Annotated in this window: 57 protein-coding genes; 34 read left to right on the forward strand and 23 right to left on the reverse strand. The window is 60.4% G+C overall.

The features are described 5' to 3' along the window. Nucleotides 1-143 precede the first annotated feature (143 nt). The gene (locus A7K61_RS14450) at nt 144-1,301 is read right to left on the reverse strand and encodes a phospholipase (RefSeq protein WP_069557821.1); all 1,158 of its coding nucleotides are present in this window, start codon (nt 1,299-1,301) and stop codon (nt 144-146) included. A gap of 233 nt (nt 1,302-1,534) precedes the next feature. Between A7K61_RS14450 and kdgD the strand changes: the two genes are divergently transcribed. The 5 genes from kdgD (at nt 1,535) to A7K61_RS14475 (ending at nt 8,160) form a co-directional block, all read left to right on the forward strand. Then, complete coding sequence (gene kdgD / locus A7K61_RS14455; protein WP_032893575.1) at nt 1,535-2,446, forward strand: 5-dehydro-4-deoxyglucarate dehydratase; 912 nt, start codon at nt 1,535-1,537, stop codon at nt 2,444-2,446. 54 nt (nt 2,447-2,500) lie between these two features. After that, on the forward strand, nt 2,501-3,946 hold the full coding sequence (locus tag A7K61_RS14460) for an aldehyde dehydrogenase family protein (protein ID WP_069557822.1): 1,446 nt from the start codon (nt 2,501-2,503) through the stop codon (nt 3,944-3,946). Between the two features lie 170 nt (nt 3,947-4,116). Continuing rightward, a complete protein-coding gene (locus A7K61_RS14465) occupies nt 4,117-5,481 on the forward strand; it encodes an MFS transporter (RefSeq protein WP_003188541.1) in 1,365 nt (454 codons plus the stop codon). Between the two features lie 10 nt (nt 5,482-5,491). Continuing rightward, nucleotides 5,492-7,045, forward strand: a complete 1,554-nt coding sequence (gene garD, locus A7K61_RS14470) for a galactarate dehydratase (RefSeq protein ID WP_047712589.1) — start codon at nt 5,492-5,494, stop codon at nt 7,043-7,045. 173 nt (nt 7,046-7,218) lie between these two features. Continuing rightward, nucleotides 7,219-8,160: an AEC family transporter gene (locus A7K61_RS14475; protein ID WP_032893571.1), complete on the forward strand. Its 942-nt coding sequence runs from the start codon at nt 7,219-7,221 to the stop codon at nt 8,158-8,160. A 124-nt stretch (nt 8,161-8,284) separates the two neighbouring features. On the opposite strand, the gene A7K61_RS14480 is transcribed toward A7K61_RS14475, so the two are convergent. The 6 genes from A7K61_RS14480 to gatC form a co-directional block, all read right to left on the reverse strand. Next, nucleotides 8,285-8,668, reverse strand: coding sequence for a carboxymuconolactone decarboxylase family protein (locus A7K61_RS14480; RefSeq protein ID WP_044271602.1), 384 nt, complete (start codon nt 8,666-8,668; stop codon nt 8,285-8,287). Beyond that, on the reverse strand, nt 8,665-9,720 hold the full coding sequence (locus A7K61_RS14485) for a calcium/sodium antiporter (RefSeq protein ID WP_177343899.1): 1,056 nt from the start codon (nt 9,718-9,720) through the stop codon (nt 8,665-8,667). The genes A7K61_RS14480 and A7K61_RS14485 overlap by 4 nt, the downstream gene beginning before the upstream one ends. Before the next feature lie 50 nt (nt 9,721-9,770). Then, the gene (locus tag A7K61_RS14490) at nt 9,771-10,142 is read right to left on the reverse strand and encodes a septal ring lytic transglycosylase RlpA family protein (RefSeq protein WP_003188549.1); all 372 of its coding nucleotides are present in this window, start codon (nt 10,140-10,142) and stop codon (nt 9,771-9,773) included. A gap of 157 nt (nt 10,143-10,299) precedes the next feature. Then, nucleotides 10,300-11,745 carry an Asp-tRNA(Asn)/Glu-tRNA(Gln) amidotransferase subunit GatB gene (gene gatB / locus A7K61_RS14495; protein WP_005784800.1) on the reverse strand — a complete coding sequence of 482 codons (1,446 nt, stop codon included), beginning with the start codon at nt 11,743-11,745 and terminating at the stop codon, nt 10,300-10,302. Between the two features lie 10 nt (nt 11,746-11,755). Continuing rightward, entirely contained in the window at nt 11,756-13,207 is a 1,452-nt protein-coding gene (gene gatA, locus A7K61_RS14500) for an Asp-tRNA(Asn)/Glu-tRNA(Gln) amidotransferase subunit GatA (protein ID WP_047712591.1), read from the reverse strand. Between the two features lie 16 nt (nt 13,208-13,223). Continuing rightward, nucleotides 13,224-13,511: an Asp-tRNA(Asn)/Glu-tRNA(Gln) amidotransferase subunit GatC gene (gatC, locus tag A7K61_RS14505; protein WP_003188556.1), complete on the reverse strand. Its 288-nt coding sequence runs from the start codon at nt 13,509-13,511 to the stop codon at nt 13,224-13,226. 210 nt (nt 13,512-13,721) lie between these two features. Here gatC and mreB point away from each other — a divergent pair, with 210 nt between their 5' ends. From mreB to tldD, 8 genes are all read left to right on the forward strand, one after another. After that, nucleotides 13,722-14,759, forward strand: coding sequence for a rod shape-determining protein MreB (gene mreB / locus A7K61_RS14510; RefSeq protein WP_002555108.1), 1,038 nt, complete (start codon nt 13,722-13,724; stop codon nt 14,757-14,759). Nucleotides 14,760-14,898: 139 nt separating this feature from the next. Further along, the gene (gene mreC, locus A7K61_RS14515) at nt 14,899-15,987 is read left to right on the forward strand and encodes a rod shape-determining protein MreC (RefSeq protein WP_083263097.1); all 1,089 of its coding nucleotides are present in this window, start codon (nt 14,899-14,901) and stop codon (nt 15,985-15,987) included. Further along, a complete protein-coding gene (gene mreD / locus A7K61_RS14520; RefSeq protein ID WP_003188558.1) occupies nt 15,987-16,475 on the forward strand; it encodes a rod shape-determining protein MreD in 489 nt (162 codons plus the stop codon). The genes mreC and mreD overlap by 1 nt, the downstream gene beginning before the upstream one ends. Nucleotides 16,476-16,526: 51 nt before the next feature. Then, complete coding sequence (locus A7K61_RS14525; RefSeq protein WP_044271619.1) at nt 16,527-17,123, forward strand: nucleoside triphosphate pyrophosphatase; 597 nt, start codon at nt 16,527-16,529, stop codon at nt 17,121-17,123. 70 nt (nt 17,124-17,193) lie between these two features. Next, nucleotides 17,194-18,651 (forward strand): ribonuclease G, encoded by a 1,458-nt coding sequence (rng, locus tag A7K61_RS14530; protein ID WP_003188562.1) that lies wholly within the window; start codon nt 17,194-17,196, stop codon nt 18,649-18,651. A gap of 78 nt (nt 18,652-18,729) precedes the next feature. Beyond that, nucleotides 18,730-22,545 (forward strand): YhdP family protein, encoded by a 3,816-nt coding sequence (locus A7K61_RS14535; RefSeq protein ID WP_069557825.1) that lies wholly within the window; start codon nt 18,730-18,732, stop codon nt 22,543-22,545. 48 nt (nt 22,546-22,593) lie between these two features. Then, nucleotides 22,594-23,442 carry a carbon-nitrogen hydrolase family protein gene (locus tag A7K61_RS14540; RefSeq protein ID WP_044271623.1) on the forward strand — a complete coding sequence of 283 codons (849 nt, stop codon included), beginning with the start codon at nt 22,594-22,596 and terminating at the stop codon, nt 23,440-23,442. Nucleotides 23,443-23,458: 16 nt separating this feature from the next. Beyond that, a complete protein-coding gene (gene tldD / locus A7K61_RS14545) occupies nt 23,459-24,901 on the forward strand; it encodes a metalloprotease TldD (protein ID WP_003188566.1) in 1,443 nt (480 codons plus the stop codon). Between the two features lie 45 nt (nt 24,902-24,946). Here tldD and yjgA read toward each other — a convergent pair whose 3' ends face one another. Beyond that, a complete protein-coding gene (yjgA, locus tag A7K61_RS14550) occupies nt 24,947-25,468 on the reverse strand; it encodes a ribosome biogenesis factor YjgA (RefSeq protein WP_003188568.1) in 522 nt (173 codons plus the stop codon). A gap of 108 nt (nt 25,469-25,576) precedes the next feature. Here yjgA and pmbA point away from each other — a divergent pair, with 108 nt between their 5' ends. The 6 genes from pmbA to A7K61_RS14580 all read left to right on the forward strand — a co-directional run bounded on the left by pmbA (nt 25,577) and on the right by A7K61_RS14580 (nt 30,830). Beyond that, nucleotides 25,577-26,923 carry a metalloprotease PmbA gene (gene pmbA / locus A7K61_RS14555; RefSeq protein WP_044271627.1) on the forward strand — a complete coding sequence of 449 codons (1,347 nt, stop codon included), beginning with the start codon at nt 25,577-25,579 and terminating at the stop codon, nt 26,921-26,923. A 147-nt stretch (nt 26,924-27,070) separates the two neighbouring features. After that, nucleotides 27,071-27,466: a hypothetical protein gene (locus A7K61_RS14560; protein ID WP_032893559.1), complete on the forward strand. Its 396-nt coding sequence runs from the start codon at nt 27,071-27,073 to the stop codon at nt 27,464-27,466. Next, nucleotides 27,459-28,835, forward strand: a complete 1,377-nt coding sequence (locus tag A7K61_RS14565) for a lyase family protein (RefSeq protein WP_069557826.1) — start codon at nt 27,459-27,461, stop codon at nt 28,833-28,835. The genes A7K61_RS14560 and A7K61_RS14565 overlap by 8 nt, the downstream gene beginning before the upstream one ends. Nucleotides 28,836-28,862: 27 nt before the next feature. Then, nucleotides 28,863-29,291, forward strand: a complete 429-nt coding sequence (locus A7K61_RS14570; protein WP_003188573.1) for a hypothetical protein — start codon at nt 28,863-28,865, stop codon at nt 29,289-29,291. A 1-nt stretch (nt 29,292) separates the two neighbouring features. Further along, nucleotides 29,293-29,904, forward strand: coding sequence for a superoxide dismutase (locus A7K61_RS14575; RefSeq protein ID WP_044271631.1), 612 nt, complete (start codon nt 29,293-29,295; stop codon nt 29,902-29,904). Nucleotides 29,905-29,936: 32 nt separating this feature from the next. Further along, complete coding sequence (locus tag A7K61_RS14580) at nt 29,937-30,830, forward strand: ZIP family metal transporter (RefSeq protein ID WP_032893556.1); 894 nt, start codon at nt 29,937-29,939, stop codon at nt 30,828-30,830. A gap of 122 nt (nt 30,831-30,952) precedes the next feature. On the opposite strand, the gene A7K61_RS14585 is transcribed toward A7K61_RS14580, so the two are convergent. From A7K61_RS14585 to A7K61_RS14630, 10 genes are all read right to left on the reverse strand, one after another. Next, entirely contained in the window at nt 30,953-31,225 is a 273-nt protein-coding gene (locus A7K61_RS14585; protein ID WP_044271635.1) for an HPr family phosphocarrier protein, read from the reverse strand. A 16-nt stretch (nt 31,226-31,241) separates the two neighbouring features. Continuing rightward, complete coding sequence (gene rapZ, locus A7K61_RS14590) at nt 31,242-32,099, reverse strand: RNase adapter RapZ (RefSeq protein ID WP_003188578.1); 858 nt, start codon at nt 32,097-32,099, stop codon at nt 31,242-31,244. Nucleotides 32,100-32,101: 2 nt separating this feature from the next. Next, complete coding sequence (gene ptsN / locus A7K61_RS14595; RefSeq protein WP_047712596.1) at nt 32,102-32,566, reverse strand: PTS IIA-like nitrogen regulatory protein PtsN; 465 nt, start codon at nt 32,564-32,566, stop codon at nt 32,102-32,104. Between the two features lie 10 nt (nt 32,567-32,576). Next, nucleotides 32,577-32,882, reverse strand: a complete 306-nt coding sequence (gene hpf / locus A7K61_RS14600; protein ID WP_003171804.1) for a ribosome hibernation-promoting factor, HPF/YfiA family — start codon at nt 32,880-32,882, stop codon at nt 32,577-32,579. Nucleotides 32,883-32,957: 75 nt separating this feature from the next. Continuing rightward, nucleotides 32,958-34,451 carry an RNA polymerase factor sigma-54 gene (locus tag A7K61_RS14605; RefSeq protein ID WP_003188580.1) on the reverse strand — a complete coding sequence of 498 codons (1,494 nt, stop codon included), beginning with the start codon at nt 34,449-34,451 and terminating at the stop codon, nt 32,958-32,960. A 184-nt stretch (nt 34,452-34,635) separates the two neighbouring features. Further along, nucleotides 34,636-35,361 carry an LPS export ABC transporter ATP-binding protein gene (gene lptB, locus A7K61_RS14610; RefSeq protein WP_044271639.1) on the reverse strand — a complete coding sequence of 242 codons (726 nt, stop codon included), beginning with the start codon at nt 35,359-35,361 and terminating at the stop codon, nt 34,636-34,638. After that, nucleotides 35,361-35,894, reverse strand: a complete 534-nt coding sequence (gene lptA, locus A7K61_RS14615) for a lipopolysaccharide transport periplasmic protein LptA (RefSeq protein ID WP_003188584.1) — start codon at nt 35,892-35,894, stop codon at nt 35,361-35,363. Before lptA ends, lptB begins: the two co-directional genes overlap by 1 nt. Beyond that, the gene (gene lptC / locus A7K61_RS14620; protein ID WP_014716937.1) at nt 35,881-36,453 is read right to left on the reverse strand and encodes an LPS export ABC transporter periplasmic protein LptC; all 573 of its coding nucleotides are present in this window, start codon (nt 36,451-36,453) and stop codon (nt 35,881-35,883) included. Before lptC ends, lptA begins: the two co-directional genes overlap by 14 nt. An 8-nt stretch (nt 36,454-36,461) precedes the next feature. Continuing rightward, on the reverse strand, nt 36,462-36,986 hold the full coding sequence (locus A7K61_RS14625) for an HAD family hydrolase (RefSeq protein ID WP_003188588.1): 525 nt from the start codon (nt 36,984-36,986) through the stop codon (nt 36,462-36,464). Then, the gene (locus tag A7K61_RS14630; protein ID WP_032893550.1) at nt 36,987-37,961 is read right to left on the reverse strand and encodes a KpsF/GutQ family sugar-phosphate isomerase; all 975 of its coding nucleotides are present in this window, start codon (nt 37,959-37,961) and stop codon (nt 36,987-36,989) included. A 310-nt stretch (nt 37,962-38,271) separates the two neighbouring features. Here A7K61_RS14630 and A7K61_RS14635 point away from each other — a divergent pair, with 310 nt between their 5' ends. The 10 genes from A7K61_RS14635 (at nt 38,272) to hisC (ending at nt 46,306) form a co-directional block, all read left to right on the forward strand. After that, nucleotides 38,272-39,081 carry an ATP-binding cassette domain-containing protein gene (locus tag A7K61_RS14635; RefSeq protein ID WP_003188590.1) on the forward strand — a complete coding sequence of 270 codons (810 nt, stop codon included), beginning with the start codon at nt 38,272-38,274 and terminating at the stop codon, nt 39,079-39,081. Continuing rightward, complete coding sequence (gene mlaE / locus A7K61_RS14640) at nt 39,081-39,878, forward strand: lipid asymmetry maintenance ABC transporter permease subunit MlaE (protein WP_003188592.1); 798 nt, start codon at nt 39,081-39,083, stop codon at nt 39,876-39,878. The genes A7K61_RS14635 and mlaE overlap by 1 nt, the downstream gene beginning before the upstream one ends. Next, entirely contained in the window at nt 39,878-40,345 is a 468-nt protein-coding gene (mlaD, locus tag A7K61_RS14645) for an outer membrane lipid asymmetry maintenance protein MlaD (RefSeq protein WP_003188593.1), read from the forward strand. The genes mlaE and mlaD overlap by 1 nt, the downstream gene beginning before the upstream one ends. 11 nt (nt 40,346-40,356) lie before the next feature. Next, nucleotides 40,357-41,004, forward strand: a complete 648-nt coding sequence (locus A7K61_RS14650) for a phospholipid-binding protein MlaC (protein ID WP_044271644.1) — start codon at nt 40,357-40,359, stop codon at nt 41,002-41,004. Further along, nucleotides 41,001-41,306, forward strand: a complete 306-nt coding sequence (locus tag A7K61_RS14655) for a lipid asymmetry maintenance protein MlaB (RefSeq protein ID WP_003188596.1) — start codon at nt 41,001-41,003, stop codon at nt 41,304-41,306. The genes A7K61_RS14650 and A7K61_RS14655 overlap by 4 nt, the downstream gene beginning before the upstream one ends. Before the next feature lie 114 nt (nt 41,307-41,420). Beyond that, nucleotides 41,421-41,660 carry a BolA family protein gene (locus tag A7K61_RS14660; protein ID WP_003188597.1) on the forward strand — a complete coding sequence of 80 codons (240 nt, stop codon included), beginning with the start codon at nt 41,421-41,423 and terminating at the stop codon, nt 41,658-41,660. Between the two features lie 23 nt (nt 41,661-41,683). Then, the gene (gene murA / locus A7K61_RS14665) at nt 41,684-42,949 is read left to right on the forward strand and encodes a UDP-N-acetylglucosamine 1-carboxyvinyltransferase (RefSeq protein WP_003188598.1); all 1,266 of its coding nucleotides are present in this window, start codon (nt 41,684-41,686) and stop codon (nt 42,947-42,949) included. A 220-nt stretch (nt 42,950-43,169) separates the two neighbouring features. Then, nucleotides 43,170-43,805 carry an ATP phosphoribosyltransferase gene (hisG, locus tag A7K61_RS14670; protein ID WP_003188599.1) on the forward strand — a complete coding sequence of 212 codons (636 nt, stop codon included), beginning with the start codon at nt 43,170-43,172 and terminating at the stop codon, nt 43,803-43,805. A 128-nt stretch (nt 43,806-43,933) separates the two neighbouring features. Further along, entirely contained in the window at nt 43,934-45,250 is a 1,317-nt protein-coding gene (hisD, locus tag A7K61_RS14675; protein WP_003188601.1) for a histidinol dehydrogenase, read from the forward strand. Between the two features lie 3 nt (nt 45,251-45,253). Further along, a complete protein-coding gene (gene hisC / locus A7K61_RS14680) occupies nt 45,254-46,306 on the forward strand; it encodes a histidinol-phosphate transaminase (protein WP_047712600.1) in 1,053 nt (350 codons plus the stop codon). Between the two features lie 114 nt (nt 46,307-46,420). On the opposite strand, the gene A7K61_RS14685 is transcribed toward hisC, so the two are convergent. Further along, nucleotides 46,421-47,698, reverse strand: coding sequence for a uracil-xanthine permease family protein (locus A7K61_RS14685; RefSeq protein ID WP_032893544.1), 1,278 nt, complete (start codon nt 47,696-47,698; stop codon nt 46,421-46,423). 2 nt (nt 47,699-47,700) lie between these two features. Beyond that, a complete protein-coding gene (gene upp / locus A7K61_RS14690; protein ID WP_003188608.1) occupies nt 47,701-48,339 on the reverse strand; it encodes a uracil phosphoribosyltransferase in 639 nt (212 codons plus the stop codon). 164 nt (nt 48,340-48,503) lie between these two features. On the opposite strand from upp, the gene A7K61_RS14695 reads away from it, so the two are divergent. The 3 genes from A7K61_RS14695 (at nt 48,504) to A7K61_RS14705 (ending at nt 50,026) form a co-directional block, all read left to right on the forward strand. After that, nucleotides 48,504-49,061 carry a hypoxanthine-guanine phosphoribosyltransferase gene (locus A7K61_RS14695; protein WP_003188610.1) on the forward strand — a complete coding sequence of 186 codons (558 nt, stop codon included), beginning with the start codon at nt 48,504-48,506 and terminating at the stop codon, nt 49,059-49,061. A gap of 3 nt (nt 49,062-49,064) precedes the next feature. After that, nucleotides 49,065-49,532, forward strand: a complete 468-nt coding sequence (locus A7K61_RS14700) for a WbuC family cupin fold metalloprotein (RefSeq protein WP_044271656.1) — start codon at nt 49,065-49,067, stop codon at nt 49,530-49,532. A 206-nt stretch (nt 49,533-49,738) separates the two neighbouring features. After that, the gene (locus tag A7K61_RS14705; RefSeq protein WP_032893541.1) at nt 49,739-50,026 is read left to right on the forward strand and encodes a PA4642 family protein; all 288 of its coding nucleotides are present in this window, start codon (nt 49,739-49,741) and stop codon (nt 50,024-50,026) included. A gap of 102 nt (nt 50,027-50,128) precedes the next feature. Here the strand turns inward: A7K61_RS14705 and mqo are convergent, their stop codons facing one another. Together mqo and A7K61_RS14715 are read right to left on the reverse strand one after the other, a co-directional pair. Further along, nucleotides 50,129-51,667 carry a malate dehydrogenase (quinone) gene (gene mqo, locus A7K61_RS14710; RefSeq protein ID WP_034134879.1) on the reverse strand — a complete coding sequence of 513 codons (1,539 nt, stop codon included), beginning with the start codon at nt 51,665-51,667 and terminating at the stop codon, nt 50,129-50,131. A gap of 728 nt (nt 51,668-52,395) precedes the next feature. Then, entirely contained in the window at nt 52,396-52,629 is a 234-nt protein-coding gene (locus A7K61_RS14715; protein ID WP_003188617.1) for a hypothetical protein, read from the reverse strand. 182 nt (nt 52,630-52,811) lie between these two features. On the opposite strand from A7K61_RS14715, the gene A7K61_RS14720 reads away from it, so the two are divergent. Next, entirely contained in the window at nt 52,812-53,396 is a 585-nt protein-coding gene (locus A7K61_RS14720; RefSeq protein WP_014716946.1) for a YajG family lipoprotein, read from the forward strand. 59 nt (nt 53,397-53,455) lie between these two features. Here the strand turns inward: A7K61_RS14720 and A7K61_RS14725 are convergent, their stop codons facing one another. Then, a complete protein-coding gene (locus A7K61_RS14725; protein WP_003188620.1) occupies nt 53,456-53,665 on the reverse strand; it encodes a hypothetical protein in 210 nt (69 codons plus the stop codon). Between the two features lie 182 nt (nt 53,666-53,847). On the opposite strand from A7K61_RS14725, the gene A7K61_RS14730 reads away from it, so the two are divergent. Then, entirely contained in the window at nt 53,848-54,105 is a 258-nt protein-coding gene (locus A7K61_RS14730) for a hypothetical protein (protein WP_047712603.1), read from the forward strand. Nucleotides 54,106-54,241 lie beyond the last annotated feature (136 nt).

Here is a 54,241-nt window from a genome sequence, read left to right on the forward strand (position 1 = left end):
CGGGGCGCCTGAGATCAAAAGCAGATCAAGATCAAGAGCGGCTCGCTTCGCATCGTGGAGTGTGTGGCCGGGCGCGGTCAGCTGTGGGAGCAGGCAAGCCAGCTCCCACAGTTGATCTCCATTATCTGGAGTACCGCGTCTATTTAGCTGGCGGGTTGATTAGGCTTGTAGTCCTTAAGCAGCAAGTACGTGCTCCATCCCCACCAATCATTGGTCCAGTGCTTGTCGTTCAAATCGTTGACGTCCTTGCGCCGCAGTACCTTGTCCCCCTCCATCTTGAACAGCGGCGAGAAGTTATTCGCCGGGTTTTGTGCGGCGTTCAGGTCGGGTACATACAGCGGTGCCTTGAACTCAGCCGGGGAGGGCGCGATGCCGCTGATGAAGGTTTCGAAGATCTCATCGGCCGAGGCCTGTACGGCCTCTTTGACCTGCACGCGATTGTCGGCGTCGATGCTGTCGAAGTAGCGCTTGTCGCCATAGGCATGCCACTGAGCGCCCATGGCATTGCGCACCTTGAGCCCGAATTTACTGTCTTCATCGTGCATGAAGCGGCTGATCAGCGAGCCGAGTTCTCCTGGCGTCACCACTGCCGCCAGTTGTTTGCGCGGTACCCGCAGGTGGCCGGCGGAAAACAGGTCGGTCAAAAAGTGATCGGCAAAGCTGTTCATGGCGTAAGCCAATTCCAGGGCCTGGTCGGTGCCGGTCTGGTGGGCCACCACTGCCTGTTGCAGTGCTGCCGTATGGCCGGCCATGTAGGCCGACAAGGCCCACTCACCGAAGTGGTCGGCGTTGTCCGCTGCCAGTTTCAGGTAGCGGCCCAGCGGCACGAGGGCCGAAACAGCGCTGCCGCCGCCGGTGATGCGGTTCCACTCCTCGGACAACGTATCACCAAGGGCGTCATAGGCTTCGTGCGGCTGTTTGCCTTCCTTGATCGCCTGGTTGACGGCGTTGATCTCCTTTTGCATCACCGCCAGGATCTTCTGCGCTTCTTGCCGTGAAGCGGGCAGCACGGCGAGAGAGTTGAAAGCGGCGGTGAAGCGTTGCACGCGCTCGGCCGGGGAGTTGCCATCGCTGATCGGTTGGCCGGGGATGCCATAGAAGTCGCCGCCCAGGGCGATCACTTGGCCATAGGTGAGTGCGAGCCCGTTGGGCAGGTGCAGTTCGACTTGGCGGGCAGGAATGGCCGAGGCGTCCTTGCTGAAGCGAAGCAGGGTGTCATCGCCGATGGCGGTGTGTTCACCGCCTTCGAAGCGCAGGGTAGGCGGAGTTTTTTCGGGTGCTGCTAGTTCAAGACCTGACATGTTAGCTCCTTGCTATGTCGTAGGAATCTTCCGTGATAACTGTATGCATATACAGTAACCTGAATCATAGGTGAGAAATTTCCTACGTCAAGAGCCGCGTCTTAAGCCCTCGTTGGATTACGCCGGATGAATTGCAGTTGACGAATTTATTTATAGTTGTACGATGACGTACGACATCATCAAAACCAACAACAACCTTTCGTAAGAAAGTCTTCGCCCAGGGTGTTCGAATAATGAATCCACAAGAACTGAAGTCCATCCTCTCCCACGGTCTGCTGTCTTTCCCAGTGACCGATTTCAACGCCCAGGGTGATTTCCACCAGGCGGGTTACATCAAGCGCCTGGAATGGCTGGCCCCTTATGGCGCCAGCGCCTTGTTCGCCGCAGGTGGCACAGGTGAGTTTTTCTCCCTGGCGGCCAGCGAATATTCCCAGGTGGTGAAAACCGCCGTGGATACCTGCGCGTCCAGCGTGCCGATCCTGGCCGGTGTAGGCGGTGCCACCCGCCAGGCCATCGAGTACGCTCAAGAGGCCGAACGCCTCGGCGCCAAAGGGTTGTTGCTGCTGCCGCACTACCTCACCGAAGCCAGCCAGGACGGGGTTGCCGCCCACGTTGAGGCCGTGTGCAAGTCGGTCAAGATCGGCGTGGTGGTGTACAACCGCAATGTCTGCCGCCTGACCGCACCGTTGCTGGAGCAACTGGCCGAGCGCTGCCCGAACCTGATCGGCTACAAGGATGGCTTGGGTGATATCGAGTTGATGGTGTCGATCCGCCGTCGCCTGGGCGACCGTTTCAGCTACCTCGGTGGCTTGCCGACTGCTGAGGTTTACGCCGCGGCCTACAAGGCCCTGGGCGTGCCGGTGTACTCCTCGGCGGTGTTCAACTTCATCCCCAAGACGGCGATGGATTTCTACCACGCCATTGCCCGCGAAGATCACGCCACCGTTGGCAAGATCATCGACGACTTCTTCCTGCCGTACCTGGATATCCGTAACCGCAAGGCCGGTTACGCGGTGAGCATCGTCAAGGCCGGTGCGAAAATCGTCGGTTATGACGCCGGCCCCGTGCGCACGCCACTGACCGACCTGCTGCCGGAAGAGTATGAAGCCCTCGCCGCGCTGATCGACAAGCAAGGCGCGCAATAAATTATCCACAAGGCCGCTGAGCAATCAGCGGCCTTTTGCATCAGGAGAAGATTCGTGTCCCAAGCAAAGCGTTTTGAAAACTACATCAATGGTGAATGGGTAACCGGCGCCGACTACTGCACCAACATCAACCCGTCGGATGTGTCCGACGCCATTGGCGAATATGCCAAAGCAGACGTGGCCCAAGTCAACGCGGCCATCGATGCTGCCCGCGCCGCGTTCCCGGCGTGGTCCACCTCCGGTATCCAGGCGCGTCACGATGCGCTGGACAAAGTCGGCAGCGAGATTCTCGCCCGTCGTGAAGAACTCGGCACCCTGCTGGCCCGCGAAGAGGGCAAGACCCTGCCCGAAGCCATTGGCGAAGTGACTCGCGCCGGCAATATCTTCAAATTCTTCGCCGGTGAGTGCCTGCGCCTGTCGGGCGATTACGTGCCGTCGGTGCGCCCGGGCGTCAACGTTGAAGTGACCCGCGAAGCCCTCGGTGTGGTGGGCCTGATCACCCCGTGGAACTTCCCGATTGCCATCCCCGCGTGGAAAATCGCCCCGGCCCTGGCCTACGGCAACTGCGTGGTGATCAAGCCTGCCGAACTGGTGCCGGGCTGTGCCTGGGCCTTGGCGGAAATCATCTCCCGCGCCGGCTTCCCTGCCGGTGTGTTCAACCTGGTGATGGGCAGTGGCCGTGTGGTCGGCGACGTGCTGGTCAACAGCCCGAAAGTCGATGGCATCAGTTTCACCGGGTCTGTGGGCGTTGGGCGTCAGATCGCCGTCAGCTGTGTATCGCGCCAGGCCAAGGTGCAGTTGGAAATGGGCGGCAAGAACCCGCAGATCATTCTCGACGATGCCGACCTCAAGCAGGCTGTCGAGCTGTCGGTACAGAGTGCGTTTTACTCCACCGGGCAGCGTTGCACCGCGTCGAGCCGCCTGATTGTTACTGCTGGGATTCACGATCAGTTTGTCGCGGCGATGGTCGAGCGCATGAAGTCGATCAAGGTCGGCCACGCGTTGAATAGCGGCACCGACATTGGCCCGGTGGTGTCCCAGGCTCAGTTGGATCAGGACCTGAAATACATCGATATCGGCCAGAGCGAAGGTGCCCGGCTGGTGAGTGGTGGCGGCCTGGTGACCTGCGACACCGAAGGCTATTACCTAGCGCCGACACTGTTTGCCGACAGTGAAGCGGCGATGCGCATCAGCCGTGAAGAGATCTTCGGCCCGGTGGCCAACGTGGTGCGCGTGGCCGACTACGAGGCGGCGCTGGCCATGGCCAACGACACTGAGTTCGGCTTGTCGGCGGGCATCGCCACCACCTCGCTCAAATATGCCAACCACTTCAAGCGCCACTCCCAGGCTGGGATGGTGATGGTCAACCTGCCGACGGCGGGGGTGGACTACCACGTTCCATTTGGTGGCCGTAAGGGGTCATCCTACGGTTCGCGTGAGCAGGGTCGCTATGCGCAAGAGTTCTACACCGTGGTGAAGACCAGCTACATCGGTTCGTAACACGCAGCACCCTGTGGCACCGGCTTTATGTGGGAGCTGGCTTGCCTGCGATAGCATCACCTCGGTCTCGCTGACACACCGAGGTGCCTGCATCGCGGGCAAGCCCGGCTCCCACAGGAAAACAAAAAATCATTACCCGCAAAAAAAATAATTAGTGGGAGTACTTCTACATGCAAGCGACCAAGCCGACCCACGTCCGCTATTTGATCCTGCTCATGCTGTTCCTGGTGACCACGATCAACTACGCCGACCGGGCCACCATCGCTATCGCCGGCTCCAGCCTGCAAAAAGACCTCGGTATCGACGCGGTCACCCTCGGTTATATCTTCTCTGCGTTCGGTTGGGCCTACGTGGCCGGGCAAATTCCCGGTGGCTGGCTGCTCGATCGTTTCGGCTCGAAAAAAGTCTATGCCTTGAGCATCTTCACCTGGTCGCTGTTCACCGTGCTGCAAGGCTATGTCGGTGAGTTTGGCGTCTCCACTGCAGTAGTCGCGCTGTTTATGCTGCGCTTCATGGTGGGCTTGGCCGAGGCGCCGTCGTTTCCGGGAAATGCCCGTATTGTTGCGGCGTGGTTTCCTACGGCTGAACGCGGCACTGCGTCGGCCATCTTCAACTCGGCCCAGTACTTCGCCACGGTGTTGTTCGCGCCGTTGATGGGCTGGATCGTCTATCGCTTCGGCTGGCAGCACGTGTTTATCGTGATGGGCGTGATCGGCATTGTGTTCTCGCTGATCTGGCTGAAAGTTATCCACAGCCCGCGCCAGCATCCGATGATCAACGAGGCCGAGTTCAATCACATCGCCGCCAATGGCGCGATGGTCGATATGGATCAGGACAAGGGCAAGGGTAAGAAAACCGACGGGCCGAAGTGGGATTACATCCGTCAGCTCCTGACCAACCGCATGATGCTCGGCGTCTACCTGGGCCAGTACTGCATCAACGGCATCACCTACTTCTTCCTGACCTGGTTTCCGGTGTACCTGGTGCAGGAGCGTGGCATGACCATCCTCAAGGCCGGCTTCATTGCCTCGTTACCGGCGATCTGCGGCTTTATCGGCGGGGTGCTCGGTGGGGTGATTTCCGACTACCTGCTGCGCAAAGGCCACTCGCTGACCTTCGCGCGCAAGGCGCCGATCATCGGTGGCCTGCTGATTTCCAGCAGCATCGTGGCCTGCAATTACGTAGACATCGAATGGATGGTGGTGGGCTTCATGGCCTTGGCCTTCTTCGGCAAAGGCGTTGGCGCACTGGGTTGGGCGGTGGTGTCCGACACCTCACCGAAACAAATCGCCGGGCTCAGTGGCGGCTTGTTCAACACCTTCGGTAACCTGGCGTCGATCACCACGCCGATTGTGATTGGCTACATCATCAGCACCACCGGCTCGTTCAAATGGGCGCTGGTGTTCGTTGGCGCCAACGCGCTGGTGGCGGTGTTCAGTTACCTGGTGATTGTTGGCCCGATCAAGCGCGTGGTGCTCAAGGAGCCGCCTACCCAGGGCCCTGAGTTGACCAACCTTTCTCAAGCGCATTCCTGAGGTTCGTGTGATGCAGTTGATTGAACATGCCGACTCGCCGCGCTCGATCCGTTTGCACGAGCGCGACAATGTGGTGATCGTGGTGAACGATCAAGGGGTACCCGCCGGTACCGAGTTTCCCGACGGCCTGGTCACCGTGGATTTCATCCCGCAGAGCCACAAGGTGACGCTGGAAGACATCCCCGAGGGCGGCCAGATTATTCGCTACGGCCAGACCATCGGTTATGCCCTGGCACCGATTCCGCGCGGCAGTTGGGTGCAGGAGGACCAGTTGCGCATGCCCACCGCACCACCGCTGGACAGCTTGCCGCTGTCCACCGAGGTGCCTGAAACCCAGGCACCCCTGGAGGGGTTTACCTTCGAGGGCTATCGCAATGCGGACGGCACCGTGGGCACGCGCAATATCCTCGGCATTACCACCACCGTGCAATGCGTCACGGGCGTGCTGGACCATGCGGTCAAGCGCATCAAGGACGAGTTGCTGCCCAACTACCCGCATGTCGATGACGTGGTGGCGCTGACCCACAGCTACGGCTGCGGTGTGGCAATTACGGCGACGGATGCCTACATCCCCATCCGCACCGTGCGCAACCTGGCGCGTAACCCCAACCTGGGCGGCGAAGCCTTGGTGATCAGCCTGGGCTGCGAAAAGCTCCAGGCCGGCCAGGTGATGCACGATAACGACAGTTCTGTAGACCTGAGCGAGCCGTGGCTGTATCGCCTGCAGGATTCCAGCCACGGCTTTACCGAAATGATCGAGCAGATCATGGCGCTGGCCGACGTGCGCTTGAAGAAACTCGACCAGCGCCGCCGCGAAACCGTGCCGGCCTCCGAGTTGATCCTGGGCATGCAGTGCGGCGGCAGCGATGCGTTTTCCGGCATCACCGCCAACCCGGCGCTGGGCTACGCCTCGGACCTGTTGCTGCGCGCCGGCGCGACGGTGATGTTTTCCGAAGTGACGGAAGTGCGCGATGCGATTTACCTGCTGACTTCACGCGCGCAAAACGAAGACGTTGCTCGCGAGCTGGTCAGGGAGATGGACTGGTACGACCGTTACCTGGCCAAGGGCGAGGCGGACCGAAGCGCCAATACCACGCCGGGTAACAAGAAGGGCGGGCTGTCGAATATTGTCGAGAAGTCGTTGGGCTCCATCGTCAAATCCGGCAGCAGTGCGATCACCGGTGTACTTGGCCCTGGCGAGCGCTTCAAGCAAAAGGGCCTGATCTTCTGCGCCACACCGGCCAGTGATTTTGTCTGCGGCACCTTGCAACTGGCGGCGGGGATGAACCTGCACGTGTTCACCACCGGGCGCGGCACGCCGTACGGGCTGGCGATGGCGCCGGTGGTGAAGGTTTCGACCCGCACCGAGCTGGCCCAGCGTTGGCCGGACCTGATCGATATCGACGCCGGGCGCATTGCCACGGGGCGCGCGAGTATCGAGGAGTTGGGCTGGGAGCTTTTCCACTTCTATCTGGATGTGGCCAGCGGCAAGAAGCAGACCTGGGCAGAGCGGCATAAGCTGCATAACGACATCACGCTGTTCAACCCGGCGCCGATTACCTGAGACCGAGTCGCTGCCTTCGCGAGCAAGCCCGCTCCCACATTTGACCGAGTTCTACCTTTGGAATGCGACTAAATGTGGGAGCGGGCTTGCTCGCGAAGGCGCCCTACCAGACGCCACAGGCTCTATGGCTTATCATTAGCCAACTAACGACGCCCACCAAGGTTCTCCCCGGCATGCTGGCAATCTTCCTCACCACCCTCACCATCACCGCGCCGGTGTTTGCCATGCTGTTCCTGGGCGTGTTTCTAAAGCGCATCAATTGGATCAACGACAACTTTATCCACACCGCATCGTCCCTGGTGTTCAACGTTGCCATGCCGGCGCTGCTGTTCCTGGGCATTCTGCATGCCGACCTGCACTCGGCGCTCAAACCGGGGCTGCTGATCTACTTTTGCGTCGCCACCTTGGTGAGCTTTGCCATGGCCTGGGGCTGGGCGATCTTTCGTTGCAAGCGCGAAGACCGAGGCATTTACGCCCAGGGCGCGTTTCGTGGCAACAACGGGGTCATCGGCCTGGCGCTGGCAGCCAGTATGTACGGCGACTACGGCATCTCCCTGGGCGCGATCCTCGCCGCGTTGGTGATCCTCTTTTACAACACGCTGTCGACCATTGTGCTGGCGGTGTATAGCCCGGTGATCAAGTCCGACCCGTGGAGTATCTTCAAAAGCGTAATGGCCAACCCGCTGATTATCAGCGTGATCGTCGCCACGCCGTTCGCGTACTTCCAGATCGGCGTGCCCGGTTGGCTTGAGAAATCCTTGCAGTACCTGTCCGATACCACGCTGCCGCTGGCGTTGATTTGCATCGGTGGCACCTTGTCCATGGCCGCGCTACGCAAGAGCGGCAACATGGCCTTGAGCGCGAGCCTGATGAAGATGATCTGGCTACCGGTGATCGCGACCCTGGGCGCGTGGTTGTTGGGGTTCCGTGGGCCGGAGTTGGGGATTCTGTTCCTGTATTTCGGCGCGCCGACCGCCGCCGCAAGCTTTGTGATGGCCAGGGCGGCGGAGGGTAATCATGAGTTGGCGGCCGCGATTATCGTGATCACCACGTTGATGGCGGCGGTGACCACGAATATCGGGATTTTTGTGTTGCAGGCGGGTGGTTGGATCTGAAATAGGCGGGCAGCTTGAGGCCCCATCGCAGCGATGCGGCGACCCGACAAGCCAGCTCCCACATGTGGGCGTGTGAATACCCTCAAGTGTGGGAGCTGGCTTGCCTGCGATAGCTATCTGGCAGTCACTGCTGATCGGCCTGATACGCCTCAATCACTTCCTGCGCCGCGCGAAACGCATCAATCGCCGCCGGCACCCCGGCATACACCGCGCAATGCAGCAGCGCTTCGCGAATCTCCTCGACCGTACAGCCATTATTCAGTGCACCGCGCACATGGCCCTTGAGTTCCTGCGGGCACTTGAGAGCGGTGAGGGCGGCGAGGGTGATCAGGCTGCGGGTCTTGAGCGGCAAACCTTCGCGGTTCCAGACGCTGCCCCACGCGTGCTCATTGACGAAGTCCTGCAGCGGCTGGGTGAACGCCGTGGCATTGCCCAAGGCGCGGTCGACGAACACATCGCCCATGACCTGGCGACGCACTTCAACCCCGGGCTTTTTTTGATCGGTCATTGCGATTCCCTCTTGTGTTGGCGGTGCCAGGCGCGCAGTGAGGTGAATAACAGCAGAACCCCTAACGCCGGCAGGACGTAATACAGCATCAATTGTTCAAGTTTGTTAGCCAGCGGCATGCCAGTGGTGAAGGCCATCACATGCAGGCCGTAAGCCAGGTACAGCCCTAGCAGCACCAGCCCTTCGATGCGCGTTACCCGGTAGCCGGTATAAAACACCGGCAGGCACAGGATGATGGCGCCGAGCATCACCGGTAAATCGAAGTCCAGGGCGTTGGGCGAGACCGACAGCGGTGTCGGCGCCACCAGTGCGGTAAAACCCAGTACGCCAAGCAGGTTGAACAGGTTGCTGCCGATCACGTTGCCCACGACAATCTCCCGTTCGCCACGCAAGGCGGCGATCAGCGACGTGGCCAGGCACGGCAGCGAGGTGCCGACGCCGATCAGCGTGAGGCCGATGACGCGCTCCGACAGGCCCAGGTCGCCCGCCACGTCCACCGCTGCGCCGAGCAACAAATGCCCGGCCAGCACCAGCACCAGCAAGCCGCCGAGCATCAGCAGCACACTGCTCAGCCATGGCGCTTTGGCCACGGTGTCGAGGGTGCGCGGGCGGCGGGAGTGGCGTGTCTGGTAATGCAATACGCCCAGGTAGGCCACCAGTGCCACCAGCAGCACGGCGCCATCGAAGGGCGTCAGCATTTCATTGGCGGCCAGGATAAACACCAGCAGGCCGGCGACGATCATCACCGGGATATCCACGCGCACCAGCTGCCGCGAGACTCGCAGTGGAATGATCAGTGCGGACAAGCCCAGGGTCACGAGGATATTGAAGATACTGCTGCCGATGACGCTGCCTACGGCAATGTCCGTGTTGCCAGCCAGCGTGGCCTGCAGGCTCACGGTCATCTGCGGTGCACTGCTGCCGAAAGCGACGATGCTCAAGCCGATGATCAGTGGCCGCACCTTGAGGCTGGCCGCCAGGCGCACCGCAGCGCGCACCAGGACTTCAGCGCCGACGATCAGCAAGATCAGGCCGCCCACCAGTTCGAGCAGGCTCCAGGGCGATAGGGCGTTCAATCCGAAAATGCTCAAGGCTGCCTCGATCAGTTGTTCAGGGCTTGCACGCGAACCCGCGCGGTGCCGCTGCTCAGCATGCGCAGTTGCTCGGCAGCCTTGCGTGAAAGGTCGATCAGGCGGCCACGGGTATGCGGGCCGCGATCATTGATACGCACCACGACAGAACGGTTGTTGTCGAGGTTGGTCACCTTGACCTGGGTGCCGAAGGGCAGGCGCCGATGGGCGGCGGTCAAGGCGTTCTGGTTGAAAGGTTCACCGCTGGCAGTTCTCTTGCCATGGTGCTTGGCGCCGTAATAGGACGCGGTGCCGGTTTCGTCGTAGCCGTTGGGGTCGATGAGGCCGCTGGCGCAACCGGCCAGCAGGGAGGACAAGGCCAGGAGGCCGAGTAGACGCTTCATTGTCAGGAAGTCCCAGATGTAAATGTGGGAGCTGGCTTGCCTGCGATAGCATCGGCTCGGTGTAACTGAAACACCGAGGTGCCTGAATCGCAGGCAAGCCAGCTCCCACAAAAGGTCGGGGTGTATGTGAAACTCCACTCCAACCATTTCACTGCAATCAGCCTTCGAGCTTGCTTTTGAGCAGTTCGTTCACCTGTTGCGGGTTGGCTTTGCCCTTGGAGGCTTTCATCGCCTGGCCGACAAAGAAGCCGAACATCTTGCCGCGCTTGGCTTCGTCTGCCGCGCGGTATTGCTCGACCTGCTCGGCATTGGCCGCGAGCATTTCATCGAGTACGGCCGAGATGGCGCCGCTGTCGGTGACTTGCTTGAGGCCACGCTTCTCGATGATCTCGTCGGCATTGCCTTCACCGGCGGCCATCGCTTCGAACACGGTCTTGGCAATTTTGCCGGAGATGGTGTTGTCTTTGATGCGCAGCAGCATGCCACCCAGTTGCTCGGCGGTGACCGGTGCTTCGTCGATTTCCAGGCCTTGTTTGTTCAACAGGCTGCCCAGCTCGACCATCACCCAGTTGGCCGCCAGCTTGGCGTCGCCGGCAATGCTCACGACTTTTTCGAAGTAGTTGGCTTGTTCGCGGCTGGAGGCCAGCACGCTGGCATCGTAGACGGACAGGCCGAACTGCTCCTGGAAGCGCTCGCGTTTTTGCTGCGGCAATTCCGGCAGGGTGGCGCGGATGTCATTGAGGAACGAGTCCTCCAGTACCACCGGCAAGAGGTCCGGGTCGGGGAAGTAACGGTAGTCGTTGGCTTCCTCTTTGCTGCGCATGGCGCGGGTTTCGTCTTTGTTCGGGTCGTACAGGCGCGTTTGCTGGATCACCTTGCCGCCGTCTTCGATCAGCTCGATCTGGCGACGCACTTCGCTGTTGATCGCCTTCTCGATGAAGCGGAACGAGTTGACGTTCTTGATCTCGCAGCGGGTGCCGAACTCGACCTGGCCCTTGGGGCGGATCGACACGTTGCAGTCGCAACGCAGCGAGCCTTCGGCCATGTTGCCGTCGCAGATGCCCAGGTAGCGCACCAGCGCGTGGATGGTCTTGACGTAGGCCACGGCTTCCTTGGCACTGCGCATGTCCGGCTCGGACACGATCTCCAGCAGCGGCGTGCCGGCACGGTTCAGGTCGATGCCGGTGGCGCCCGGGAATTCTTCGTGCAGGCTTTTGCCGGCGTCTTCTTCAAGGTGCGCACGGGTGACGCCGACACGCTTGATTGTGCCGTCTTCCAGGGGAATGTCCAGGTGGCCCTTGCCGACAATCGGCAGTTCCATCTGGCTGATCTGGTAGCCCTTGGGCAGGTCCGGGTAGAAGTAGTTCTTGCGCGCAAACACGTTGTGCTGGCCGATCTCGGCGTCAATCGCCAGGCCGAACATCACCGCCATGCGCACCGCTTCCTGGTTCAGCACCGGCAGCACGCCGGGCATGCCCAGGTCTACCAGGCTGGCCTGGGTATTGGGCTCAGAGCCGAACGTGGTGGCGCTACCGGAGAAAATCTTCGATTGGGTGGCGAGCTGGGTATGAATCTCCAGCCCGATCACAACTTCCCATTGCATAGTGTTCTCCTCAGAAGCCGGTAGGGGTGCGGGTGTGCCAGTCGGTGTTCAACTGGTACTGGTGCGCCACATTGAGCAGGCGGCCTTCCTGGAAGTACGGGGCGAGCAATTGCACGCCCACCGGCAGGCCATCGACGAAACCTGCGGGCATGGACAAGCCCGGCAAGCCCGCGAGGTTGGCGGTGATGGTGTAGAGGTCTTCCAGGTACTCGGCGATCGGGTCGCCGGTCTTGGCGCCGATCTTCCACGCCAGGTTCGGCGCGGTCGGGCCGAGGATCACATCGACTTCTTCAAAGGCGGCCATGAAGTCGTTCTTGATCAGGCGACGGATTTTTTGCGCCTTGAGGTAGTACGCGTCGTAGTAGCCGGCCGACAGGGCGTAGGCGCCGACCATGATCCGGCGCTGCACTTCACTGCCGAAGCCTTCGCCACGGGAGCGTTTGTACAGGTCGGTGAGGTCTTTCGGGTTTTCGCAGCGATAGCCGAAGCGCACGCCGTCGAAACGCGACAGGTTGGAAGACGCCTCTGCTGGCGCGATCACGTAGTAGGCGGGAATCGCATGCTGGTTGTTCGGCAGGCTGATTTCCTTGATCACGGCGCCAAGTTTTTCCAGCTCTTTGATGCTGTTTTGCACCAGATCGGCGATACGCGGGTCGAGGCCGGCGCTGAAGTATTCCTTCGGCACGCCGATGCGCAGGCCCTTGATCGAGGTGTTCAGGCTGGCGCTGTAGTCCGGCACGGGCTCGTCGATGCTGGTGGAGTCCTGTTTATCGAAGCCTGCCATGCCTTGTAACAATATTGCGCAGTCTTCAGCGGTGCGTGCCAATGGGCCGCCCTGATCGAGGCTGGACGCATAGGCAATCATGCCCCAGCGAGACACACGACCGTAGGTCGGCTTCAGGCCGGTGAGGTTGGTGAAGGCCGCTGGCTGGCGGATCGAACCGCCGGTGTCGGTGGCGGTAGCGGCGGGCAGGAAGCGCGCGGCCACGGCCGCAGCCGAACCACCGGAGGAACCACCCGGTACGTGCTCCAGGTTCCACGGGTTTTTCACCGCGCCGTAGTAGCTCGACTCGTTGGCCGAGCCCATGGCGAATTCGTCCATGTTGGTCTTGCCCAGGGTCACGGCCCCGGCAGCGGCCAGCTTGGCGACCACAGTGGCGTCGTAGGGCGCCTTGAAGTTGTCGAGCATCTTCGAGCCGCAGCTGGTGCGAATGCCCTGGGTGCAGAACAGGTCCTTGTGGGCGATCGGTGCGCCAAGCAGCGCGCCGTTCTCACCGTTGGCGCGACGGGCGTCGGCGGCCTTGGCCTGGCTCAGGGCCAGCTCCTCGGTGAGGCTGATGAAGCTGTTGACCTTCGGATCGAGCGCGGCGATACGCGCCAGCAAGGTCTGGGTCAGCTCTTCGCTGGAAAACGATTTGTCGGCGAGACCGCGGGCGATCTCGGCCAGAGTCATGTGATGCATGAAAGGCTCTTTCCCTTTAGTCGATGACTTTCGGAACCAGGTACAGGCCGTTTTCGACCGCTGGCGCGATGGACTGGTAGGCCTCGCGATTATTGCGTTCGGTCACGACGTCTGCGCGCAGGCGCTGGCTGGCTTCCAGTGGGTGAGCCAGGGGCTCGATGCCGTCGGTATTCACGGCTTGCATTTGGTCGACCAGCCCGAGAATGCTGTTCAGGGCTGCGGTGGTCTGTGGAAGATCGGCATCATTAAGGCCAAGCGAGGCCAAATGTGCGATTTTTTCCACGTCGGAGCGTTCAAGCGCCATGGGATTCTCCAGTGGAAAACAGAACGGAGGGCGTCCGTGTGTTAGATTGTCGGAACACTACCGCATTTCTACGGTCATAAGGCCGCGATTGTGGGGGTTGGTGCACAGAAAGTCGGCCAATTTAGCACATTGGCGCCTTGCCCAAAATCCCTGTCGTTGTTAGAGTTTGCCGCACTTTTTTACCCACGCGTTGCCTAGGGTCCTTTCCCCATGTTCAAGAAACTGCGTGGCATGTTTTCCAGCGATCTCTCCATTGACCTGGGCACTGCCAACACCCTTATTTACGTGCGCGAGCGCGGTATCGTTCTGAATGAGCCATCGGTTGTGGCCATTCGGACCCATGGTAATCAGAAAAGTGTCGTTGCCGTTGGCACCGAGGCCAAGCGCATGCTCGGCCGTACACCAGGCAATATTGCTGCCATTCGTCCGATGAAGGATGGCGTGATCGCCGATTTCAGCGTCTGCGAAAAGATGCTGCAGTACTTCATCAACAAAGTTCACGAAAACAGTTTTCTGCAGCCCAGCCCTCGCGTGCTGATCTGCGTTCCGTGCAAGTCCACCCAGGTTGAGCGTCGCGCCATCCGTGAATCGGCCCTTGGCGCCGGTGCCCGTGAAGTCTTCCTGATCGAAGAGCCGATGGCCGCTGCGATCGGTGCCGGCCTGCCGGTTGAAGAAGCACGCGGTTCGATGGTGGTGGATATCGGTGGTGGTACGACCGAAATCGCCCTGATTTCCCTGAACGGTGTGGTGTATGCCGAATCCGTACGCGTGGGCGGCGACCGTTTCGACGAAGCGATCATCACGTATGTGCGTCGTAACTACGGCAGCCTGATCGGCGAGTCCACCGCCGAGCGCATCAAGCAGGAAATCGGCACCGCTTACCCAGGCGGCGAAGTGCGCGAAGTCGATGTGCGCGGTCGCAACCTGGCCGAAGGCGTTCCACGTGCCTTCACCCTGAACTCCAATGAAGTGCTGGAGGCTCTGCAAGAGTCCCTGGCCACCATCGTTCAGGCGGTGAAAAGCGCCCTGGAGCAATCGCCGCCGGAGCTGGCTTCCGATATCGCCGAGCGTGGCCTGGTACTGACCGGTGGTGGCGCCTTGCTGCGCGACCTCGACAAGTTGCTGGCCCAGGAAACCGGCCTGCCGGTGATCGTCGCCGAAGACCCGCTGACCTGTGTTGCCCGTGGCGGTGGTCGTGCGCTGGAAATGATGGATAAACACACCATGGACCTGCTCTCCAGCGAATAAGATTGCCTGGATGGTTCATGCTTCGTCGGCAGGCAGCACTTTGCAGTGCTGCCTGTTGGCGTTTATCTTCTTCAATCTGCATCCAGGCCGGTTTGATGCCGTATGAATAAAGAGAACATTTGCCTGGGAGGAGCGGCTTATTAAACCGCTTTTCGCCAAAGGCCCCTCATTGGGTGTGCGCTTATTGGTGCTGACCGTGCTTTCGGTCGCGCTGATGGTGGTCGATGCCCGCTTTGCACTGCTCAAGCCGGTGCGTAGCCAGATGTCGCTGGTGTTGATGCAGACCTACTGGATCACCGACCTGCCGCAACGTCTATTCCAGGGTGTGTCCAGCCAATTTGGCAGCCGCACCGAACTGGTCGCCGAGAACGAAAAACTCAAGACTGAAAACCTGCTGTTGCAGGGGCGCATGCAAAAGCTGGCGGCCCTCACCGAGCAGAACGTTCGGCTGCGCGAGTTGCTCAATTCTTCCGCGCTGGTCAACGAAAAGGTCGAAGTGGCCGAGCTGATCGGCATGGACCCCAACCCCTTTACCCACCGCATCATCATCAACAAGGGTGAGCGCGACGGTGTGGTGCTTGGCCAGCCGGTGCTCGATGCCCGTGGCCTGATGGGCCAGGTGGTCGAGTTGATGCCCTACACCTCGCGGGTGCTGTTGCTGACGGATACGACCCACAGCATTCCGGTACAGGTCAACCGTAACGGCCTGCGCGCCATTGCCAGCGGCACCGGCAACCCGGAACGCCTGGAGCTGCGCCATGTGGCGGACACCGCTGACATCAAGGAAGGTGACCTGCTGGTCAGCTCTGGCCTGGGCCAGCGCTTCCCGGCGGGTTATCCGGTGGCGACGGTCAAAGAGGTGATCCATGATTCCGGCCAGCCGTTCGCTATCGTTCGGGCGGTACCGACTGCCGCTTTGAACCGCAGCCGCTACCTGCTGCTGGTGTTCAGCGACAACCGCACCCCGGAAGAGCGCGCCAACGACGCTGCCCAGGCCCAGGAAGCGGAAGACCAGCAGAATGGTACCGCGCCTATCGTGCCGGCCACGGTGCCGAAACCGGCTTTCGTCGGTCCGCCTGCACCTGCGGCAACAACTGCCCCGGCACCGGCGGCAACGCCCGCTCAACCGGCAGCGCACAACGCGCGCCCGGCTAAGCCAGCGGCGGCCAAACCCCCGGCCACTACGCCGAGCACCGCTCCGGCCACCACACGGCAGAGGGAGCAATAATGGCCGGTACTCATTCACGCAATGGCTGGATCGTCTGGCTGACCTTCGCCATCGGCCTGCTGCTCAGTGTTTCGCCGCTGCCGCAGTTCATGGAAATTCTGCGTCCGCTCTGGCTGGCCTTGCTGCTGGCGTTCTGGTCATTGAACCTGCCGCACAAGGTGGGCATGGTCACGGCGATGTGCCTGGGGTTGGCCGAAGATGTGCTGTATGGCACCTTGCTGGGCCAGAACGCGTTGATCCTGACCCTGATTACCTTTCTGGTGCTGTCGTTGCAACAGCGCTTGCGCATGTTCCCGATGTGGCAGCAGTGTTTGGTGATCCTGGTGATCTTCGGCCTGGCGCAGTTGGTGCAACTGTGGCTCAGCGCGTTGACTGGCAACCGCCAGCCGACCCTGGCGCTGGTCTTGCCGGCGCTGGTCAGTGCCTTGTTGTGGCCCTGGATCAGTTTTGGCCTGCGTGGGCTGCGTCGCCGCTATAAAATCAATTGAATGGATTGCGAGGCTCTGCCTGGTTATCGAACCCCACAGGGAGAGGCTGCAATGAATTCGCTTTATCTGGCCTCGGGCTCCCCGCGGCGACGTGAACTGCTGGCCCAGATCGGTGTGCCCTTCACCTTGGTCAGCGCCGCTATTGATGAAACGCCCCTCAACAACGAACCTGCCGTTGCCTATGTCGAGCGCCTTGCGCGGGGCAAGGCGACGGCGGGTTTTGTTGCGCTTGGCCACACCTCAAACACCTGCGTGCTAGGGGCCGACACGGCGGTGATCGTTGACGGGCAGATCCTGGGCAAACCGGTGGATCAGGCCGATGCACTGGCCATGCTGATGGCCCTTTCCGGCCGCGAGCATGAAGTGCTTACCGCCATTGCCCTGACCGACGGCCAGCAATGTGAAACCCGATGTGTCAGCAGCCGTGTACGTTTCCGCGAGGTTTCTGTGCAGGAGGCTACCACCTACTGGCACAGTGGCGAACCGCAGGACAAGGCTGGCGGCTATGCTATCCAAGGGCTGGGTTCGGTGTTTGTGGCCGGGCTTAATGGCAGTTATTCCGCCGTGGTGGGCCTGCCAGTCTGCGAAACCGCGCAACTGCTCGCCCAATTCGGCATACCCTGTTGGCAAAACCTTACCGTGTGCTGAACGCCGTATTCCAGCGCCAAGCCTTAAGCGAACGGTCACTATTGTGAAAACGCCTGAACGAGACCCAGCCATGAGTGAAGAGATTCTGATCAATATCACGCCGATGGAATCGCGCGTGGCGGTGGTAGAGAACGGTGTTCTGCAAGAAGTGCATGTCGAACGCACCCAGAAACGCGGGATCGTCGGCAATATCTACAAAGGCAAGGTGGTGCGCGTATTGCCGGGCATGCAGGCGGCCTTCGTCGACATCGGCCTGGACCGTGCAGCGTTTATCCATGCCTCGGAAATTTCCCTGCGCGAAGGCCCTGCGGTGGAAAGCATCAGCGCGCTGGTGCACGAGGGCCAGAGCCTGGTGGTGCAAGTCACCAAGGACCCTATCGGTTCCAAGGGCGCCCGCTTGACCACCCAGCTGTCGATTCCCTCGCGCTACCTGGTGTACATGCCACGCACTGCCCATGTGGGCATTTCCCTGAAGATCGAAGATGAAGCCGAGCGCGAGCGCCTGAAGAAGGTGGTCAGCGACTGTGTCGCCGCCGAGGGCATCAAGGAAGCGGGTGGGTTTATCCTGCGCACCGCCGCAGAAGGCGCTGGCGCGGATGAAATTCTCATGGATATTCGCTACCTGCGGCGCCTGTGGGACCAGATCGACGCCCAGATCAAAACCATCGGCGCGCCCAGCGTCATCTATGAAGACCTCGGCCTGGCGCTGCGCACGCTGCGCGACCTGGTAAGCCCGAAGATCGAGAAAATTCGCATCGACTCGCGGGAAACCTTCCAGCGTACTACGCAATTTGTTGCCGAGTTGATGCCAGAAATCGCCGATCGCCTGGAACACTACCCCGGCGAGCGGCCGATCTTCGACCTGTATGGCGTCGAAGACGAAATCCAGAAAGCCCTGGAACGCAAGGTGCCACTCAAGTCCGGCGGCTATCTGGTGGTAGACCCGGCAGAAGCCATGACCACCATCGACGTCAACACCGGTGCATTCGTGGGCCATCGCAACCTTGAAGAGACCATCTTCAAGACCAATCTCGAAGCGGCCACGGCCATCGCCCGTCAACTGCGCCTGCGCAACCTGGGCGGCATCATCATCATCGACTTCATCGACATGGAAGATGAAGAGCACCAGCGCCAGGTGCTGCGCACGCTTGAGAAGCAACTGGAGCGCGATCACGCCAAGACCAACATCATCGGCATCACCGAGTTGGGCCTGGTGCAGATGACCCGCAAGCGCACGCGCGAAAGCCTCGAGCAGGTGCTGTGCGAGCCGTGCAGCAGCTGCCAGGGCCGCGGCAAACTGAAGACCCCGGAAACGGTTTGCTACGAGATTTTCCGCGAGATCCTGCGCGAGGCGCGCGCCTACCAGGCCGAAGGTTATAGAGTACTTGCCAATCAGAAGGTGGTGGATCGCCTGCTGGACGAAGAGTCCGGTAACGTCGCCGAACTGGAAAGTTTTATCGGTCGCACGATTCGCTTCCAGGTCGAAACCATGTATTCACAGGAACAATACGACGTGGTGTTGCTCTGATCCCCAGCTGTGCACTTTCTTCGAGACCGGCAGACCTTGATCTGCCGTCCGCTAACTGTTTTTTGAGGGTCGCCTGACATGGAGCGTCTGATACGCTTTTTTGCCGCTTTGACCCGTTGGGGCCTGGGCCTGTGCGCGTTGTTGCTGGTATTGGCAGCGGTGTACGTGAGCCTGGGGCGCGAACTCACCCCGCTGGTGGCCGAATACCGCGCCGAAGTCGAAGCCAAGGCCCAGGCTGCGCTGGAGACGCCGCTGCATATCGGTAGCCTTGAGGGCCGCTGGAGCGGGTTTGCCCCGGTATTGCTGGCCCACGACGTCATGGTCGGCGAGGGTAGCAGTGCCTTGCGCCTGGACCAGGTGGAAGTGGTGCCGGACATGTGGGCCAGCCTGTTGGCCCGCGAAGTGCGCATCGCTCATCTGCAAGTCAGTGGCCTGCAACTGAGTGTCAAGGAAGACCAGGACGGCCGCTGGACGCTGCAAGGCTTGCCGGTTCAGGACAATCAGCCGTTGGACCCGCAACAGCTGCTGACGCGCATGCAGATGGTCAAGCGCGTGTCGGTGCTGGACAGCCAGGTGACCCTGCAACCCTTCGACCAGGCGCCGGTGACCGTAACCTATGTGGGCCTGAGCCTGCATACCGGCATTAGCCAGCAGCGCCTGGACGCTCGCCTGACATTGCCCGACGGCCAACCGTTGGCGGTCAGCCTGCGTAGCCGCATTCGTGCCAGCCAGTGGCAAGACGCTGAGGTCGATGCCTACCTGAGCCTGCCGCAAAGCGACTGGGCCAAGTGGATTCCCGCGAGGTTGACCCAGCAATGGAAGCTGACGCAATTGAAGGCCGGCGGCGAGTTTTGGCTCAGTTGGGCCAAAGGCACAGTGCAAAGCGCGGCGGTACGCCTCAATTCGCCCCAAGTGAAGGGCAGCTACGCCGACCGTAAGCCGGTACACCTCGAAAACCTGGCCCTGACCGCCTACCTGCAGCGCAGTGACACTGGCCTCAAGGTGCTGTTTGATTCCTTGGCGATGAACATTGGCGAAACCCGTTGGGAGTCGCGCCTGCAATTGCAGCAAAGCCTGGCGACCGACAAGGAACAGGAAGTGTGGAAGTTGCAGGCCGATCGTCTCGACCTCACTCCCATCACACCGCTGCTCAACGCCTTGGCACCGCTGCCGGACGGTTTCGCCAAGGCCGTCGAACACCTCAAAGCCACCGGCCTGTTACGCAATGTGCTGGTGGACTTCCGGCCGCAAGACACCACCGACCGCAAACTCAGTTTTGCCGCCAACCTGGAGCGTGTCGGCTTCGATGCCTACTTTGGCGCGCCGGCCGCACGCAATGTGTCCGGCAGCATCAGTGGCGACCTGGGCCAGGGCGAGTTGCGCATGGACAGCAAGGACTTCTCCTTGCATCTGTATCCGATCTTCGCCAAGCCGTGGCAATACATCCAGGCCAATGCGCGCCTGACCTGGAAGCTGGACAAGCAAGGCTTCACCCTGATCGCCCCGTATATCAAGGTACTGGGCGAGGAAGGCAAGGTGGCGGCGGACTTCCTGATTCGCCTGCATTTCGACCACAGCCAGGAAGACTACATGGACCTGCGGGTCGGCATGGTCGATGGCGATGGCCGTTTCACTCCCAAATACCTACCGGCCGTGTTGAGCCCGGCGCTGGATGAATGGCTGCGCACGGCGATCCTCAAGGGTGCGGTGGACGAAGGCTTTTTCCAGTACCAGGGTTCGCTCAGCCACAATGCGCTGCCGGCGTCGCGCAATATCAGCCTGTTCTTCAAGGTGCATGATGCCGAACTGGCCTTCCAGCCCGGCTGGCCTCATGTGAACAAGGTCAATGGTGAAGTGTTCGTCGAGGAAAGCGGCGTACGCATCCTGGCGAGCAAGGGCCAGTTGCTCGACACCCAGGTCAAGGATGTCTACGTCAATATCCCCCACGCCCCAGCGGGCGGGGACAGTCATCTGCTGCTCACGGGCGGGTTCTCCGGCGGTTTGGGCGACGGCCTGAAGATCCTTCAAGAAGCCCCTATCGGCACGGCGTCCACGTTCGCTGGCTGGAAAGGCGAGGGCGACCTGCAAGGTAGCCTGGACTTGGACGTACCGCTGGCCAAAGGCACTGAGCCCAAGATCGTGGTGGACTTCAAGACCGACAAGGCGCGCCTGCAATTGGCGGAACCGCCGCTGGACCTGACCCAGCTCAAAGGTGATTTTCGCTTCGACAGCGCCAAGGGCCTGAGCGGGCAGAAGATCTCGGCCCAGGCGTTCGACCGCCCCATCACGGCGCAGATCTTTGCCGAAGGCAAGCCGGGCAATATCAGCACTCGCGTGACCGCCAATGGCCAGGTCACCGTCAAGCGCCTCACGGACTGGTTGAACATCAGCCAGCCGTTGCCGGTCTCCGGCGATATTCCCTACCAGTTGCAAGTGATCCTCGACGGCGCAGACAGCCAGTTGATGGTCAATTCCAACCTCAAAGGCGTCGCGGTGGACCTGCCGGCACCGTTTGGCATGCCGGCCAGCCAGGGGCGTGACAGCACTTTTCGTATGACCTTGCAGGGCGCTGAACGCCGTTACTGGTTTGATTACGGCGAGCTGGCGAATTTCACTTTTGCCGCGCCGCCGGACACGTTCAATGATGGCCGCGGCGAACTGTTCCTCGGCGATGGTGATGCCGTGCTGCCCGGTGCCAAAGGCCTGCGCATTCGTGGCGTGCTGTCGGAACTGGATATCGATCCCTGGAAGAAACTTGTGGATCGCTACGCGGGCAATGATCCAGGTGGCAATGCCAAGCAACTGCTCAGCGGTGCGGACTTCAAGGTGGGCAAGCTGACCGGGTTTGGTACCCAGTTTGACCAGGTCAGCTTGCAGCTTGATCGCAAACCAGCGGCCTGGGGCCTGCAACTCGATAGCCAGCAAGCCAAGGGCACGGTGAACCTGCCGGACGCCAAGGGCGCGCCGATTGCAGTCAACCTCAAATATGTGAAATTGCCTGCGGCAGACCCAACCGCGCAGGCGGACGAAAACGCGCCGGACCCGCTGGCCGATATCGACCCCAAGAGCATTCCGGCCCTGGATATTGCCGTCGACCAATTGTTCCAGGGCTCGGACCTGATCGGCGCCTGGTCGCTGAGAATCCGCCCGACCGCCAAGGGCCTGGCTTTCAATAACCTCGACCTTGGCCTCAAGGGCATGTTGCTCAAGGGCGCCGGGGGCTGGGAAGGTGCGCCAGGCGCCAGCAGCAGTTGGTACAAGGGCCGCCTCGACGGCCGTAACATTGCCGACGTGCTCAAAGGGTGGGGTTTTGCGCCTACGGTGACCAGCGAAGACTTCCACCTGGACGTGGATGGCCGCTGGCCGGGTTCGCCGGCCTGGGTCGGGCCCAAGCGCTTTTCCGGCAGCCTGGATGCTGCGTTCCGTAAAGGTCAGTTCGTCGAAGTGGAGGGCGGGGCCCAGGCATTGCGCGTGTTTGGCCTGCTTAACTTCAACTCCATTGGCCGGCGTTTGCGTTTGGACTTTTCCGACTTGTTCGGCAAGGGCTTGAGTTACGACCGGGTCAAAGGCTTGTTGGCCGCCAGTAATGGCGTGTTCGTGACCCGCGAACCCATCACCATGACCGGGCCTTCCACCAATCTTGAGCTAAACGGCACCCTGGATCTGGTTGCCGATCGCGTCGACGCCAAGTTGCTGGTCACGTTGCCTGTGACCAACAACCTGCCGATTGCGGCGCTGATTGTCGGTGCGCCGGCCATTGGTGGTGCGCTGTTTTTGATCGACAAGCTGATCGGTGACCGGGTTTCGCGCTTTGCCAGTGTGCAATACAAGGTGCAGGGCCCTTGGAAGGATCCGAAAATCACCTTCGACAAGCCATTTGAAAAGCCAAACTGAGAGGCTGTGGAGTAGCATGGCCCCATGCCCTGTATGGAGTGTCGGCCCATGTCCTTTGCGGTAATTCAAATGGTCAGCCAGAGTGACGTGCTGGCCAACCTCGCCCAGGCGCGTCGCCTGTTGGAACAGGCGGCGGCCGGTGGCGCGAAACTCGCGGTGCTGCCGGAGAATTTCGCCGCCATGGGGCGCCGTGACGTGGCCGACATTGGCCGCGCCGAGGCGTTGGGCCAAGGGCCTGTGTTGCCCTGGTTGAAACAGGCCGCCCGCGACCTCACCTTATGGATAGTGGCCGGCACATTACCGTTGCCGCCCAAGGACCAGCCCCACGCCAAGCCCAACGCTTGCTCGCTGCTGATCAACGATCAGGGTGAAATCGTCGCTCGCTACGACAAACTCCATTTGTTTGATGTGGACGTAGCGGACGCTCGCGGTCGTTATCGCGAATCTGACGACTATGCTTTCGGTAACCAAGTGGTTGTGGCGGATACGCCGGTGGGCCGTGTGGGGTTGACGGTGTGTTATGACCTGCGTTTCCCCGAGCTGTACAGCGAGTTGCGTGCGGCGGGGGCTGAACTGATTACGGCGCCCTCGGCCTTCACGGCGGTGACCGGGGCTGCGCACTGGGATGTGCTTATTCGTGCGCGGGCCATCGAAACCCAGTGCTACCTGCTGGCGGCCGCCCAGGGTGGTGTGCACCCAGGCCCACGGGAAACCTTTGGCCACGCAGCGATTGTCGACCCTTGGGGCCGAGTGCTAGCGCAACAGGATCAAGGCGAAGCGGTGTTACTGGCCGAACGCGATAGCAGTGAACAGGCGTCGATACGGGCGCGCATGCCGGTGACCAATCACCGGCGCTTTTTCTCGCAGGGCGCGCAGCGGCCTGCTTCAGAACGATGAATTTAAGGCCAAACCTATGAGCGAGTTGTTGTCCTCAGTCAGTGATCACCTCCTGGCACCCGGTGGCGTGACCATCGAAAGCCTGCAAACCGTGCTCGGCGATCTGGCCGGGCCGGGTATCGATGCGGCTGACCTGTATTTCCAGGGGCAGATTTCCGAGTCTTGGGCGCTGGAAGATGGGATCGTCAAGGAAGGCAGTTTCAACCTTGACCAGGGCGTAGGCGTTCGCGCGCAATCGGGTGAGAAGACCGGCTTTGCCTACAGCAATGCGATCACCCTGGAGGCCCTGGGCCTGGCGGCGCGTGCCGCCCGTTCGATTTCCCGTGCCGGCCAGAATGGCACGGTGCAGGCATTCAGTACCCAGGACGTGGCCCAGTTGTATGCGCCGGATAACCCCTTGGAAGTGATCAGCCGTGCGGAAAAGGTCGAGCTGCTCAAGCGTATCGACGCAGCTACCCGTGCCTTGGACCCGCGTATCCAGCAAGTGACCGTGAGCATGGCCGGCGTGTGGGAGCGCATCCTCGTGGCGTCCACCGACGGTGGGCTGGCGGCGGATGTACGGCCACTGGTGCGTTTCAATGTGAGTGTGATCGTCGAACAGAACGGGCGCCGCGAGCGCGGTGGCCATGGCGGCGGCGGGCGCACCGACTACCGTTATTTCCTCGCTGACGACCGTGCCATGGGCTATGCCCGTGAGGCGCTGCGCCAGGCATTGGTCAACCTGGAAGCGATACCGGCACCGGCCGGTACCTTGCCGGTGGTGCTGGGCTCGGGTTGGTCTGGGGTGTTGCTCCACGAAGCCGTGGGCCATGGCCTGGAAGGCGATTTCAACCGCAAGGGCAGTTCCGCTTATAGCGGGCGCATGGGCGAAATGGTTGCGTCCAAGCTGTGCACCATTGTCGATGACGGCACCCTGGCCGGCCGCCGTGGTTCGCTGAGTGTCGATGACGAAGGCACGCCGACCGAATGTACCACCCTGATCGAGAACGGCGTGCTCAAGGGCTACATGCAAGACAAGCTCAACGCCCGCCTGATGGGCGTGGCGCGTACCGGTAATGGTCGTCGCGAGTCTTACGCGCACCTGCCGATGCCGCGCATGACCAACACCTACATGCTCGGTGGCCAGAGCGATCCGGCAGAAATCATTGCCTCGGTCAAACGCGGTATCTACTGCGCCAACCTCGGCGGCGGCCAGGTGGACATCACCAGCGGCAAGTTCGTGTTCTCCACCAGCGAGGCGTACCTGATCGAAGACGGCAAGATTACCGCGCCGGTCAAAGGGGCGACGCTGATTGGTAACGGGCCCGAAGCCATGAGCAAGGTGTCGATGGTCGGTAACGACCTGTCGCTGGACAGCGGCGTGGGCACGTGCGGCAAGGATGGGCAGTCGGTGCCGGTAGGTGTCGGCCAGCCAACCTTGAAAATTGATGCGATCACCGTGGGTGGCACGGGGTCGTAGGAACGCAAGCTTCGGGTGGCGAAGACCGCCACCCGGAGAAGAGGATCAGCGCAGGCCGCGTTGAGTCTCGTCCAGCTCACGGATGTACTTGAAGATTTTACGGCTGGTGGCTGGCGCCTTGTTATGCGCCAGCTCGTGCTGGGCCTGACGGATCAGGGAGCGCAATTGCTGGCGGTCCGCGTCCGGGTAGTCCAGTACGAATTTCTCCAGCACCGCGTCATCGCCCGAGATCAGGCGGTCACGCCAACGTTCCAGGTTGTGGAAGCGTTCGTTGTACTGGCGAGTGGAGGCATCGGTTTGATCGAGCAAAGTCAGAATGGCGTCAATGTCTTGATCACGCATCAGCTTGCCGATAAACGAGATGTGCCGTTTACGCGCGATATTCGCGGTGTGCTTGGGCGCATCGGCCAGGGCTCGACGCATTTCGTCGGTCAGTGGCAGTTTTGCAACCAAATCCTTTTTGAGCGTTGTAAGGCGCTCGCCAAGGTCAACCAGAGCATGCAGCTCACGTTTGACCTGGGTTTTGCTTTTCTCCCCATCGAGGGAGTCGTCGTAAGAATCAACCATGGTGGCAGTCCGCAAAGAAACGCCGCCATGATAACCAGTCGGGGGCCGCTTGTCCGGCCCGGTCGCTCGATGGCCATTACCGAAAGCAGAATTTGAGTGGAGAAAACCATGAGTGCAGCCCAAAGCGTCGGTCCACAAGCGTTACCGGCACTGCAGGAACAAGTCGAGCAGATCCTTGCCGAGGCCAAGCGCCAGGGGGCCAGCGCCTGTGAAGTGGCGGTGTCGCTGGAGCAAGGCTTGTCGACTTCGGTGCGCCAGCGGGAAGTGGAAACGGTCGAATTCAATCGTGACCAAGGGTTTGGCATTACCTTGTATGCAGGCCAGCGCAAAGGCTCGGCCAGCACTTCCGCCAGTGGCCCTGAGGCGATTCGCGAGACCGTCGCCGCGGCACTGGCGATTGCCAAGCACACGTCCGAGGATGAAAGCTCGGGCCTGGCCGACAAGGCGCTGATGGCCAAGGATGTGCAGGATTTTGACCTGTTCCATGCCTGGGATATCACCCCTGAGCAAGCCATTGAGCTGGCGCTGACCTGCGAAGCGGCAGCCTTCGATGCCGATGCCCGCATCAAGAATGCGGACGGCACCACCTTGAGCACCCATCAGGGCTGCCGCGTCTACGGCAACAGCCATGGCTTTATCGGGGGTTATGCCTCCACGCGTCATAGCCTCAGTTGCGTGATGATTGCCGAAGCCAACGGGCAGATGCAGCGTGATTACTGGTACGACGTAAACCGCCAAGGCGATTTACTGGCAGACCCTGCAAGCATTGGCCTGCGTGCGGCGCAACGGGCTGCAAGCCGCCTGGGCGCGCGCCCGGTGCCGACCTGCGAAGTGCCTGTGCTGTTTTCCGCTGAGCTGGCTGGTGGTTTATTCGGCAGCTTCCTGGGGGCGATTTCCGGAGGCAACCTGTATCGCAAGTCTTCGTTCCTGGAAGGCGCCATCGGCCAGAAGCTGTTCCCTGAGTGGCTGACCATCGACGAGCGCCCGCACCTGATGCGCGCGATGGGCAGTTCGTCGTTCGACGGCGATGGCTTGGCAACCTATGCCAAGCCGTTTGTCGAAAAGGGTGAGCTGGTGTCCTATGTGCTGGGCACTTATGCCGGTCGCAAGCTGGGCCTGCCAAGCACCGCCAACGCGGGCGGCGTGCATAACCTGTTCGTGACCCATGGCGATGAAGACCAGGCCGCGTTGTTGCGGCGGATGGGGCGCGGGTTGCTGGTGACTGAATTGATGGGCCATGGCCTCAACATGGTCACCGGTGACTACTCGCGTGGTGCGGCGGGCTTCTGGGTGGAGAATGGCGAGATTCAGTTCGCCGTCCAGGAAGTGACCATCGCCGGCAATATGCGCGATATGTTCAAGCAAATCGTTGCCGTGGGTAACGACCTGGAACTGCGCAGCAATATCCGTACGGGTTCGGTGCTGATCGAACGCATGACAGTCGCTGGCAGCTAATCCCTCCAGCACGTCCCAAAAGGCGCGCCATCGCAAAGATGGCGCGCCTTTTTTATTGCGGGTCTTTTCGCAAGATCAATGGGCCACTCTTGTTTTGATTCTCAATATCATTTAATAATAAATATCATTACCGAATGAGTGTGGCTCATGAGTTCTGTTCTGCATGAGGATCCCTATCTGGAAAGCTGGCGTTGGATGAGCCGCCAGATTCGCTGTGGCCTGGATCCCAATGAACCCCGCCTGATCGAGCATTACCTCAACGAAGGTCGGTACCTGGCGTGTTGCACCGCAACCCATCCGTGGACGATCGCCGAAACCTCATTTCGCTTGTTGATCGACACTGCCAGCGATATCGCCTTGCCCTGGCATTGGCGCTCCCTGTGCCTGGACCAGGCCTGGCGGCCATTGCGCGACCTGGAAAAACTCTCCCACTGTGCCTGCCGCCTCAAGCGCTGGCAGACCTTTGCCTGGCAATTGGCGAGCTGCGAATTACTGCCTTCGATTTCCGTTTCTGACTTGGTGCAAGGATCTAATGATGAGTAACACCCGTATCGAACGCGACAGCATGGGCGAACTGCGTGTGCCGCAAGACGCTTTGTATGGCGCGCAAACCCAGCGTGCCGTGAATAATTTTCCGATCAGTCATCAACCCATGCCGGCGCAGTTCATCCGCGCCCTGATCCTGGCCAAGACCGCCGCCGCGAGGGTCAACGTCGACCTCAAGCAAATCAGCGAAGGGCAGGGCAAGGCCATTGTCGATGCCGCCCAAGGCCTGCTGGAAGGCGACTACATGCAGCATTTTCCGGTGGATATCTTCCAGACCGGCTCTGGCACCAGCTCCAACATGAACGCCAACGAAGTGATCGCGACCCTTGCCAGCCGTTTGCTCGGCGAGACGGTCAACCCCAATGACCACGTCAATTGCGGCCAGAGCAGCAACGACATCATCCCCACCACCATCCACGTCAGTGCCGCGTTGGTGCTGCATGAGCAAACACTGCCGGCCCTGTTGCATCTGGTGCAGGTCATCGAGCACAAATCCGAGGCGGTTCACCCGTTCATCAAGACCGGCCGCACGCATTTGATGGACGCCATGCCGGTGCGCATGAGCCAGGTGCTCAACGGCTGGGCGCAGCAGCTCAAGGCCAATATCGGCCACTTGCAGGACCTGCTGCCGGCGCTGCAAGCACTGGCCCAGGGCGGCACGGCGGTCGGTACCGGGATCAACGCGCACCCCGAGTTTGCCGGGCGCTTCAGCCAGCAACTGAGCCTTTTGACCGGCGTGAAGTTCACCCCCGGCAAGAACCTGTTCGCGCTGATTGGCTCTCAGGACACCGCCGTTGCAGTCTCTGGCCAGTTGAAAGCCACGGCGGTGTCACTGATGAAGATTGCCAATGACCTGCGCTGGATGAACTCTGGCCCATTGGCCGGCCTCGGTGAAATCGAACTGGAGGCGTTGCAGCCGGGCTCCTCGATCATGCCGGGCAAGGTCAACCCGGTAATTCCAGAAGCCACGGCCATGGTGGCCGCCCAGGTTATTGGCAACGACACAGTGATCACCGTGGCCGGCCAATCGGGCAACTTCGAGCTGAATGTGATGCTGCCGATCATTGCCCAGAACCTGCTCAGCAGCCTGGAGTTGCTGGCCAATGCCAGCCGGTTGCTGGCGGACAAGGCCATTGCCAGCTTCAAGGTCAACGAACCCAAGCTCAAGGAAGCGCTGTCGCGCAATCCGATCCTGGTCACCGCACTGAACCCGATCATCGGCTACCAGAAAGCCGCTGAAATCGCCAAGAAGGCGTATCAGCAAGGCCGCCCGGTGATCGAGGTCGCCCTCGAACACACCGACCTGCCTCGCAGCCAACTGGAAGTCCTGCTGGACCCGGAAAAGCTCACGGCTGGCGGCGTGTAATCAACGACCCTGCTTTGGAGGCTCACCATGGAGCACTGGAAACGCACGATCGAACGGGCCAATCGCTGCTTTATGGCGGGTGAGCTGGTTGACGCTCGCGAGGCCTATCTGCAAGCCCTGGCCCTGGCCCAAGTGTTGTTCGAACGCTGGGCGGATGCTGACGAAGCAGTGGCGGCTTGCGTCATTTCCCATCACAACCTGGCGGACCTGCACTTGCGCCTGAACCAGCCTGAGGAAAGCGCGGAATACCTGTGTGCTATCCATCAGCGTCTATTGCAGACCATGCAGGACCCACGCCTGAGCCCGTCATTGCGCGAGGCCGCGCTGCGCCAGAGCAGCAAGACCTACGTCGAGCTGCTGAATTTCATCAGCGATCACGGCGAATACCCACGCACTCATCGGCTGCTGGGCAGTGCTGCGACGCCAACGTCTACGTCCCACTATGGAGCACATTGATATGACTTATACCTTGCCGGCCTTGCCTTACGCCTACGACGCCCTCGAGCCGCATATCGACGCGCAAACCATGGAAATTCACTACACCAAACACCACCAGACCTACATCAATAACCTCAATGCCGCAGTCGAGGGCACTGAGTTCGCCGGCTGGCCGGTGGAGAAGCTGGTGTCCAGCGTCCAAACATTGCCTGAGAAATTACGCGCCGCCGTGGTCAACCAAGGAGGCGGGCATGCGAACCACTCGTTGTTCTGGGCGGTCATGTCACCGACAGGGGGAGGCAAACCCGAGGGTGCGCTGGGCAAGGCCATCGACGAACAACTTGGCGGCTTTGACAGCTTCAAGGAAGCCTTTACCAAGGCGGCGTTGACGCGTTTCGGCAGTGGTTGGGCCTGGTTGAGCGTTACGCCACAAAAAACGCTGGTGGTGGAAAGCAGCGGCAACCAGGACAGTCCGCTGATGAGCGGCAATACACCCATCCTCGGTCTGGACGTCTGGGAACACGCTTACTACCTGCAATATCAAAACAGACGACCCGAGTACATCAATGCATTTTATAGCGTCATCAACTGGCCGGAAGTTGCCGCGCGCTATCAGGCGGCCTTGGCCTGACACTCACTCCATAACAAGATCTAAGGCCGACTATGGGCACTCAAACACTGGCGATCGGTAGCGTACGAATGTTTCGTTATGCGTTTGGCACGCTGCTGCTATTGGCAGGTACTGCGTTATTGGTGGCCCATGGGCTGGCCTGGTTGAACCTGGAACCGCGCATCCTGCGTGCTTTGCAGGGCGGGGCGATCTGCGCGCTCGGCACCGCGCTGGGGGCGGTGCCGGTGTTGGTGATTCGGCGCATGCCGATGGCGCTGAGCGATACCCTGCTGGGCTTTGGGGCTGGTGTGATGCTGGCGGCGACCGCGTTTTCCCTGGTCGTGCCGGGTATCGCGGCTGCTGAAAGCCTGGGGCTGTCACCCTGGGGCGCCGGTGGCCTGATCAGCTTCGGCATCATGCTCGGAGCGTTCGGCCTGTACCTGGTGGACCGCAAGGTCTCTGGCGCCAGCCCGGAAATGCTGGTGGGTACACCGGATAAACCGGTTATCCCGCCGCGTATTTGGTTATTCGTGTTTGCCATCATTGCGCACAACATCCCGGAAGGCATGGCCGTGGGTGTCTCTGCGGGCGGAGGCATGGCGGATGCCGACAGCCTCGCCATGGGCATTGCCCTGCAGGATGTCCCCGAAGGGCTGGTGATTGCGTTGGTATTGGCGGGAGCGGGAATGTCGCGGGTCAAGGCCTTCCTGATTGGCGCTGCATCAGGCTTGGTTGAACCGGTATTTGCGGTGCTCTGCGCATGGCTGGTGAGCCTTGCCGAAGTGTTGTTGCCGTTGGGTCTGGCGCTGGCCGCTGGGGCAATGTTGCTGGTGGTGACTCATGAAGTCATCCCCGAGTCGCGCCGTAATGGTCATGAAAAGCTCGCCAGCCTTGGGCTGTGCCTCGGGTTTTGCCTGATGATGGTGATGGATACGGCGTTGGGCTGAGGATGGCTTTATCTATGTAGGAGCGAGCTTGCTCGCGAAAAACCTGAGAGCACTGCGTTTAACCAGGATGCCCGCGTTATCGTTGACGTTTTTCGCGAGCAAGCTCGCTCCTACCGCAGGGGTTATTCGCCTTCGTCGAAGTAGTTATTGATCAGTGCGACCAGTGCGTCCATAGCCTCCTGCTCTTGCTCACCTTCGGTTTTCAGATGGATTTTGGTGCCTTTGCCGGCCGCCAACATCATCATCGCCATGATGCTTTTGCCATCGACCATGGACTCTGGGGTGCGCCCAGCACGGATCTGGCAGGGGAACTGCCCGGCCACGCCGACGAACTTAGCCGACGCCCGGGCGTGCAGGCCCAGCTTGTTGATGATTTCAATTTCCCGAGCCGGCATCGCAGTGGTGTTCCTTTCAGCTAAGGTCGCGGTGGCGAACCTGGACGTTCTTGAGGGTTTGTTGCAGCACCTGTCCCAGCCGTTCAGTCAAATAGACCGAGCGGTGGTGGCCGCCGGTGCAGCCAATAGCAATGGTGACATAGGCCCGATTGCTGGCGGCAAAGCGCGGCAACCATTTGAGCAGGTAGCTGGAGATGTCCTGGAACATCTCTTCTACGTCTGGTTGCGCGGCCAGGTAGTCGACCACAGGCTGGTCCAGCCCCGACTGATCACGTAATTCCGGCTTCCAGTAAGGATTAGGCAGGCAGCGAACATCGAACACTAGGTCGGCGTCTACCGGCATGCCGCGCTTGAAGCCAAACGACTCGACCAGAAACGCCGTCCCCGGCTCAGGCTGGTTCAGCAGGCGCAGCTTGATCGCATCGCGAAGCTGATACAGGTTCAGGTTGGTGGTGTTGATCTTCAGGTCGGCCAGGTCAATGATCGGCCCCAGCAGTTTGGTCTCGTCCTCGATGGCTTCGGCCAGAGAGCGGTTGGCACTGCTGAGGGGGTGGCGTCGACGGGTTTCGGAGAACCGCTTGAGCAGGGTTTCTTCGTCTGCATCCAGGTACAGCACATCGCAATGAATGTGCTTGGCGCGCACTTCTTCCAACAGTTCCGGGAACCGCGAGAGGTGGCTGGGCAGGTTGCGGGCGTCAATCGAGACCGCAACCAGGGGCTGCGCCAATTCGGTATGGATCAGTGCACGTTCCGCCAGCTCTGGCAGCAGGCCGGCGGGCAGGTTGTCGATGCAATAGAAGCCGTTGTCCTCAAGCACATTGAGGGCGGTGCTCTTACCGGAGCCGGAGCGACCGCTGACGATGATCAAACGCATGATTACTGCCCGTTTTGTTCATCCAGGACAACTTGGTACAACGCTTCATTGCTGGAGGCGCTGCGCAGTTTGTCGCGTACATCCTTGCGGTCCAGCATGCTGGCGATCTGCCGGAGCAGTTCCAGGTGCGCATCGGTGGCGGCTTCCGGGACCAGCAGCACAAACAGCAGGTCGACCGGGGCGCCGTCGATGGCGTCGAAATCAATGGGGTGATCCAAGTGCAGCAAGGCGCTCACAGGTGTTTCACAGCCTTTGAGGCGGCAGTGCGGAATGGCGATGCCGTTGCCAAAACCGGTGGAACCGAGTTTTTCACGGGCAATCAACGCTTCGAAGACATCTTGCATCTCCAGATCCGGCACTTCGCGTGCGATCAGGTTGGCAATTTGTTCGAGGGCTTTTTTCTTGCTGCCGCCCGGCACGTTCACGAGGGAACGGCCGGGGGTCAGGATGGATTCAAGTCGGATCATGGGGGGAGAGTTAACGACCTGTACCTTGCATCAGGTGCAGATTCTTTTCCTTATGCTTTATGAGTTGGCGGTCGAGCTTGTCGTAGAGCGAGTCGATTGCCGCGTACATGTCTTCATGTTCCGCATTGGCGACGAGCTTGGCATTCGGTACGTGCAGGGTGGCCTCGATTTTCTGCTTGAGCTTATCGACCTCCATGATGACCTGCACGTTGGTGATCTTGTCAAAATGCCCCGCAAGCTTGTTCAGCTTGCTCTCGGTGTATTCACGCAGGGGCTTGGTGACTTCCAGCTGGTGTCCACTGATGTTGACTTGCATACAGCTTCTCCTTCGTTGCCAGTGCATAAAGCGGTGGGCAGGAATACCCACCACTGGAACGCTGTGGCCCGCCCGTCACATCAAACGCTTACGCTCGCTGGAAGGCGCGATCCCTAGGGACTCGCGGTACTTGGCGACGGTTCGACGGGCGACCTGAATGCCTTGTGCCTCCAGTAAACCAGCGATCTTGCTGTCACTCAACGGCTTTTTCTGATTTTCCGCGGCAACCAGTTTTTTAATGATCGCGCGGATCGCCGTGGACGAGCATTCGCCGCCTTCGGAGGTGCTGACGTGGCTGGAGAAAAAGTATTTCAGCTCATAAATACCCCGCGGGGTATGCATGAATTTCTGCGTAGTGACCCGCGAAATCGTCGATTCATGCATGCCAACGGCTTCGGCGATGTCGTGCAGCACCAGAGGCTTCATGGCCTCGTCGCCGTATTCCAGGAAACCTCGCTGGTGTTCGACGATCTGGGTCGCGACTTTCATCAGGGTTTCGTTGCGGCTTTGCAGGCTCTTGATGAACCACCGCGCTTCCTGCAACTGGTTGCGCATGAAGGTGTTGTCGGCGCTGGTGTCAGCGCGGCGCACAAAACCGGCGTACTGCGGGTTGACCCGCAGGCGCGGTACCGACTCCTGGTTCAGCTCCACCAGCCAGCGTTCGTTGTCCTTGCGCACGATGACGTCGGGGACCACGTATTCGGCTTCGCTGGATTCGATCTGCGAGCCCGGACGCGGGTTGAGGCTTTGCACCAGCTCGATGACCTGGCGCAAGTCATCTTCCTTGAGCTTCATGCGGCGCATCAGTTGGCTGTAGTCACGACTGCCCAACAGGTCGATGTAGTCACTGACCAGGCGTTGCGCTTCGGTGAGCCATGGCGTCTTGGCCGGCAGTTGGCGCAGTTGCAGCAACAGGCACTCGCTGAGTGTGCGGGCACCGATGCCGGCGGGTTCGAATTGCTGGATGCGGTGCAGGACGGCTTCGATTTCGTCCAGTTCGATGTCCAGTTCCGGGTCGAAGGCCTCGAGGATCTCGTCGAGGGTTTCGTCCAGGTAGCCCTGGTTATTGATGCAATCGATCAGGGTGACCGCGATCAGGCGATCGGTATCGGACATCGGCGCCAGGTTCAGTTGCCACAACAAGTGGCTCTGCAGGCTCTCGCCCACCGACGTACGGGTGGTGAAGTCCCACTCGTCATCATCGTTGCTCGGCAGGCTGCTGGCGCTGGTCTGGTAGACGTCTTCCCACGCGGTGTCCACGGGAAGCTCGTTGGGAATGCGTTCGTTCCAGTCGCCTTCCTCCAGGTTATCCACCGTCGGGGCGGTTTCCTGATAGGAGGGTTCCTGCACGTCGGGATTGGGTTTTTGCTCGATGTTGTCGGCCAGCGGATCTGCGTTGTCGAAGTCGTCGCCTTCTTCCTGGCGTTCGAGCATCGGATTGGACTCCAGGGCCTCCTGGATTTCCTGTTGCAGGTCCAGGGTCGACAATTGGAGCAGGCGGATGGCCTGTTGCAGCTGCGGTGTCATCGTCAGCTGCTGGCCCATTCTCAGGACTAGCGATGGTTTCATGGCAGGGGCTTAACACCTTATTCGCCGGCGCAATGCGCCATCCACGACAGGGCGCGTGAGCGCCAAACATAAGCAAATTATATGCCTGATCTCGGGGCCTTTGCCTAGAGCGCGGTAACAATAAAAAAACCGAGGTTTCCATTGACTCCCGCGCGCTCCAGGGAAAAGCGCGATACCCCTGTGTTTACAGGCGGAACTCGTGACCCAGGTACACTTCCTTCACCAGCTCGTTAGCCAGGATCGTCTCGGCATCGCCTTCGGCAATCAGCTGACCATCGTTGACGATATAAGCGGTTTCGCAGATATCCAGGGTCTCGCGCACGTTGTGGTCCGTGATCAGCACCCCAATGCCCTTGGCCTTGAGGTGATGGATGATCTGCTTGATATCACCCACCGAAATCGGGTCGACACCGGCGAAGGGTTCATCCAGCAGGATGAATTTCGGCGCGGTCGCCAGGGCGCGGGCGATTTCCACGCGACGACGTTCACCACCGGACAAGCTCATGCCGAGGTTGTCGCGAATATGGTTGATGTGGAATTCCTGCAGCAGGCTTTCCAGCTCTTGGCGGCGGCCATCGCGATCGAGTTCCTTGCGGGTCTCGAGGATCGCCATGATGTTGTCGGCCACCGACAGTTTGCGGAAGATCGACGCCTCTTGGGGAAGATAGCCGATACCTGCCCGTGCACGACCGTGCATGGGTTGGTGGCTGACATCCAGGTCGTCGATCAATACGCGACCCTGGTCTGCCTGGACCAGCCCGACGATCATATAGAAGCAGGTGGTTTTGCCGGCACCGTTAGGGCCGAGCAAACCGACGATCTGGCCGCTCTCGATCGACAGGCTGACATCGCGTACCACCTGGCGGCTTTTATAGGCCTTGGCCAGGTGCTGGGCTTTCAGGGTTGCCATTACTCGGCCTTCTTCTTCGGCTGGATAACCATGTCGATGCGCGGGCGCGGTGCGGTGACCTTGTTGCCGTTGGCGCGACCGGCGTTGGCGATCTGCTTGACGGTGTCATAGGTGATCTTTTCACCTTCGGTCGAGTTGCCGTCGGGGCTCAGTACCTTGGCCTGGTCGATCAGCACGATACGATTCTGCTGGGCGTGATACTGGATGGTCTTGCCGTAGCCCTTCATCGGGCCGGTGTCGGTGGCGGACTGCTTCTGCTCGAAATAAGCCAGGTTGCCCACCGACGTCACCACGTCAATGTCGCCTGCGGGGGTGCGCGTCAGAGTCACCGTGTTACCGGTAATCTTCATCGAGCCCTGGGTGATGATCACGCCGCCGGTATAGGTGGCGACACCTTTCTTGTCATCGAGCTGTGCATCGTCAGCCGAAATATGGATCGGTTGCTGGCTATCGTTCGGCAGAGCCCAGGCGCTCACGCTTCCCAGTGCTGCGCCCAGACCGAGCAAAATAGGGAGGGTTTTAACGAGCCTCATACTGTCCTCTTACGTTCGATAGCAGGTGTATCCTGCTTTCTTTCAAATACGCTTTCATTCCCTTGCCAGTCGATACACCGCCAGCGCCGTCGATTCTAACGTCTTGCTCGGTCTGCGCATATTGCTTCTGTGGGAATACGGTCATGCGACTGCTGGTAATGATGGTGTCGCGGTTCTGCGCGTCTGTACGTGCGACGCGAACCGAGTCGATCAGTTCAACTTCGGTGCCGTCCGGGTTGACCTCGCCACGCTTGCTGGTGACGTGCCAGGGAAACTCGGTGCCGCGATACAGGTTCAGGTCCGGATTGGTCAGCAGGCTGACTTCGGAAGCCTTCAAGTGCTCGACCTTGTCCGATGTCATCTCATACTGCACCTTGCCGTCGGGCAGGTACTGAATGCTGTAGGCATTGGTGGCGTAATAGTCGATAAGGCCTTCGTCAACCTGCGCAACAGGCTTGTCGAGAAAGCGCTCCGGGCTGATATTCCAGTAGCCCACCGCCAGGAGCAGCGCGGCGATGACCCCGAATAACAGGAAGTTGCGAATCTTTTTGCTCAGCATATAACGCTCTATAGGTAGGCGGCGTGGGCCGCTTCAAGACTGCCCTGGGCACGCAGGATCAACTCGCAGAACTCGCGGGCGGCACCTTCGCCGCCACGGGCGGTGGTGATGCCATGGGCGTGTTCGCGCACAAACGCTGCGGCATTCGCGACGGCCATACCCAGGCCCACCCGGCGAATCACCGGCAGGTCTGGCAGGTCGTCGCCCAGATAGGCGACCTGTTCATAGCTTAGGTTGAGTTGGCCAAGAAGCTCGTCCAGTACCACCAGTTTATCCTCGCGGCCCTGATACAGGTGAGGAATACCGAGGTTTTGTGCGCGACGTTCCACAACCGGTGTTTTTCGACCGCTGATAATTGCGGTTTGCACGCCCGCTGCCATCAGCATCTTGATGCCTTGGCCGTCGAGGGTGTTGAAGGTCTTGAATTCGCTGCCGTCTTCGAGGAAGTACAGGCGGCCATCCGTCAGCACGCCGTCAACGTCGAAAATCGCCAGTTTGATGTTTTTACCGCGTTGCATCAGGTCGCTGGTCATTTACATCACTCCTGCGCGCAGCAAGTCGCCAAGGTTAAGGGCCCCGATCGGCCGATCATCGTGGTCGACCACTATAAGAGCACCTATCCGGTGGTCTTCCATGATTTTCAACGCTTCGGCCGCGAGCATTTCGGCGCGGGCGGTCTTGCCGTGAGGGGTCATCACGGCGTCGATGGTGGCGGTATGGATATCAATGGTGCGGTCCAGGGTGCGACGCAGGTCGCCGTCGGTGAATATCCCGGCCAGCCGGCCATCGGTCTCGACAATAGCGGTCATGCCCAAGCCCTTGCGGGTCATTTCCATCAGAGCATCCCGAAGCAGGGTACCGCGTGGAACGCTCGGCAGCTCGGCGCCGCTGTGCATCACGTTTTCCACTTTCAGCAACAGGCGGCGGCCCAGTGCGCCACCGGGATGGGAAAATGCGAAGTCTTCAGCGGTAAACCCGCGAGCCTCCAGCAGTGCCACTGCCAGGGCATCGCCCATTACCAGCGCAGCGGTGGTGGAGGAGGTGGGCGCCAGGTTCAGCGGGCAGGCCTCGTGGGCCACGTGCACGTTCAGGTTGACGTCGGCGGCCTTGGCCAGCGTTGACTCAGGGTTGCCTGTGAGGCTGATCATCTGGATGCCCAGGCGCTTGATCAGCGGCAACAGGGTCACGATTTCGTTCGTGGTACCGGAGTTGGACAGCGCCAAAATCACGTCATCCTTGGTGATCATGCCCATGTCGCCGTGGCTGGCTTCGGCCGGGTGCACGAAAAACGCCGTGGTCCCGGTGCTCGCCAGGGTCGCGGCGATCTTGTTGCCAATGTGGCCGGACTTGCCCATGCCGACCACCACAACGCGGCCCTTGCTGGCCAGAATCATCTCGCAGGCGCGCACGAAATCCGCGTCGATATGCGCCAGCAAGCCTTCTACGGCTTCAAGCTCAAGGCGTATGGTGCGTTGCGCGGATTGAATAAGGTCGCTGGATTGGCTCATGTCTGAAATCGTATAGCCTGACGAAAAGTCGGCGATTATAGCGGTAATGATCAATTCCCTCACACAAGTTCGTCAGGCTTTGTGCGCCGGATAACTGAAAAGCACCGTCGGTAACATAGCAAGCAACGTTTTTTCCCTGTCTCAAATCTGAACCAGCGCTGTTCCGGCCTTGGGCGCTCTGTACCAGCAGTGATATAGTTCGCCGCCAGTTCGGTCCGCCCAACCCATGTGCTCAACTATTGCGCATCTGTTGAAAACCAAAGTCGCACACATGGTGTCTGAGTGAAAGGCTGCATCCCAAGGAGATTAGATGAGTGCCGATAACGCCTACGCGGTCGAGCTGAAGGGCCTTACCTTCAAGCGCGGTACGCGCAGCATCTTCAATAACGTCGATATTCGCATTCCTCGCGGCAAGGTCACGGGCATCATGGGGCCTTCCGGTTGCGGCAAGACCACCCTGTTGCGCCTGATGGGCATGCAATTGCGCCCCAGTGCCGGGGAAGTGTGGGTCAACGGCCAGAACCTGCCGACGCTGTCGCGCAGCGATCTGTTCGATGCGCGCAAGCATATGGGCGTGCTGTTCCAGAGCGGCGCGCTGTTCACCGACCTCGATGTATTCGAGAACGTGGCCTTCCCGCTGCGCGTGCACACCCAACTGTCCGACGAGATGATTCGTGACATCGTGTTGCTGAAGCTGCAGGCCGTGGGCCTTCGCGGTGCCATCGACCTGATGCCAGACGAGTTGTCCGGCGGCATGAAGCGCCGTGTCGCCCTGGCACGGGCCATTGCCCTCGACCCACAGATCCTCATGTACGACGAGCCATTCGTGGGCCAGGACCCGATCGCCATGGGCGTGTTGGTGCGCCTGATCCGCCTGCTCAACGATGCATTGGGGATCACCAGTATCGTGGTGTCCCACGACCTGGCCGAAACCGCGAGCATTGCCGACTACCTCTATGTAGTAGGTGATGGCCAGGTGCTGGGGCAGGGTACGCCTGAAGAGTTGATGAACGCCGATAACCCGCGCATTCGCCAATTCATGACCGGCAACCCCGATGGCCCGGTGCCTTTTCACTTTCCGGCAGCGGACTACCGCTCAGATCTTCTGGGGAAGCGCTGATGCGCAAGACATCTCTTATCGAGAAGGTTCGCCTTTTCGGTCGCTCGGGCATCGACATCGTCGAAGTGCTGGGGCGTTCGACCATTTTCCTGTTCCACGCCTTGCTGGGGCGCGGCGGCATCGGCGGCGGCTTTGGCCTGCTGGTCAAGCAGCTGCACTCGGTGGGGGTGATGTCCCTGGTGATCATCGTGGTCTCCGGCGTGTTCATCGGCATGGTGCTGGCGCTGCAGGGTTTCAATATTCTGTCCAGCTACGGCTCGGAGCAGGCGGTAGGGCAGATGGTGGCCCTGACTCTGTTGCGTGAGCTTGGCCCGGTGGTCACCGCCTTGTTGTTCGCGGGGCGTGCAGGTTCGGCGCTGACTGCTGAAATCGGCAATATGAAGTCCACCGAGCAGCTGTCCAGCCTGGAAATGATCGGCGTGGACCCGCTCAAGTACATTGTTGCCCCGCGCCTGTGGGCCGGCTTCATTTCCCTGCCATTGCTGGCGATGATCTTCAGCGTGGTGGGTATCTGGGGCGGTTCGTGGGTGGCGGTTGACTGGCTGGGGGTCTACGACGGCTCCTACTGGGCCAACATGCAAAACAGCGTGACCTTCACCGGTGACGTGCTCAACGGCATCATAAAGAGCATTGTCTTTGCCTTTGTGGTGACCTGGATTGCCGTATTCCAAGGCTATGACTGCGAGCCCACTTCAGAGGGGATCAGCCGTGCCACTACCAAGACCGTTGTGTACGCCTCGCTGGCGGTACTGGGCCTTGACTTCATTTTGACCGCCTTGATGTTTGGAGATTTCTGATGCAAAACCGCACTGTGGAAATCGGTGTCGGCCTTTTCTTGCTGGCTGGCATCCTGGCTTTACTGTTGTTGGCCCTGCGAGTCAGCGGCCTTTCGGCCAGCCCTACCGCCGATACCTATAAACTTTACGCGTACTTCGACAATATCGCCGGTTTGACGGTCAGATCCAAAGTGACCATGGCCGGTGTCACCATCGGCAAGGTCACGGCAATCGATCTGGACCGCGACAGCTTTACCGGTCGGGTGACGATGCAACTGGACAAGAAGGTGGATAATCTGCCGACTGACTCCACAGCATCTATCCTCACTGCGGGGTTGCTGGGCGAGAAGTACATCGGTGTCAGCGTGGGCGGGGAAACAGCCCTGCTCAAGGATGGTTCGACCATCCACGACACACAGTCGTCGCTGGTGCTTGAAGACCTGATCGGAAAATTTTTGCTCAATACGGTCAATAAAGACGCCAAATGAGGAATCTGTTCATGATCTCTACCTTGCGACGTGGCCTGCTGGTACTGCTTGCAGCATTGCCGATGATGGCCAACGCGGCAGGTTCTGCCCACGATTTGGTGCAGGACACCACCAGCAGAATGCTGGCTGACCTCAAGGCTAACAAAGAACAGTACAAGCAAGACCCTTCCAAGTTCTACAGTGCGCTCGACGCCATCGTTGGCCCTGTGGTCGATGCTGAAGGTATTTCCAAAAGCATCATGACGGTCAAGTATTCGCGCAAGGCTACGCCTGCGCAGATGAAGACGTTCCAGGAGAACTTCAAGAAGGGCCTGTTCCAGTTCTACGGTAACGCCCTGCTGGAGTACAACAACCAGGGCATTATCGTTGACCCGGCCAAGGACGAGACTGGCGACCGTGCCGAAGTCGGGATGAAAGTCTCCGGCAGCAATGGCGCCGTGTACCCAGTGTCCTACACCCTGACGAAGATCGACGGCGAGTGGAAACTGCGCAACGTGATCATCAACGGTATCAACATCGGCAAGCTGTTCCGTGACCAGTTCGCTGACGCGATGCAGCGCAATGGCAACGACCTGGACAAGACCATCAATGGTTGGGCCGGTGAAGTGGCCAAGGCCAAGGAAGAAACCGACAAAGCTGCCGGGAAGCCTGCGCAATGACCGAGTCGGCTGTTCGTATCGGCGACGCCGGCGAGCTGTTCCTCAGCGGCGTGCTGGATTACCGCACCGGGCCTGACCTGCGCAAGCAGGGCCAGGCGCTGATCAAGGCCAGCAAGGCGCCAGAACTGGTGCTCGATTGCTCGGCGGTGACCAAGTCCAGCAGTGTCGGCCTGTCGTTGTTGCTGTGCTTCATGCGTGATGCCGAGGCGGCGAAAAAACCGGTCAGCATCCGTGCGTTGCCGGAAGACATGCGTGAAATTGCCGAAGTTTCCGGTTTGACCGAACTGCTGGCGCATCCTTAATACACATTATTAGAAAAGCCCCCCGTCAGAGTCCTGCTATGCGGGGTTCGCAGGCGCGGGGCTTTTTTGTATGATGTGCGACCCGTGCGCACTGGGCGCCGATAGAGGTTGAGCATGCAGGCCCTAGAAGTTAAGAGCTTCCTTGAAGGAAAGCTGCCGGAAACGACTGTAGAAGTTGAAGGCGAAGGCTGCAATTTCCAGCTGAACGTGATTAGCGATGAACTGGCGGCATTGAGCCCGGTCAAGCGTCAGCAGCAGATCTATGCCCATTTGAACCCATGGATCACCGATGGCAGCATCCATGCGGTCACTATGAAATTTTTCAGCCGCGCGGCCTGGGCCGAGCGCACCTGAGCCCCCAAGGCGTCGAGATTCTTATGGATAAATTGATTATTACCGGCGGTGCCCGCCTTGATGGCGAGATCCGCATTTCCGGTGCGAAAAACTCCGCCTTGCCGATCCTGGCAGCGACCCTGCTGTGCGATGGCCCGGTGACTGTGGCCAACCTGCCGCACCTGCACGACATCACCACCATGATCGAGCTGTTCGGTCGCATGGGCATTGAGCCGGTGATCGACGAGAAGCTGGCCGTCGAAATCGACCCACGCACCATCAAGACCCTGATCGCCCCGTACGAACTGGTGAAAACCATGCGTGCGTCGATCCTGGTGCTGGGCCCGATGGTTGCCCGTTTCGGCGAAGCCGAAGTGGCCTTGCCTGGCGGTTGCGCCATTGGTTCGCGTCCGGTCGACCTGCACATCCGTGGCCTTGAGGCCATGGGCGCAGTCATCGACGTCGAAGGCGGCTACATCAAGGCCAAGGCGCCAGAAGGCGGCCTGCGGGGCGCGAACTTCTTCTTTGATACCGTCAGTGTGACCGGTACCGAGAACATCATGATGGCTGCTGCCCTGGCCAACGGTCGCAGCGTGCTACAGAACGCCGCGCGCGAGCCGGAAGTGGTCGACCTGGCCAACTTCCTCAACGCCATGGGCGCGAAGGTTTCCGGCGCTGGTACCGACACCATCACTATTGATGGGGTAGAGCGTCTGCACACCGCCACCTACAAAGTCATGCCTGACCGCATCGAGACCGGCACCTACCTGGTTGCCGCTGCCGTGACCGGTGGCCGTGTGAAGGTCAAGGACACCGATCCGACCATCCTTGAAGCCGTCCTGGAAAAACTCAAGGAAGCCGGCGCAGAGATCACCACTGGCGAAGACTGGATCGAGCTGAACATGCACGGCAAGCGGCCAAAGGCTGTCAACGTGCGTACCGCTCCGTACCCGGCGTTCCCGACCGACATGCAAGCGCAGTTCATCTCCTTGAACGCCATTGCCGAAGGCACCGGTGCCGTGATCGAGACCATCTTCGAAAACCGCTTCATGCACGTGTATGAACTGCACCGCATGGGCGCCAAGATCCAGGTCGAAGGCAACACCGCCATCGTCACCGGCATCGACAAGCTCAAGGGCGCGCCAGTCATGGCCACCGACCTGCGTGCTTCCGCCAGCCTGGTAATCTCGGCACTGTGCGCCGAAGGCGACACCCTGATCGACCGCATCTACCACATAGACCGTGGTTACGAGTGCATCGAAGAGAAACTGCAGATGCTCGGCGCAAAAATCCGCCGCGTACCGGGCTAACCCCCACTGCACTGTAGGATGTAGGAGCGAGCTTGCTCGCGAAGAACTCATGGTCACCGCGTGACGTCTGAATAAACGCGTTATCGTTGACGTTCTTCGCGAGCAAGCTGGCTCCGACAAACACTGGTTTGTTTCAAATCGAGGCTGTCATGGCCTCGATCTGTGTCTGGCGCCGTTTGCGACCGGACAGCAATAGCCTGATGAAGGACTGACATTTCCCATGTTGACCATCGCACTGTCCAAGGGCCGCATCCTTGACGACACGTTGCCGCTTCTGGCTGAAGCGGGCATCGTGCCGACCGAGAATCCGGACAAGAGCCGCAAGCTGATCATCCCCACGACCCAGGACGACGTGCGCCTGTTGATCGTGCGGGCTACCGACGTGCCGACCTACGTTGAACATGGCGCCGCCGACCTGGGTGTCGCCGGCAAGGACGTGCTGATGGAATACGGCGGCCAGGGCCTGTACGAGCCCTTGGACCTTCGCATCGCGCTGTGCAAGCTGATGACCGCCGGCCGTGTCGGTGATGTCGAGCCCAAGGGGCGCTTACGGGTCGCCACCAAGTTCGTCAACGTTGCCAAGCGCTACTACGCCGAACAAGGTCGTCAGGTCGATATCATCAAGCTCTACGGCTCCATGGAGCTGGCACCGCTGATCGGCCTGGCCGACAAGATCATCGACGTGGTCGACACCGGCAACACCCTGCGTGCCAACGGTCTGGAACCCCAGGATTTCATCGCTGACATCAGCTCCCGCCTGATCGTCAACAAGGCATCGATGAAGATGCAGCACGCCCGTATCCAGGCGTTGATCGACACCCTGCGCAAGGCAGTGGAGTCTCGACACCGCGGTTGACTCACCCGCGTAGCTGAAAAGCTGCGCCCGTCTATCCGCCTCATAGCCAGAATTCTCAGGTGCCCAAGCGGAAACGACTGCTAGTTTAGGGCGCCTGAGTTTTTGCCAATTCTATTGAGGCCCTCGCTATGACCACGTCCACTGCAATTGCCCGACTCAACGCTGCCGACCCGGATTTCGCCCATCATCTGGATCATCTGCTGAGCTGGGAAAGCGTGTCTGACGACTCGGTCAACCAGCGGGTGCTCGACATCATCAAGGCCGTGCGTGAGCGCGGTGATGCGGCGCTGGTGGACTTCACCCGCCAGTTCGACGGCTTGGACGTAAAGTCCATGGCCGACCTGATCTTGCCGCGTGAACGCCTGGAGCTGGCGCTGACGCGCATCACCGCGCCACAGCGCGAAGCCCTGGAAGTGGCTGCGGCGCGGGTACGCAGCTATCACGAAAAACAGAAGCAGGACTCCTGGAGCTACACCGAGGCCGACGGCACGGTGCTGGGCCAGAAGGTCACGCCACTGGACCGCGCCGGCCTGTACGTGCCGGGCGGTAAGGCGTCGTATCCATCGTCGGTGTTGATGAATGCGATCCCGGCCAAAGTCGCCGGCGTGACCGAAGTGGTCATGGTGGTGCCGACCCCCCGTGGCGAAATCAACGAGCTGGTACTGGCTGCCGCCTGCATCGCCGGCGTCGACCGCGTGTTCACCATCGGTGGCGCCCAGGCCGTCGCGGCGCTGGCCTATGGCACCGAAAGCGTGCCGAAGGTCGACAAGGTGGTTGGCCCTGGCAATATCTACGTGGCGACGGCCAAGCGCCATGTATTTGGCCAGGTCGGTATCGACATGATCGCCGGCCCCTCGGAAATCCTCGTGGTGTGTGACGGCCAGACCGACCCGGACTGGATCGCCATGGACCTGTTCTCCCAGGCGGAGCACGATGAAGACGCCCAGGCGATCCTGGTCAGCCCCGATGCCGAGTTCCTCGACAAGGTCGCCGCCAGCATTAATAAGCTGCTGCCGACCATGGAGCGTGCCGAGATCATCGAGAAGTCGATCAACGGCCGTGGGGCGCTGATTCTGGTGCGTGACATGGAGCAGGCCATCGAAGTGGCCAACCGTATCGCACCGGAGCACCTTGAGCTGTCCGTAGCGGACCCACAGGCCTGGTTGCCGTCGATCCGTCACGCCGGGGCGATCTTCATGGGCCGCCACACCAGCGAAGCCCTGGGCGACTACTGCGCCGGCCCCAACCACGTGTTGCCGACCTCCGGCACTGCACGTTTCTCATCGCCGCTGGGGGTGTACGACTTCCAGAAGCGCTCGTCGATTATCTTCTGCTCGCCACAAGGCGCTTCCGAGCTGGGCAAGACCGCCTCGGTGCTGGCCCGTGGTGAATCCCTCAGCGCGCACGCACGCAGCGCCGAATACCGCATCGTCAAGGGAGAGTAAGGCATGAGCAAATTCTGGAGCCCTTTCGTCAAGGACCTGGTGCCTTACGTACCCGGTGAGCAACCGAAGCTGACCAAGCTGGTCAAGCTCAACACCAACGAAAACCCCTACGGCCCATCGCCCAAGGCGCTGGCGGCAATGCAGGCCGAGTTGAACGACAACTTGCGCCTGTACCCAGACCCCAACAGCGACCTGCTCAAGCAGGCCGTGGCCAGGTATTACGGGATCGACGCCGGCAAGGTGTTCCTGGGCAACGGTTCCGATGAAGTCCTGGCGCACATCTTCCATGGCCTGTTCCAGCACGATCTGCCGCTGTTGTTCCCGGATATCAGCTACAGCTTCTACCCGGTGTACTGCGGCCTGTACGGCATCACGTTCGACGCGGTGGCATTGGACGAGCAGTTCCAGATTCGCGCCGCTGACTATGCCAGGCCCAACGGCGGGATCATCTTCCCCAACCCGAACGCGCCCACCGGCTGCGTACTGGCGCTGGACGCGGTAGAGCAGATCCTCAAGGCCAGCCCGGATTCGGTGGTGGTGGTCGATGAAGCCTATATCGACTTCGGCGGCGAAACTGCCATCAGCCTGGTCGATCGTTACCCGAACCTGCTGGTGACCCAGACCCTGTCCAAATCGCGCTCACTGGCCGGTTTGCGCGTAGGCCTGGCCGTGGGCCACCCAGACCTGATCGAGGCGCTGGAGCGGGTCAAGAACAGCTTCAACTCCTACCCATTGGATCGGTTGGCGATTGTTGGCGCGGCGGCCGCGTTTGACGACCGTGAATACTTCGAGAAGACCACTCAGTGGGTGATCGACAGCCGCAACCAGGTCGTCGCGCAATTAGAGAGCAAGGGGTTTGAGGTGTTGCCGTCGGCGGCGAACTTCATCTTCGCGCGTCACCCGCGGCATGATGCTGCAGGGCTGGCCGCCAAGTTGCGTGAGCAAGGGGTGATTGTGCGGCACTTCAAGCAGGAGCGGATTGCCCAGTTCCTGCGGATCAGTATCGGGACGCCGGAGCAGAACCAGGCGCTGATCGACGGGCTCGGCGAGCTCTAATTTTTACAGGCTGTAAGGGCCTCATCGCGGGCAAGCCCGGCTCCCACAGGATGCTGCATTTCCCTGTGGGAGCCGGGCTTGCCCGCGATGAGGCCATCAGCTACACCAGAAAACTTAGATCAGCGGCTCATCATCCGGCTTCTTGTTCTTCCAGCCATCATTGCCCGGCAGCAGCAAGTTCAAGCCAATCGCTACCACCGCACACAGGGCAATGCCCTTGAGGCCGAAATCATCCGGGCCGGTGCCGGTACCCACCAGCACACCGCCAATCCCGAACACCAGCGTGACCGACACAATCACCAGGTTGCGCGCCTCGCCCAGGTCGATCTTGTGGCGAATCAGCGTGTTCATCCCCACCGCAGCAATCGAGCCGAACAGCAGGCACAGAATCCCGCCCATCACCGGCACGGGGATGCTCTGCAGCAGCGCGCCGAACTTGCCGATGAACGCCAGGCTGATGGCAAACACTGCCGCCCAGGTCATGATTTTCGGGTTGTAGTTCTTGGTCAGCATCACGGCGCCGGTCACTTCGGCGTAGGTGGTGTTCGGCGGGCCGCCAAACATGCCGGCAGCCGTGGTGGCGATACCGTCACCCAGCAGCGTGCGATGCAGGCCAGGCTTTTTCAGGTAATCGCGGCCGGTCACGCTGCCTACCGCAATCACGCCACCGATATGCTCGATCGCCGGGGCCAGGGCCACCGGGACGATAAACAGGATCGCCTGCCAGTTGAACTCCGGCGCGGTGAAGTGGGGCAGGGCGAACCACGGTGCGGCGGCGATTTTCGCCGTGTCGACCACACCAAAGTAGAACGACATGGCAAAGCCCACCAGCACGCCGGAAATGATCGGCACCAGGCGGAAAATGCCCTTGCCGAACACGGCCACGATCAAGGTGGTGAGCAGCGCGGGCATCGAGATCAGCATCGCGGTCTGATAATGGATCAACTCGGCACCGTCGCCGGACTTGCCCATGGCCATATTGGCGGCAATCGGCGCCATGGCCAGGCCGATCGAGATGATCACCGGGCCGATGACCACGGGCGGCAGCAGCCGGTCGATAAAACCGGTGCCCTTGACCTTCACGGCCAGGCCCAGGAACGTATAGACGAAACCCGCCGCCATCACCCCGCCCATGGTCGCCGCCAGGCCGAACTGGCCCTTGGCGAGAATGATCGGGGTGATGAACGCGAAGCTCGATGCCAGAAATACCGGCACCTGCCGCCCTGTCACCACCTGGAACAGCAACGTGCCCAGGCCTGCGGTAAACAGCGCGACGTTTGGATCAAGACCTGTGATCAGCGGCATCAACACCAGCGCGCCAAATGCTACGAAGAGCATTTGTGCGCCAGACAGGATCTGGCGCCAAAGCGGGTCGTTGAATTCATCCTGCATGCTCACGCGTCCTTCTGCTTGGTGCCGAAGATCTTGTCACCGGCATCGCCAAGGCCCGGGATGATGTAGCCGTGTTCGTTCAGGCGCTCATCGATGGATGCGGTGTAGATCTGTACATCCGGGTGGGCCTTCTCGACGGCGGCGATGCCTTCGGGCGCGGCCACCAGCACCATGGCGCGGATGTCCCGGCAACCGGCTTTTTTCAGCAGGTCGATGGTGGCAACCATGGAACTGCCGGTGGCGAGCATCGGGTCGATGATCATGGCCAGGCGTTCGTTGATTTCCGGGACGAGTTTTTCCAGGTAGGTGTGGGCCTGCAGGGTTTCTTCATTGCGGGCCACGCCCACGGCGCTGACCTTGGCGCCCGGAATCAGGCTGAGCACACCTTCAAGCATGCCGATACCGGCGCGCAGGATAGGGACGACGGTAATTTTCTTACCGGCGATTTTCTCCACCTGTACGGGACCGGCCCAACCGGGGATCTCGTAGGTTTCCAGGGGCAAATCCTTGGTGGCTTCGTAAGTGAGCAACGCTCCGACTTCCTGAGCAAGCTCACGGAAGTTCTTCGTGCTAATGTCGGCACGGCGCATAAGGCCGAGTTTGTGTCGGATCAGCGGGTGGCGGATCTCGCGAGTGGGCATAGGAAAGGCTCCGGCGGCGGGCAAAAAAACCGGCCTAGATTAATCTATCCGAGGGTGTTGTCCTATAGACATCAAGTACGTTAGTCCATAAAGGCTTGATTGGAGCGCACGAGAAGCGTACCTTCGCCCGCTTTTCTTGCCACAGCACCCCCTTGGAGAGCGCCATGTCTGCTGATCTCGAGCATATCCGTCAAATCATGCACGAGGCTGACTGCCTGTACACCGAAGCGCAAGTCGAAGCAGCGATCGCCAAGGTCGGCGCGCACATCACCCGCGAAATGGCCGACACCAACCCGGTGGTCTTCTGCGTGATGAACGGTGGCCTGATCTTCGCTGGCAAATTGCTCACTCATCTGCAGTTCCCGCTGGAAGCCTCTTACCTGCACGCCACCCGCTATCGCAATGAAACCAGCGGCGGTGACTTGTTCTGGAAGGCCAAACCGGAAGTGTCGTTCATCGACCGCGATGTGCTGATCATCGATGACATCCTCGATGAAGGTCACACCCTGGGTGCGATCATCGACTTCTGCAAACATGCCGGCGCACGCAAAGTGCACACCGCCGTGCTGATCGACAAAGACCACGACCGCAAGGCGCGCCCAGAGCTGAAAGCCGACTTTGTCGGGCTGCCGTGCGTCGACCGTTATATCTTCGGCTATGGCATGGACTACAAAGGCTACTGGCGTAACGCCAATGGCATCTACGCCGTTAAAGGAATGTAATTGATGGCCCGCTTTCTTGATCAGACGCTGTTTGCCGAGTTGGCCGAGAAAGCGGCCGCCAATCCCCGTGGCCGTCAAAACGTTAACTTCCATGAGATGCAAGAGCCTTGTCATCGCATGGCGGTCGGCTTGCAGCCCAGCACCTATGTGCAGCCGCACCGTCACCTGAGCGCCGATAAGGCGGAGACCTTGCTGGTGCTCAAAGGGCGCCTGGGTATCCTGATTTTCAGCGAGACAGGTGAGGTATTGAGCACGCGTGTATTGGAAGCGGGCGGGGAATGCCAGGGCGTCGACCTGTCGCCCGGCGTGTTCCATGGCCTGGTAGTGCTTGAGCCGGACAGCATCATGTTTGAATGCAAGGCTGGCCCTTACCGCGCTGTCGGTGAAGGTGAGCTGGCCGACTGGGCACCCCGGGAAGGCGCAGAAGGTATGGTCGAGTACCATCGCTGGATGCTTGCCCAGTTCGACTGAAATCCAAATGTGCCCTTCTGTAGGAGCGAGCTTGCTCGCGAAAAAAACGTCAACGCTACCGCGTGCTTTCTGAATAAACGCGGCGCCTTTGAGCTTTTCGCGAGCAAGCTCGCTCCTACAGGTATTAGGGTAAGCCCCCTCCCACATCCGGCGTCGCGCAGGTAGACTTCAAACCCCGTGTAAATGTCTGCAGGCTGGAGTCGGTAATGCGTAAAGATAAGAAACAGGTGATTGGCGACGAAATCGGTGACGACCAGATCAAGTTGTTCCTGGACTTCGAGCCGGTTGATGCGACGTCGCCGTCCCTGCACAAACTGATCAAGGCTTATCGCGGCCTGCGTATCGACGACTTCGAGCGTTTCCTGGGCTTTTTCAAAGAAGCAGGCCTGGACCTGGATGGCCAGGACGAGCATGGCCAGACCTTCGTCGACCTGATCAAGGACCAGCGCAACGCCGCCGAATACATCGAGCTGATCGACAACGCCCGCGGCTGATTATCCGAGCCACAAAAAACGCCCCGGCCTCATAAGAGTCCGGGGCGTTTTGCTTTTAACGGGAGGAGCGAGCTTGCTCGTGAAGAGCCCGGGAGCGCTGCGTTAATCCACTTGCGCTGCGTTATCGTTGACGTTTTTCGCGAGCGAGCTCGCGCCTACAGGGTCCACCAGCTCAAGGCTGATGTTGTTCTGCGTGTTGATCTTGCGATACAGCTCGGCGTCCGTCTCCAGCACTTTCTCGCGCGCCGGGAAGATCTCATGCAGCTTGGTGGCCCATTCACCGGCAGCTTTCTGCGGGAAGCAACGCTCGATCAACTCCAGCATGATCGAGACGGTCACCGAGGCGCCTGGGGAGGCACCCAACAGCGCCGCAAGCGAACCGTCCTTGGCTGCGACCAACTCGGTGCCGAATTGCAGCACGCCGCCTTTCTTCGGGTCTTTCTTGATGATCTGCACGCGCTGGCCGGCCACTTCCAGGCGCCAGTCTTCGGCTTTCGCCTCGGGGTAGAAGCGGCGCAGGGATTCCAGGCGCTGTTCCATGGACTGGCGCACTTCGCTGACCAGGTATTTGGTCAGGTCCATGTTGTCGCGGGCCACGGCCAGCATCGGGCCGATGTTGCCGGCGCGAATCGACATCGGCAGGTCAAGGAACGAGCCGTGCTTGAGGAACTTGGTGGTGAAGCCGGCGTATGGCCCGAACAGCAGGGATTTCTTGCCATCCACCACGCGGGTGTCCAGGTGTGGCACGGACATCGGTGGCGAGCCCACGGCTGCCTGGCTGTAGACCTTGGCCTGGTGCTGCTTGACCACTTCCGGGTTGTCGCAACGCAGCCACTGGCCGCTCACCGGGAAGCCGCCGAAGCCTTTGCTTTCTTCGATGCCCGAGGCCTGCAGCAACGGCAGCGCCGCACCGCCAGCGCCGAGGAACACAAACTTGGCATCGACGTCACGGCTGTTGCCGCTGTTGACGTCCTTGATGCTCACGGTCCAGCCAGCGCCGTTGCGCTTGAGGCCGGTCACGCGCTTGCAGTACTTGACCTGGGCGTCTGGCGAACTGGTCAGGTGGCCGAGCAGTTGGTTGGTCAGGGCGCCAAAGTTGACGTCGGTGCCGTTCATCACGCGGGTGGCGGCGATTTTTTCGTCGAGCGGGCGGCCCGGCATCATCAGCGGCATCCACTCGGCCATTTCGCTGCGGTCTTCGGTGTAGTGCATGTCCGAAAACGCGTGGTGCTGGCTGAGGGTCTCAAAGCGCTTCTTGAGGAAGGACACGCCTTTGTCGCCCTGCACGAAGCTCAGGTGCGGCACCGGGCTGATGAACGACTTGGACGAGCCAAAGGTGCCCTTCTTGGTCAGGTAAGCCCAGAACTGCTTCGACACCTCGAACTGGGTGTTGATGTGCACGGCTTTCTTGATGTCGATGGAGCCATCGGCGGCCTGCGGCGTGTAGTTCAGCTCACACAGCCCCGCGTGGCCGGTACCGGCGTTGTTCCACGGGTTGGAACTCTCCGCGGCACCCGAATCCATCAGCTCAACGACTTCCAGCGTGAGGCCGGGGTCGAGCTCTTTGAGCAGTACGGCCAGGGTGGCACTCATGATGCCGGCCCCTACCAGTACTACGTCGACTGCTTCGTTATGCGCCATTTAACGCGTCTCCAAAATCTGCAGCACCAAATTGTCGGCATGGCTGCCAGGAGTGACGGGGCGGTTCACGTGTTGCCCCAGGTTACCCATGGCCAGGATCGCCATGTCCGATTCGCAATTCTTTGCAACTTCAGCACACGCTTCCTGCCGGGCTAATCTGCCTATGAACGCATTCATGGGCGCCTGTGGCAATTCGACTTATGGTCAAAGCGTGCGATTCGTGCAACCAATCCGTAGCGGACAGGCTCAAGCTCCGGTTTTTGAGGCGTGCTCGGTCCTGTGTAATTGGGCTGTTCCAGACGCTGATGGTGCTTGTACAAACGCCAAACTATTCATTTGCTCGCCACACTCTTGTGAAGTTGTGAAAACCCGTTTTTTCACGCTCTTTTGAAGACGTGAACCTCAAAAAAGGGCTGCCCCAGCCTGGCACCTGGCCCGCAAACCTCTGCCGACACGCGGCAAAACGGGCAAACAACTCAAGTGGCCGAGCGCAATGGCAGCTCTGGCAGATTCGATAAAAGACGGGGTGGTTTGCAAAGGAAACAGCAAGCACGCCAGCTTCACTCGATCTGTGTGGGCGGCTCTCTGTGGGCGATTTTGGGGGCTAATGCCTGGGCATTAACGATGCTGCGAGGCCCGATCAGGAGACGTCCTTATAATCGGGGGGAGATTGTAGCGAAGAACGCCAGGGAAATGGGCGTGTTTTATGACTTTTATTAGGGCGCCGGTCAGGAGGCCAACGCTTGCCGGTGCCGTGGGCGAAAAACCTGCGGGCTGACCCGGGCGCTGGCGGGCAGTGGGCGGTGCATCCAGCCCAGGTGAGTCTCGGTCACTTCCACCCAGCCTTCACCGACGGGCGGCAGGCTGCACTGCTTGAAGGCCAGGCAATGACCGTGAGCATCGAGCAGGGCAAAGTGGCGATGACGGGCGTGCGACATGAACAGGGTCTTGAGAAGGCGCATGGCTGTGTACCTGGTGTGTTACATGCTTGAAGATTGCCAGTGTGGCATGACACTGGGGTGACGAATTTATGCGAATTTGTAATTTGCACAGCGGCTTCAGCCGCCGTTCAGGATCGCTGGTGAGTGGCGCGCGTGCACCGTTATACTGGCGACCTGTCTGCACCTAGTCCTGGAGAAATGCGATGTTGCAACGCCTGTTGTTCGGTTTGATCACTGTGACCAGTTTGACCCTTGTCGGCTGCGCCAACAGCCCGCAACAACTCAGCCCGCAACCTAAAGTCACTGCGCCGTTGGCTGCGGTAGGCCATGGCCAGCCGGTGTCGGTACGCGTGGTCGACGGTCGTCCGTCGCCAACCCTGGGCTCGCGTGGCGGCCTGTATCCTGAGACCGCACTGATTTCGGTGACCGGCCAGGATGTGCTGCCCAAGTTGCAGGCCCAGGCTGAAGCCGCCGTGCGCTTGTTGGGCTTTACGCCGACCAACTCGCCAGGCGTGCCGCAACTGACCGTGACCCTGGCCGAGCTGAAATACCAGTCGCCCAAAGACGGCCTGTATGTGACCGAGGCTTCCATCGGCGCCACCTTCAAGTCCGACGTCAGCGCCGGTACCCGCCGCTACAGTGGCCGCTACGCCGCCTCGCTCAACCAGCGTTTCGGCATGTCGCCCAACCAGGAAACCAACACCAAGCTGGTCAGCGACGTGCTCAGCGATGCCTTGACCCGTCTGTTCAAGGACCCAAGCATCGGTCAACTGCTCAGCGCGCAATAAGCCGCACACAAAAAACCGGGCTCATCGCTGAGCCCGGTTTTTTTGCGCCTGGCGTTTGGTCATGCCGCCGTATCGACATAAAAGTCCAGCATGCTCACACCGGTGAGCAAATCCAGCTCCGGCAGGTCGGCATGCTGGTGCCCGCCGAGGGCGCAATACACCAGCCAATGGCGGTCCTGAACGTTGAACGCGAGGCTGCCGATCAGCGCCTCCTGTTCCTCGCTCTGGGCGATCAGGTACAGCCGATCCTGGTTTTGCGCATGCAACATGACAAGCTCCTCAAGCGTCGAAGGGCAACAGAGTGGCTTGTTAAGGTGACGTTCAGGTGACGGCGTAAATTACTGGATACATTAGCCGTCCATGGGGAAGGAGCATTAAAGGCGCAGGAGGCGACTGTCGTTCAGGTGTGTATCTGGACTGATACCCGAACACTGGTTCACCGAGGTTTGCGATGGCGCTGCCCGCACTGCTCATTAATATTGTTGCCCTGTTGGTTGCCTGCTCGGGCGCCTGGGTGCTGTTCATCACCCGCCTGCATGCCCAGCGTGCAATGGCCGACCTGGCCCTGCGCAGCGAAGAGCGCGCTATCGACCAGCCGATGTTGTTTCTGGATACGCACACCGAACGGGCGCATCGTCTGGCGTACCGCGTCGGGTTCGCCTGCCTTGGCCTGGCCCTGGCCATCTCCTGGCTCAGCACCCACCTCTAATGCCACTGCAAAACCCAATGTGGGAGCGGGCTTGCCCGCGAAGGCGGTGTGTCAGCTAGTGAATCTTTAACTGAACCACCGCTATCGCAGCATAGTATCTACACAACGTTGTAAGCTGTCGCAGCAAACGGTAACC

The sequence above is a fragment of the Pseudomonas sp. AP42 genome (genome assembly GCF_001728935.1).
GTDB classification, from domain to species: Bacteria; Pseudomonadota; Gammaproteobacteria; order Pseudomonadales; family Pseudomonadaceae; genus Aquipseudomonas; species Aquipseudomonas lactis.

What these genes read in the sequence shown, in the direction of transcription:
- A7K61_RS14450 (WP_069557821.1), bottom strand. Translation starts at nt 1,301, where the DNA reads ATGTCAGGTCTTGAACTAGCAGCACCCGAAAAAACTCCGCCTACCCTG.
- kdgD (WP_032893575.1), top strand. Translation starts at nt 1,535, where the DNA reads ATGAATCCACAAGAACTGAAGTCCATCCTCTCCCACGGTCTGCTGTCT.
- A7K61_RS14465 (WP_003188541.1), top strand. Translation starts at nt 4,117, where the DNA reads ATGCAAGCGACCAAGCCGACCCACGTCCGCTATTTGATCCTGCTCATG.
- garD (WP_047712589.1), top strand. Translation starts at nt 5,492, where the DNA reads ATGCAGTTGATTGAACATGCCGACTCGCCGCGCTCGATCCGTTTGCAC.
- A7K61_RS14475 (WP_032893571.1), top strand. Translation starts at nt 7,219, where the DNA reads ATGCTGGCAATCTTCCTCACCACCCTCACCATCACCGCGCCGGTGTTT.
- A7K61_RS14480 (WP_044271602.1), bottom strand. Translation starts at nt 8,668, where the DNA reads ATGACCGATCAAAAAAAGCCCGGGGTTGAAGTGCGTCGCCAGGTCATG.
- A7K61_RS14490 (WP_003188549.1), bottom strand. Translation starts at nt 10,142, where the DNA reads ATGAAGCGTCTACTCGGCCTCCTGGCCTTGTCCTCCCTGCTGGCCGGT.
- gatB (WP_005784800.1), bottom strand. Translation starts at nt 11,745, where the DNA reads ATGCAATGGGAAGTTGTGATCGGGCTGGAGATTCATACCCAGCTCGCC.
- gatA (WP_047712591.1), bottom strand. Translation starts at nt 13,207, where the DNA reads ATGCATCACATGACTCTGGCCGAGATCGCCCGCGGTCTCGCCGACAAA.
- gatC (WP_003188556.1), bottom strand. Translation starts at nt 13,511, where the DNA reads ATGGCGCTTGAACGCTCCGACGTGGAAAAAATCGCACATTTGGCCTCG.
- mreB (WP_002555108.1), top strand. Translation starts at nt 13,722, where the DNA reads ATGTTCAAGAAACTGCGTGGCATGTTTTCCAGCGATCTCTCCATTGAC.
- mreD (WP_003188558.1), top strand. Translation starts at nt 15,987, where the DNA reads ATGGCCGGTACTCATTCACGCAATGGCTGGATCGTCTGGCTGACCTTC.
- A7K61_RS14525 (WP_044271619.1), top strand. Translation starts at nt 16,527, where the DNA reads ATGAATTCGCTTTATCTGGCCTCGGGCTCCCCGCGGCGACGTGAACTG.
- rng (WP_003188562.1), top strand. Translation starts at nt 17,194, where the DNA reads ATGAGTGAAGAGATTCTGATCAATATCACGCCGATGGAATCGCGCGTG.
- A7K61_RS14535 (WP_069557825.1), top strand. Translation starts at nt 18,730, where the DNA reads ATGGAGCGTCTGATACGCTTTTTTGCCGCTTTGACCCGTTGGGGCCTG.
- A7K61_RS14540 (WP_044271623.1), top strand. Translation starts at nt 22,594, where the DNA reads ATGTCCTTTGCGGTAATTCAAATGGTCAGCCAGAGTGACGTGCTGGCC.
- tldD (WP_003188566.1), top strand. Translation starts at nt 23,459, where the DNA reads ATGAGCGAGTTGTTGTCCTCAGTCAGTGATCACCTCCTGGCACCCGGT.
- yjgA (WP_003188568.1), bottom strand. Translation starts at nt 25,468, where the DNA reads ATGGTTGATTCTTACGACGACTCCCTCGATGGGGAGAAAAGCAAAACC.
- pmbA (WP_044271627.1), top strand. Translation starts at nt 25,577, where the DNA reads ATGAGTGCAGCCCAAAGCGTCGGTCCACAAGCGTTACCGGCACTGCAG.
- A7K61_RS14560 (WP_032893559.1), top strand. Translation starts at nt 27,071, where the DNA reads ATGAGTTCTGTTCTGCATGAGGATCCCTATCTGGAAAGCTGGCGTTGG.
- A7K61_RS14565 (WP_069557826.1), top strand. Translation starts at nt 27,459, where the DNA reads ATGAGTAACACCCGTATCGAACGCGACAGCATGGGCGAACTGCGTGTG.
- A7K61_RS14570 (WP_003188573.1), top strand. Translation starts at nt 28,863, where the DNA reads ATGGAGCACTGGAAACGCACGATCGAACGGGCCAATCGCTGCTTTATG.
- A7K61_RS14575 (WP_044271631.1), top strand. Translation starts at nt 29,293, where the DNA reads ATGACTTATACCTTGCCGGCCTTGCCTTACGCCTACGACGCCCTCGAG.
- A7K61_RS14580 (WP_032893556.1), top strand. Translation starts at nt 29,937, where the DNA reads ATGGGCACTCAAACACTGGCGATCGGTAGCGTACGAATGTTTCGTTAT.
- A7K61_RS14585 (WP_044271635.1), bottom strand. Translation starts at nt 31,225, where the DNA reads ATGCCGGCTCGGGAAATTGAAATCATCAACAAGCTGGGCCTGCACGCC.
- rapZ (WP_003188578.1), bottom strand. Translation starts at nt 32,099, where the DNA reads ATGCGTTTGATCATCGTCAGCGGTCGCTCCGGCTCCGGTAAGAGCACC.
- ptsN (WP_047712596.1), bottom strand. Translation starts at nt 32,566, where the DNA reads ATGATCCGACTTGAATCCATCCTGACCCCCGGCCGTTCCCTCGTGAAC.
- hpf (WP_003171804.1), bottom strand. Translation starts at nt 32,882, where the DNA reads ATGCAAGTCAACATCAGTGGACACCAGCTGGAAGTCACCAAGCCCCTG.
- A7K61_RS14605 (WP_003188580.1), bottom strand. Translation starts at nt 34,451, where the DNA reads ATGAAACCATCGCTAGTCCTGAGAATGGGCCAGCAGCTGACGATGACA.
- lptB (WP_044271639.1), bottom strand. Translation starts at nt 35,361, where the DNA reads ATGGCAACCCTGAAAGCCCAGCACCTGGCCAAGGCCTATAAAAGCCGC.
- lptA (WP_003188584.1), bottom strand. Translation starts at nt 35,894, where the DNA reads ATGAGGCTCGTTAAAACCCTCCCTATTTTGCTCGGTCTGGGCGCAGCA.
- lptC (WP_014716937.1), bottom strand. Translation starts at nt 36,453, where the DNA reads ATGCTGAGCAAAAAGATTCGCAACTTCCTGTTATTCGGGGTCATCGCC.
- A7K61_RS14625 (WP_003188588.1), bottom strand. Translation starts at nt 36,986, where the DNA reads ATGACCAGCGACCTGATGCAACGCGGTAAAAACATCAAACTGGCGATT.
- A7K61_RS14630 (WP_032893550.1), bottom strand. Translation starts at nt 37,961, where the DNA reads ATGAGCCAATCCAGCGACCTTATTCAATCCGCGCAACGCACCATACGC.
- A7K61_RS14635 (WP_003188590.1), top strand. Translation starts at nt 38,272, where the DNA reads ATGAGTGCCGATAACGCCTACGCGGTCGAGCTGAAGGGCCTTACCTTC.
- mlaE (WP_003188592.1), top strand. Translation starts at nt 39,081, where the DNA reads ATGCGCAAGACATCTCTTATCGAGAAGGTTCGCCTTTTCGGTCGCTCG.
- mlaD (WP_003188593.1), top strand. Translation starts at nt 39,878, where the DNA reads ATGCAAAACCGCACTGTGGAAATCGGTGTCGGCCTTTTCTTGCTGGCT.
- A7K61_RS14650 (WP_044271644.1), top strand. Translation starts at nt 40,357, where the DNA reads ATGATCTCTACCTTGCGACGTGGCCTGCTGGTACTGCTTGCAGCATTG.
- A7K61_RS14655 (WP_003188596.1), top strand. Translation starts at nt 41,001, where the DNA reads ATGACCGAGTCGGCTGTTCGTATCGGCGACGCCGGCGAGCTGTTCCTC.
- A7K61_RS14660 (WP_003188597.1), top strand. Translation starts at nt 41,421, where the DNA reads ATGCAGGCCCTAGAAGTTAAGAGCTTCCTTGAAGGAAAGCTGCCGGAA.
- murA (WP_003188598.1), top strand. Translation starts at nt 41,684, where the DNA reads ATGGATAAATTGATTATTACCGGCGGTGCCCGCCTTGATGGCGAGATC.
- hisG (WP_003188599.1), top strand. Translation starts at nt 43,170, where the DNA reads ATGTTGACCATCGCACTGTCCAAGGGCCGCATCCTTGACGACACGTTG.
- hisD (WP_003188601.1), top strand. Translation starts at nt 43,934, where the DNA reads ATGACCACGTCCACTGCAATTGCCCGACTCAACGCTGCCGACCCGGAT.
- hisC (WP_047712600.1), top strand. Translation starts at nt 45,254, where the DNA reads ATGAGCAAATTCTGGAGCCCTTTCGTCAAGGACCTGGTGCCTTACGTA.
- A7K61_RS14685 (WP_032893544.1), bottom strand. Translation starts at nt 47,698, where the DNA reads ATGCAGGATGAATTCAACGACCCGCTTTGGCGCCAGATCCTGTCTGGC.
- upp (WP_003188608.1), bottom strand. Translation starts at nt 48,339, where the DNA reads ATGCCCACTCGCGAGATCCGCCACCCGCTGATCCGACACAAACTCGGC.
- A7K61_RS14695 (WP_003188610.1), top strand. Translation starts at nt 48,504, where the DNA reads ATGTCTGCTGATCTCGAGCATATCCGTCAAATCATGCACGAGGCTGAC.
- A7K61_RS14700 (WP_044271656.1), top strand. Translation starts at nt 49,065, where the DNA reads ATGGCCCGCTTTCTTGATCAGACGCTGTTTGCCGAGTTGGCCGAGAAA.
- A7K61_RS14705 (WP_032893541.1), top strand. Translation starts at nt 49,739, where the DNA reads ATGCGTAAAGATAAGAAACAGGTGATTGGCGACGAAATCGGTGACGAC.
- mqo (WP_034134879.1), bottom strand. Translation starts at nt 51,667, where the DNA reads ATGGCGCATAACGAAGCAGTCGACGTAGTACTGGTAGGGGCCGGCATC.
- A7K61_RS14715 (WP_003188617.1), bottom strand. Translation starts at nt 52,629, where the DNA reads ATGCGCCTTCTCAAGACCCTGTTCATGTCGCACGCCCGTCATCGCCAC.
- A7K61_RS14720 (WP_014716946.1), top strand. Translation starts at nt 52,812, where the DNA reads ATGTTGCAACGCCTGTTGTTCGGTTTGATCACTGTGACCAGTTTGACC.
- A7K61_RS14725 (WP_003188620.1), bottom strand. Translation starts at nt 53,665, where the DNA reads ATGTTGCATGCGCAAAACCAGGATCGGCTGTACCTGATCGCCCAGAGC.
- A7K61_RS14730 (WP_047712603.1), top strand. Translation starts at nt 53,848, where the DNA reads ATGGCGCTGCCCGCACTGCTCATTAATATTGTTGCCCTGTTGGTTGCC.